Here is a 55,170-nt window from a genome sequence, read left to right as displayed (position 1 = left end):
GCCCACGCCAACACCGAGGCGCTGTACGCGATGCTCGCCGAGCTGAGCGCCACCAAGCGTGCGGCGCCCGGCGACGACATGACCTCGCTGCTGATCGCCGCCCGCGACACCGAGGGCGACGGGACCGCCCTGACCGAGCAGGAGCTGCTCGACACGCTCCTGCTGGTCATATCCGCGGGCTACGAGACCACCGTCAACCTCATCGACAACGCCCTCACGGCGCTGCTCGGCGACCCCGGTCAGCTCGACCACGTCCGCGCCGGGCGGGCCTCGTGGGGCGACGTCGTCGAGGAGAGCCTGCGGCACAGCGCCCCGGTGGCGCACCTGCCGCTCCGGTACGCCGTCGCGGACGTCGAGCTGCCCGACGGCCTGACCATCCCGCGGGGCGACGCGATCCTCGCCTCGTACGCCGCCGCCGGCCGCCACCCTGCCGTGCACGGCGAGGACGCCGACGCCTTCGACGCCCTGCGCGCCGTCAAGGACCATCTCGCCTTCGGCAACGGGGTCCACTTCTGCCTCGGCGCACCGCTGGCCCGGATGGAGGCCGAGGTCGCGCTGCGGCTGTTCTTCGAACGCTTCCCCGAGGCCGCCTTCGCGCCCGGCACCCGGCTGCGGTCGCTGGAGTCGCTGATCTCCAACGGCCACCAGGAGCTGCCGGTCGCTCTCGGCCCCGACCGGGCGGCGCACCGCCCGTAGGCCGGGCAGGCCAGGCGATCGGCGTTCACCCGGGGACCGTTGACAGCCCGTCACGGTGATCGGTGTAATGCGTGTGCCGCCGCACGACGCACGTGCGGCACGTGCGGCACACACGGCACGTGGGGCGGCACACCGACCGTTTCGGGCTGTTCCCGGGGGAAGCAGGAAGTCATGGGCGCGGACAGCACGAACAGCGGCGGCACGAGCAGCGGCAGCACGGACCACGACGCCGCGCAGACCGCGGGAGCGGCCGGGCTGAACGCCCGGATGGCCGCGCTGTACGAGCGCGACGAGACCTGCCGGGGCCTGGGCATCGTGCTCGACGAGGTGTCCTCCGGGCGGGCGCGGATGCGCATGACGGTGGGCCCGGCCATGGTGAACGGCCACGGCATCGCGCACGGCGGCTACCTCTTCCTGCTCGCCGACGCGGCGTTCTCCTACGCCTGCAACAGCTACGGTCCGGTGACGGTCGCTCAGGCGGCGCAGGTCACCTTCCTGGCTCCGGCGGCGGTCGGGGACGAGCTGACCGCGGAGGCGGTGGAGCGGGTCCGGTCCGGGCGGAACGGGGTCTACGACGTGACGGTGCGGAACTCCGCGGCCAAGGTGGTCGCGGAGTTCCGCGGGCAGAGCGTGATGCTCGCGGGGAGGCCGCACACCGGCTGACCGCCACCCGCCGTCCGCCGATCAGGCCGGCGGGCGCTCGTCCACGACCTGCTGGAGCTTGCCGGTGCGCGGGTTGGTGGTGAGCCCGGAGCGCGGCACCCACTCGACGCCGAGGTGGTGGATCGCGCCGGCGGCGACCTCCTCGGGGTAGAGCGGGCGGGCCCGGTACACCGCCTCGACCAGCCGCTCCCCCAGCCCCGGCGGGGGCTCCTCGGTGCAGCCGAGCCGGAGGATCAGACCGTCCTTCCCGTCCCAGCGGCGCTGGACCAGCTGCATGCCGGAGATGGCCCGGTCCGGGTCGTTGGCGACCAGGACGTCGCGGATCTCCTCGGTCGGCATGGCCACGGTGCCGACCCGGGCGCCCTCGACCGACCGGCCGACCAGCCGGAACCGCCGGCACTCGCCGTCGATCCACTCGGCGCGGTCGCCGGTCGGGTAGCGCAGGATCGGCATCAGGGTGCGGAACAGGTTGGTGACGACCACCCGGCCGGCCGTGCCGGGCGCGGTGACCGGCTCACCGGTGACGTCGTCGACCAGCTCCACCACGGTGCGGTGGGCGAACGCCTCGTGCACCCGGACGTCGTCGCCGGGCACCGGGGCGCCGACCAGGCCGGCGTCGACCGAGGCGTAGCCGATCGAGGCGACGGCCGCCCTGGGGAAGGCCCGGGCGAGGATCGGGCGCAGGTCGGCGAAGAGCAGGTCCCCGCCGAAGAGCAGCAGTTCGACGCGTTCGGCGGCCTTGCCGTGCTTGACCAGGTGCTCGGCGACGGAGCTGAGCTTCATCGGCTCGCCGGCCAGCACGTCGACGCCGAAGTCCTCGATCAGGGCGGCCACGTAGGCGTCGGGGGCGGCGGCGACCGGGAGCCGGACGTTGTCGACGGGCGCGTGGTGCAGGGCGTTCTCGATGTAGAGGAAGCCGCCGTACAGCTCGCCGGCGCAGAAGAGGTTGGCCACCCGGTGGCCGGGGCGCAGGCCGGCCTGGACGAGGCCGGCGCCGAAGGCGGTCACCGAGTCGGCGTGCTCGGTGCGGGTCCAGGGGGAGAACTTCGGGACGCCGGTGGTGCCGCCGGTCTTGTAGACGCCGGCGTCCGTCAGCGGACCGGTGAGCAACCGGTTGTCCGGCCAGGAGTTGGCGGCCCAGAAGGCGGTCTGCTCGATGACGGGGAGCTGGTGGAGGTGCTCGACGCGGGCGGGCAGGTCCCGGTAGAGCTCGGCGTAGAAGGGCGAGTTGCGCCGGGCGAAGTCGACCAGCTCGGGCAGCGGTTTGGCGGGCACGGGGCTCTCCTCGGTGGGGCGGCCGGATTCGGGACGACCGATCCGGGCGGGGCGGCCGGACGCGGAGCGGCCGGTCCCGGCGGGCGGGTTCAGCTGGACTCGGGGCGGCCGATCCAGGTGCGGGCGAGGGTCTGGACGGCGGCGCCGTCCGGGTCGGCGAGCTTCTGTTCCAGGTAGGCGGCGGCCCAGTCGTTGGTGGGCACGCGGAAGGCCGGCCGTTCGGCGCGCAGGGTGCGGACGACCACCTCGGCGACCTCGCGGGCCGGCTGTCCGGCCGCCTCCCAGCCCTGGCCGCCGACCCAGGCGAGGTAGTCGGCGAAGGTGGGCGCGTAGGGGCCGGAGGCGGCCTCGATGGTCCTGCGGTTGATGTCCGGGAAGACGCCGAACTCGGTGTCCGGTACGAAGCCGGGGACGACGACGGAGACTCGGACGCCGTGGGCCGCGGCGACCGGGGCGAGGCTCTCCATGAATCCCTCGACGGCGAACTTGGCCGCGCAGTAGGCCTCGTTGAAGGGCTGGCCGACGACGCCGTGGACGCTGCCGATGGTCACCAGCCGGCCGCCGGAGGCGCGCAGCATTGGCAGGGCGGCGCGGCTGACGGCGATGACGCCGAAGAAGTTCACCTCCAGGTTGGCCCGCAGGGCGTCCATCGTGGACATCTCCAGGGTGGGGTCGAAGTTGGAGACGCCGGCGTTGTTGACCACCGCGTCGAGGCGGCCGTGGGTCTCGGCGACGCCGTCGACGCAGGCGGCCACGGAGGCGGGGTCGGTGACGTCGAGCGGGCGGACGTCGAGGGTGGCGCCGGCCCGGGCCGCGGCCGCGGTGAGCGCCCCCGCGCGGGCCGGGTCGCGCAGGGTGGCGACGGTGGTGAAGCCGGCCCGGGCGGCCGCGACGGCGGTGGCCAGGCCGATGCCGGAGGAGGTGCCGGTGATCAGGACGACCCGGCCGCTCGTGGCGCCGTCCCGGTCAGCGCTCGCGGCGCCCTCCGGACCGGCGCTCACGGCGCCGTCTCCGTCAGCTCGGGCGCCGGGTCGGCGGGCTGCTTCCGTGCCCGCTCGGCGCCGTCGAGGCGAGCCTGGATGCCGAGCGCGGGCAGGAAGGAGCAGGCGGCCAGCAGGGTGCCGCCGACCATGGTCCAGCGGGCGGCGTCCAGGATGCCCAGGGGGCCGGTGAGGGCCGAGACGGCGAGGCCGCCGACCAGGGCCGCGAGCGGGATCACGCCCCAGGTGACGGTGCGGAACGCCGCGTGCATCACGCCCTGGTGCTCGGCGGACATCCGGGACTGCCGGGTGGGCGCGCTGCAGACGTTGATGCAGGACATGAAGAAGCCGTAGCAGCCCATGGTCACGGCGATGACGGGCCCGGCCGGCAGCGCGGGCGCGGCCAGCACGCCGAGGCCGACCAGGCAGTGCAGCAGCAGGGACCAGGCGAGCGTGCGACCCAGGCCGAACCGTGCGCTGATCCGCGGGGCGACCACGGCGCCGGCCAGTGCGCCGACCGCGCCGACGGACATGGCGGCGCCGAAGACGCCGACCGAGACGTCCAGGCCGCGGTAGGCGAGGACGGGCAGCACGGTCACGAAGACCGGTCCGCCGCAGTTGAGGGTGACGGCCGCCAGCACCACGCGGCGCAGCACCGGGTCGGACCAGTTCAGCCGGAAGCCCGCGGTCAGCCGGTCCCAGACGGTGCCCTCGACGACCGCGCGCTCGCCCCACGGGCTCATGTAGCGGAAGCAGGCGGCGGAGACCAGGTAGCTGGCGGCGTCCACCAGCAGCGCGGCCACGCCGAGCGCGCTGTAGAGGGCGGCGGCGATGGAGGGGCCGGCGACCTCGGCGACCGAGCCGCTGCCCTCCAGCCGGGAGTAGGCGCGGACCATCTGGTCCTCCTCCACCACGGCGGGCACCGCGATGAGGTAGCCGATGTTGAAGAAGATGGTCGCCCCGCTGATCACGGCGACGCAGCAGAACAGCAGCGGGGTGGAGAGGACGTCCAGCCAGTGGGCGACCGGGATCACGGCGACGGCGGCCAGCCGGATCAGGTCGCAGGCGAGCATGGTCCGGCGCTTGTTCCAGCGGTCGACGAGGACGCCGGCCACCGGCCCGAGCAGGGGGATGCCGAGGTACTGGGCCATCGCCACGATGCCCACCTGGAGGGCGGAGGCGTGCAGGACGAAGATCATCAGGGTGGGGACGACGAAGACGGTGACCCGGTCGCCGACCACGCTGACCGTCTGTCCGGCCCAGAACAGGTTGAAGCCGCGCCCCAGGTCGGCGGGGCGCCCGGCCTTCACGCGTCCTCCTCGTCGGCCGCGCGGACCACGAAACCGGCGGTCTTGCCGGTGCGGTCGTTGCTGACCAGCTCCTCGACCGCGCGGACCCGGAAGTTCTCCGGGTCGTGCTGGAAGGCGGTGCTGAGGGTGAAGGTCGCGGAGAGGAGCTCGGTGCGCAGCCGGGCCGTGTCGACGGCGGCCTCGCCGGCGGTGCCCGGTCCGCCGCTGCCGTGGGTGAGCAGCAGCACGTCGACGCCGGTGGCCCGGCCGCCGTGCTCGGTGATCACGACCTGGGCCCGGGAGACGCCGGGCTCCCGCTCGGCCCGGGCGACCAGCTCGTCCACGTGCAGGCCGAGGCCGCGGACCTGGACGACGCTGTCGCGCCGGCCCAGTACGCGCATCGCCCGTCCCGGCCGCCCGCACGGGCAGCTGGTCAACTCCCCCGCGTCGCCGGTGCGGTAGCGCAGGACGGGGTTGAGCATCTCGGGGTTGAGGGTGGTGAAGTCCAGCAGGCCGTCCGGGCCGACGTGGACCAGCTGTTCGGGCAGCGGGTGGAAGGTGTCCGCCGGGCAGTCGGGGGTGTTGGTGCCGACCACCCACGTCTCGGTGGAGCCGAACATGCCCCAGCGGCGGGCCTGCGGTGCGACGGCCGCGATGTCCTCGGCGAGCTGCGGCTGCCAGGCCTCGCCGAGCCAGAGCACCTTGCGCAGGGCCGGCAGCTTCAGGCCGGCGGCGCGGGCGTGCGCGAACCAGAGCCGCAGCACGCTGGGCGTTCCGCCGATCGCGGTGGCCCGCTGGTCGGCGAGGAAGCCCAGCCAGTCGCCGTACTCCTCCCGGGTGACCGAGCCCAGCGCGATCACCCGGCAGCCGGCCAGGTCGGCCAGCGCGGCGGCAAGGAAGTGTGCGCCCCACATCCGGCCGGCGCCCCAGGCGTTGACGAAGGTGTCGTCGCGGTCGAGCGGCTGCCAGTGGGCGTGCACCCCGGCCATGTAGAAGCCGGTGGGCGCGTAGCCGACCTTGGGGGCTCCGGTGGAGCCGCCGCTCTGGAACAGCCAGGTGGCGCCGGTCGCGGCGCGCGGCTCCAGGTGGGCGAGGGCGACGTTGAGGTCGTCCTTGACCAGCGGCGGGAGGGCGGCCAGCTCGTCGAGGGTGGTGAGGTCGGCGGGCCGGTCGGCGTAGCGCGGGGCGAGCGCGGGCACCGTCCGCAGCAGGCCGAGCGCACGGGCGGCGACGGACAGGTGCGGCTCGGCGGCCTCGGGCGGGAGGGAGAACGCGTCGGTCATCGCGGGTCCGTCCGTGGGGTGGTGGGGGTCTGGTCGGTGAGCCACTTGGCGTGGCCGTCGCGGTAGGCGGTGAACCGGGCGCGGGTGATGTCCCGTTGGAGGGTCCGGTCGGGGTCGGACCAGTCGGGGGCGATCACACCGTCCGGCTCCAGCTCCGAGAACCAGTACCGCTCGCCGTCGTACAGGAAGTCGACGCAGAAGAACGGGATGCCCAGCTTCTCGGCGAAGTAGCCGGTGGCCTCGGCCAGTTCGGGCGGCACGGGCGGGAACTCCATCGCCCCGCCGCGGCTGGCGTTGGCGACCGGCGAGCCGGGTTCGGGGATCCGCTTCATCACCGCGTAGGGGCGGCCGTCGACCACGTAGACCCGGTAGTCGACGGTGCCGTCACCGAGGTAGGGCTGGGCGACTAGCGTGGTGTCGCCGCCCTGGGCGAGGCTGGCCAGGCCGCGGATGTCCTCCGGTCCGCGGGCGAGGTTGATCCCGCCGCCGCCGCACCAGCCGGACGGCTTCACGATGGCCGGGTAGGTGAGGTTGCCGAGCGCGACCTCGTACTGGTGCTTGCTGATGTCGCGTCCGGTGCCGATCCGCACCGTCGGGATCGGCGGCACCGGGGAGTCGGCCAGGTGCAGTACGGTGGCGAGCTTGTCGTTGCCGATGAGGGAGATGTGCGGCGGGAACGGCAGGTAGAAGCCGGCCTGGTCGAGCACGGCGTAGAGCGCGTACTGGTTGAAGATGTCCATCGCCTGGTAGGGCAGCGAGTAGAGCGCGGTGATGAAGAGGGTGTCCTGCGGGGTCACCGGCTCCTCGTCGACGTAGACCACCGGCCGGGCCGGGTCGGTGGCGTCCACGGTGACCGCGTCGGGTGCGTGCCGGCACCAGGTGAGGCCCAGCTCCTCGGCGGTCTCCGCGTAGAGGTCCCAGAAGAAGTGGTGCCAGGTGGCGGTCATCCGGGTGGACTCGCGGTCGGGGAAGATCCAGCACATCCGGCGCAGCGGGCCGGGGTCGTGGGCGGGGCTGGTGGGGTTCACCGTGCTCCTTCCGGGGTGGTCTGCGGGGTCGGGGCGGGCCGTGGCGCCGGGACGGCCAGCGCGGTCGGGGCGGTTCGGGCGGTCTGGGCGGTCGTCTGTTCGGACCACCAGCGGCGGCCGGCCTCCGGGAGGGTGTCCACCGGGTCGTAGTACGGGTGGCGCCGCTCCAGCGGCGTCCCGCCGGCGGCGCGGACCTCCAGCTCGGTGCGGTAGTTCTTGGTCCAGTACGAGATGCCGCGCTCGCGGTCGTACCCGACCGCCTGGTGCACCCAGCGCTTGCCGAGGTTCGGCACGTCGCAGACCAGCCGCGGGGTGGCGTAGCCGGGGAGGTAGCCCATGATCGCCTCCTGGAGCCGCTGCGCCTCGTGGACGCTGGTGCGCCAGTGCTCGGCGTTGGGGATCATGTCGCAGAGGTAGAAGTAGTAGGGCAGGATGTTCGCCTCCCCCTGCAGGGCGAAGCAGAGGTCGAGCAGGTCGTCGGGGGTGGCGTTGACGCCGCGCATCAGCACGCCCTGGTTGCGTACGTCCCTCACGCCCGCTTCCAGCAGCGCCCGGGCCGCCTCGGCGACCAGCGGGGTCACCGACCGCACGTGGTTCGCGTGGGTGTGCACGGCCAGGTTGACGGCCCGCCGGGCGGCCACCTCGGCCACCCGGTGGACGCCTTCGAGGACCTCCGGCTGCAGCCAGTGCTGCGGCAGGCCGACCACCGACTTGCTGGCCAGCCGGATGTCCCGCACGGTCTCCAGCTCCAGCAGCCGCAGCAGGAAGGACTCCAGTTGCGGCCAGGGGACGTTGGCGAGGTCACCGCCGGAGACGACCACGTCGCGCACGCTGGGCGTGCGCTTGAGGTAGTCGAGCATCAGCTCCTGCCGGTGGACCGGCCGCAGCACCAGCTTGGCCTTGGTGACCTGCGGCGTGGACGTGCCGACCAGGTCCATCCGGGTGCAGTGCCCGCAGTACTGCGGGCAGGTGGAGACCAGCTCCGCCAGCACCTTGGTCGGGTAGCGGTGGGTCAGCCCCTCCACCACCCACATCTGCGCCTCGTGCAGCGAGTCGCGCTCGGCCTTGGGGTGGCTGGGCCACCGCGGGTGCCGGTCGGCGCGCACCGGCAGCATGTAGCGGCGTACCGGGTCGGCCAGGAAGGCCGCGGTGAAGGCGTGCCGCTCGGTCGGGGCGTCGGCGGCCATGGTGTTCAGCATCTGCGGTGGCAGCAGCATCGACATGGTCGCGAACTCGGCCTGATCAGCGGCAAGTTGCCCGTAGAAGGCGTCGGTCAGCAGGTCGCCGACGACGGCCCGCAGCTGCCGGGCGTTCTTGACGCAGTGCGCCCGCTGCCACTGCGCGTCGCGCCACTGGGCCTCGGTCACGCCGCGCCAGCCCGGCAGCCGGCGCCAGTCCGGCTCCACCAGCACCGTCCGGACGTACTGGTACGGCTGCCGGGGCCGCGCGGCGCCCATCGGCGTTTCGCTGCGCGGGAGTTCGGCGCGCGGGAGTTCGGAGCGCGGCGGCTCGGGACGGGCGGGATCGGGACGGGCGGGATCGGGACGGGCGGGATCGGGACGGGCGGTTTCGGTGCGCTTGGACTCCGGGCGCGGGGACTCCGGGCGCGCGGGTTCCGGGCGCGCGGGTTCCGGGCGCATGGGTTCGGGGCGGTCCATCCGGGCGCTACTGGCCGGCGAAGAGGGTCGCGAAGCGGGTGCGCAGTTCGCGCTTGAGCACCTTGCCGGTCGGCCCCAGCGGGAACTCCTCCGCCGTGCGGGCGATCCGGACGGCGGCCAGCGTGGCCAGGCCGGCGCCGGCCAGCGCCTTGTTCGCGGCCTCCAGGACGTCCTCGGCGCGCACGCCGGCGGCCTCCGCGGCCGCCTGCAACTGAACCACCGCAATGGGCCGTTGGACCTCACCAGCCGCGCCGGGGACACCGATCACCGAGCAGTCCCGCACCAGTTCGGCGCAGTCGGCGAGCAACACCTCCTCGATCGGCAGGCTGTAGACCGGGCCGGCCGCGGTGTCGATGACGTCCACCGTGCGGTCCAGGTGGTAGAAGCGGCCCTCGGCGTCACGCCGGGCGACGTCCCCGGTCAGCCAGTAGCCGGCCAGCTCGAAGCTGCTGGTCAGCCGGGCGTTGTTCCAGTAGCCCGGGGTGCGCGAGGGCGTGTCCACCGCGAGCAGTCCGACCGTGCCGTCCGGGAGCTCCGCGCCGTCCTGGTCGAGGACGGCGGCCCGGCGGACCACCTCCAGCGGCTTGCCGACGCAGCGGTCGTCCCGCGCGCTCTCCGGCGTGGTCACCTGGCCGAACAGGGCCATGCCCATCTCGGAGGACCCCAGCCCGTCGACGAACTGCGAACCGGGGAGAGCGGGTTGCTCGGCCTTCTCACGCGGCAGCAGCCAGGGCCGGATCAGCCCGGCCGGCCGCTCCCCTAGCTGGACCAGCCGGCGGATGTGCCCGTAGTGCGCGCTGTCGCCGGTGTTGAACCACGAGTGCACCTTGGCGGCGCCCTGCACCGGCAGCTCCCCGGTGGCGAGTTCGACGAAGGTGCGCGGGAAGGACGCCACCATCGTCGGCTGGAACGCCTCCATCACCGGCTCGACGACCGGGCGCCGCCAGTCGGCCATCACCACCGTCGGCAGGCCCAGCAGGGTCGCGGTGAGGAAGTAGCTCAGGCCGCCCGCGTGGGTGTGCGGCATCAGCGACATCAGCCGGTCGTACGGCTCGGCCGGGAAACGCACCATGCGCGGCTGCTTGCCGTCCCAGAACTGCCGGTGCGCCAGCATCGTCGACTTGGGCGTGCCGGTGGTGCCGGAGGAGTGGATCAGCGCGACCACGTCGTCCGCCGCGTGCCGGTACGGGTACGCCTCGGGCAGCCCGTCGGAGGCGTCCGCGTCGAAGGACTGCACCTCGGCGGCGAGCGCGAGGAACCGCGGCCGGCGCTGCGGGTCCTGGCGGTAGGCGGCGGCCAGGCGGGTGGTGTCGTCCGCGACCACGCCGACCACGCCCACGTGGTTGAGGTAGCGCACCATCACGTCGTGCCGCATGGCGTCGTTGACCAGCGCCGGGACGGCACCCAGCGCGGTCAGCGCGAGGAAGTGCAGCAGCGGCTCCAGGCCCTCGGCGATCACCACGGCCACCGGCTCGCCGGGGCGCACGCCGTTGGCGTGGTACCAGGCGGCGTACCGGTCGCGCAGGGCGGCGAGGTCGAGCAGGCTGTGGCCGCGCAGCACGACGGCGCCGCGGTGGTCGGTGTGGTGGCTGTAGGCGAAGGGGACCGCACGGTTGGGGTTCACGGCGATCGCGTGGTCGAGGAAGTTGCCGGCGCCGAGGTCGGGCTCGGCCATCAGCCGCTCGCGGGCGGCGAGGGGCGCGACGGGACTCTGGTGGGAAAGCTGCTCGCTCATCGGGGTCTCGCAATCGTGAAGGGGTGGCTCGCGGCCGGCTCCGGTGGAGCAGGCGGCCGGACGGGCTCAACTGCGGGGTGGGGCAGGGCGATCCGGCGCTCGGTGCCCGGCCGTCCACCGGTGCACGCGCGGCGGTCCGCGCACGGTGGTCTCCGTGCGGCGGTCCCGCACGCGGTGGTGTGAGTGGGGCTGGTCGTGCGGACGGAGCCCGGTCCGGGGGCGGTTCAGGCTCCGGGGCTCAGCCCGCCGGGCGGGCGAGGATCTCCGCGACGACGCGGCGGCCGGAGCGGACCGCACCCTCCAGCAACCCGAAGAACTCGGTGCTGGTCTCGGTGCCCGCCCAGTGCACCCGGCCGTGCGGGGCGGTCAGCTCCGGACCGAGCCGCAGCCAGTCGCCGGGACCGAACAGCGCGGCGTAACAGCCCCTGCTGTACGGCTCGTTGACCCAGTCGGTGACGTGGAAGCCGATCGGCGCGGGGAGCATCGGGAACAGCCGGGCGGCCTGCGCGACCGCCGCGGCACGCTGCTGCGCCGGATCGAGGGCCGCGAACCGGTGCGCCTCGGCCCCGGTGACGAAGCCGGTGAGCACGCCGGCGCCCGTGCCGGACGGCGAGTCGTCGACCGTGGAGAGCAGCGGTCCCTCGGCGTTCACCGACCAGCCGGAGAGCCCGTGCTCGCGCCAGAGCGGTGCCGGGTAGACCAGGTGGAGCTTGACCGCGCAGCCGCGCCCGGTCCGCTCCCCCGCGCGGGGAGCCGGCGGTGCGGGGTGCTGGTCGAGGGCGTCGGCGAGCAGCGGCGGCAGCGCCACCACCGCGACGTCCCCCCGGTACTCGCCCCGCGCCGTGCGGACGGTGACCCCGTCGGCGTCCTGGTGGACCGCCAGGGCCGGCTCACCGAGCCGGAGCCGTCCGTACGGCGAGGCCGTCAGCCGGGTGGCCAACCGCTCGCAGAGCAGGTGCGCTCCGCCGGCCACCCGGTCCTGCTGGGCGCCGCCCTCGAAGGCGTTGAGATAGCGCAGTCCGCCGCCCGAGCGCAGGTAGAAGGCCATGTGGAGGACGGAGACGTCGGCCGGGTCGGCGGCCATCATCTCGCCCAGGAAGAGCGGGAAGAAGAGCCGGGCGTCCGGGTGGGAGAGCTCCCGCGCGGCCCACTCGGCGGCCGTCAGGGTGTCCAGCCGGGCGGCCTCCGGGGTGAGCCATGGCGCCTCCGGCCGTACGGTGGCGGTGAGTTCGGCGAGCCGGTCGAAGAGGTCCCCGAGCGCCACGGCGTTGAGCGGCGGGAAGCGGCCGTCCCGGGTGACGCTCCCGTCGCCGCGCCCGGCCGGGTTGGCGTCGGGGTCTGCGTCCGGGGCGGCGTCCGGGCCCGCGTCCGCGCGGGCGAGGGCGAAGCGGCTGGCGCCGGCCATCGTGGTCGGCGTGGTGGCGAGATCCAACTCCTTGAGGATGTCCAGGAGTTCGGTGTGCCGGTCGCCGAGGTAGGCGGCTCCGGCGTCGACCCACTCGCCGGGCGCGACCTCGATCCCGTGCGTCCGGCCGCCGACCCGCTCGCGCGCCTCCAGCACGGTGACCTCGACCCCGCGGGCCGCGAGCCCGGTCGCGGCGGTCAGCCCGGCCGCCCCGCCCCCGATGACCACCGCCGAGGCGACGGCCGAGGCGACGGCGGCGCGGTCCCCGGCGCTCATCCGGCGGTCGCGATCAGCCGGACGAGGCCGGCCGGGGTGGGCGCGAGCGCGAAGTCGTCGAAGGTCAGCTCGACGCCGTAGGTACGGGCGACGGCGCTCAGCACGCGGGTGGCGATCAGGGAGTCGCCGCCGAGGAGGAAGAAGTCCGAGTCCGGCTCGACGTCACTGCTCTCCAGGACGCGGCGGAAGATCTCCGCCACGCCCTCGACATCGGCGGATGTGGTGTCAACGCTGCTCATCAATGCGCTCCTTTGACCTACGGGTGCACCTGTGGGGCACCTGGTGGCGGGTCTGGATGGGCAGGCCCCGAGCAGGGCGGGCCTGGCGACGGGGGCGGCCCGACCGTCCGGGGCGCGTCCGCCCCGCGGCCTTACCGACGGCTCGGTGGCCGTCGGGCGGGCTTGCCCGCCTAGGAAGTGACCGGGGCGGCGCCGGGGGTCTGCCCGGAGCCCGATCCGTTCGCCGCGTAGCGGCGGTGCGAGCCGGCGCGGTCGACCTTGCCGCTCGCGGTGAGCACCAGCGCCGGAACGACGGTGATCCGGCTGGGCATGAGGTGACCGGGCACCCGGCCGCCCAGGTGGGCCCGGAGGTCGGCGTCCAGCGTGCCGGCGGCAGTGCCCGGGCGCGGCACCACGTAGGCAACCAGCGCCGAGCGGCCGGCCACCGTCGCCCCGGACACGGCGACCGCCGCGACGCCGGGGTGTCCGGCGATCTCCGCCTCGACCTCGGCCGGGTCGACCCGGATGCCGCGGACCTTCACCTCGCCGTCCAGCCGCCCCTGGTGGGTGAGGACGCCGTCCGGAGCACGGCTCACCCGGTCGCCGGTACGGAACCAGCGGACCCGGGCGCCCTCATTCCCGCTCTCGCCCACGCCGGCGGTGTCGGCGTCGCCCTCGGCTTCGATGAACCGTGCCGCGGTGGCCTCCGGCAGCCCGTGGTACCCGAGCGCCACCGCGGGCCCGCCGATCAGCAGCTCGTCCTGCTCGCCGAGCCGTTCGAGGACGTGCGGCAGCGCCCGCCCGATCGGCACCCGGTCGCCGACCGCCCACGGCCGCTCCCGCCCGGGCGCCTGCGGCCCGTGCAGATCGACCGCATGGGTGATCAGCGTCGTCTCGGTGGAGCCGTAGGTGTTGAGCAGCCGGATCCGGCCGGTGTCCAGCGCCGCCCAGTCGGCGAGCCGGGCCGGGTTGGCCGCCTCGCCGCCGATCACCAGCAGCCGGACGGAGTCGGGGAGGGTGCGCCGCTCCTCGGCGAGGTGCAGCACCAACTCGTGCCAGAACGCGGTCGGCAGATCCAGGACGGTGATCCGCTCGCGCTCCACCATCCGCAGGAACCGCGGGAACGACCCGGAGTGCGCCTCGGCATCGAGGACGAGAGCGGCCCCCGCGGTGAGGGTCGGCAGGATCTCCTCGAAGCAGGTGTCCCAGTTCAGCGAGGCGAACTGCAGCACCCGGTCGTCCGGTGTCAGGCCGAACAGCCCGCGCAGCGAGGCGACGACCGCGGAGATCGCCCGGCGCGGCGTCACGACGGGTTTCGGCTGCCCGGTCGAACCCGACGTGAAGAGGAGGTAGGCCGGCTGCTCCGGCTCCACCGCGTGCACCGTTGGAGGCGGCTCGGACGGCGGCGGCGCCGCCTCCGCAGCGGCTAATCGCGGCAGTTCGACCAGGTCGAGGCCGCCCGGAAGGAGCTGCTCGTCGGCCCCGCGCCCGTCGTCCACACGGGGTCCGTCGTCGACCCCGCGCCCGCCGTCCGGCCCGGTGGCGGCGGCCAGACCGGTCCGGCACCCCACCGCGGCCAGCATCGCCTGTCGGCGCTGCGGCGGAAACGCCGGGTCGACCGGGCAGTACGCGCCCCCGGCCGCCAGCACACCGAGCAGCCCGACCACCGTCTCCGGCAGGTGCACCGCCGGAACGGCGACGACTCCCGGGCCGGCGCCGAGCCGGTCGGCCGTCATACGTGCCAACGTGTCGAGTTGGCGATAACTCAGGGCGCGCCCGTGGTGGACGATCGCCGCCCGTTCCGGATATCGGCGCACGGTTTCCGTGAACGCGTCAATCAAGTCGGAACTGGCTCCGTGGATGTTGCGGTTCTTTGTCATGCCCGCCCCAAAGAATGCCGTGCGAGCCCTTGTCGGTGCTCGGCGAGCCGGGACTCTACCTTCGAACATGCGTAGCCACAATGGCTGTTGAGGATGTCGCTTCAAGGATGTGTGGTTGACATGTGAACGAGAGAGAGTCCGTCAGGACGGACTGCTGCGACTCAAGAGACCACGAAGAGTGACGAGACGGAGACGACCAGTGCGTGCCGCCCCGAATTCCCCCGCCGGTGATGTGTGCACGATTCACATTCCGCCGGCGTTTCCGGGAATTCGGAGGGACATCACCACCTCCACGCCGACCCGGAACCGCTGCGTACCGGAACGGCGCCGGTTCCTCATGCCGAAACAGGGCAGGGATTCCCACTCCCGGAGCCTGACGGCCGTAATCGCCGACGGCGTTTTCGTTCCACGTCCCGCAGCCGGGCGGGCACCCGGTGAACGGCTCGCCGGACGATTGGAGCACCTGAGCGTCCGGCACGCCCTCGGCCGCCACCCGCCGGCCGGCCGTCGCCCGCCCGTCGGCAAGCGAACAGCGACCGGCCCCGGCACCGCGTGAGCGCGGTACCGGGGCCGGTCGACCGCGGTGCTCTACCGTGAGCAGCCGCCGCGGATCCTGTCGTGGACCCTGCAGTTGACCCTGGGGCGGATCAGGGGTGCAGGACGCGGGAAGGCGCGGCCGCGTTGTCCGCAGACGCCTGGGAGCGGACGGCGGGCGTCACGCAGACGTCGTCACCGGGCCAGGCCTCCCGCCAGACGTAGCCGGAGATGCAGGTGTGCGGCCCGTACGGCCCGGACACCCACCGGCTGTACCGGGCGGCGTTGTCGGCGGCGGCCTGGCTGCGGGTCGCCGGGGCCACGCAGGTGTAGTCGCGGAAGTCGCCGTCGCGCCAGACGTACCCGGAGACGCAGGTGTTGGGGCCGTAGATCGCCACCGAGGTGGCCGAGTAGACGGTGACGGTCGCGGTGCCTCCGCTGATCGAGGTCGAGATCGAGTCGCCGTTGGCGTTCAGCGAGGTGACGGGGAGCCTGGCGCCGCCGTCCAGGGTGCGCTGCAGGTACGGCGTGCCGTTGACGATCTCGTGGATCAGCACCACGTCGTTCGGGATGCCCGCGGAGTAGCCGAGCTTCCGGGTGAACTCGACGGTGTAGTAGTGGAACGGGTCGGAGCCGATCGGCACCCGCAGGAGCTTCGGGTGGGAGCCGTCGTCGCTCTGGAACGAGGTGAGGGTGTGGCTGCTCCAGCCGGCCGGGGCGACGGCCACCCGACCGTGGTCCACCCAGCCGAGCTTGTCGAGCTGGTAGCCGACCAGGCCGACGGGCTGGGCGTTGCCGTAGGTGCCGCCGGTGCCCGAGCCGTAGACGTTGGCGGCGCTCATCTCGTCCCACGGGTCGTCGTACTCGCCCGGCGCGGACCACGGGGCGTTCCGGTAGCTGGTGTCGTTGGAGAAGGAGTGGCCGAGGCCGTAGCCGTGCAGCATCTCGTGGGCCACGGAGACGGAGCCGAGGCCGGTGCCGTCCAGGTAGATCGCGCCGCCGGCGCCCCACCAGTCGATCCCGACGTTGGTGACGACGATCGTGCGGTGCCCGGCGGGGACGGTGTACCCGCCGGCCTTTGCGGCGTTGACGCAGTCCTGGAAACGGGTCCACCGGTCCCGGCCCTGCTCCTGGGCCAGGGTGTACGGCATCGTGTACCAGCCGGCGGCATTGGAGTTGCGGATCTGCACGGCGCCGGCCGAGATGCTGTTGAAGTAGTCGTACATGCCTCCGGTGCCGGCACCGGAGTCGGTGAAGAAGTTCCTCAGCCAGCCGGCGGTGTGCGGTTCGGACGCGTTGTCCGAGACCTTGCACATGAGGATCGACCAGCCCGTGTAGCCGCGGACCGGCACTGCCTGGGCGCTCTGCTGGAGTCCGCAGAACGCCATGACGACGACGGCCAGTAACGCGGCCGCCCTGGCCCGGACCCGGCGACCTCGATCCCCGTACGTCCGGATCCCTTGCTCACGTTTCCCACGCATGCGGGAGCCCTCCCCTTCCCGGTACCCGGGGCCTGTCCCCGGACGGGCGACGGCTTCCGTACCCAGCCGACGACGAGGGGTAAACTCCCTGCAGAGATGGCCAGTTGAGCGGCAGCGAGCATCAGTTCGGGTCAGTGGGACGACTCCGACCATCCCACCCCGGGAGCCTCCCCCGCGAAATCCGCTGGCGGCCCGTTCCACACCGGGCGATCATGGCGCGCATGACTGACGCACCCGAGCGATGGACCCAGGCGACCGTCTACCCCGACATGTGGACCGACCCCGACGACGACCCCCGCAACAGCGAGGGGGTCAGTCCGGACGGAGAGCTCCCCACCCTGCAGGACTTCCTGACGAACTATCGGATGACTCTGCGGATGAAGTGCGAGGGCCTGGACGCCGAACAGCTCGCCCGCCGCTCGGTCCCGCCGTCGACGATGTCGCTGCTCGGCCTCGTCCGCCACCTCGCCGAGGTGGAACGGGACTGGCGCAACTGGCTCCACGACGGCGAGCGGCTGCCGAAGCTGTACGGCCGGCGCGACGCGGACTTCGAGGACGCCGTCGCCGACCAGGCCGTGGTCGACGCAGCGTACGCCGATCTGGAGCGCGAGCAGGCCGCGACGGACGCCGCGCTGGCCGCGTTCGCGGACCTGGGCGAACGGGTGGGGAAGGACGGGATCGCGATCCGGGAGCTGCTGGTGCACCGGGTCGAGGAGTACGCCCGCCACTGCGGCCACGCCGACCTCCTGCGCGAGTGCATCGACGGACGGGTCGGCCAGTGACACCCACGTCCTGAGGGCCCGGCCTCGGCATCGACTGTGCGGCCGCGAGCCGCGGACTGCGCGCCCGGTCGGCCCCACGCCCCGGTCGGCCCCGCGCCCCGTCCGGGGTCAGGGCCGCGTCGGACCCGGTACCGCGTCCGAGCCCGCCGGAGCTGGGCCGAGCGGGTGGGGTCGGGGCTGCGCCGGTGTGGTGCCCGGGCTCGGCCGCGGGTGCGCGCGGGAGGCTGGTCGCCCCACGACAGGCGGGAGAGGGCGGGTGACCGGAGACGACGCGCGCAGCGCCGGCGGTGGGCCGGCGAAGGACGAGGCCGGGGCGCGGGCCGAGGGCGGGGCCGGGGCGCGGGCGGCGGCCGCCGGTAACGCCGGCGTCCTGGGGACGGCGCTCGGCGTGGTGCTGGCCTTCTCCTTCGCACAGGGCTCGTGGCAGTGGTTCTCCACGTACCTCGGCGTCACGCTCCTCGCCGTGGTGCTGTCCTTCGGCCGGGTGCCACGGCGGTGCCCGGGCCGGCAGCCCGGCTACGCCTGGAGCCTGGCGGCCTACTCGCTGGTGGTGGGCCTCTGCGTGGCGCTCGCGCTCGCACCGGCGATGCAGCGCTGGGACTGGCTGTTCCCCATGCCGGGAACGCGTCAGGAGTGTCTGCAGGCGGGCCGCTACGGGAGCCTGCAGACCGAGGCCGCCCTCGGGGGCCTCGCGTCCCAGGACGGCGCGGCCCTGGCCTACGCGCAGCACCGCGCGGGTCACCAGGCCGTCGACGTCTGCCTCTCCGCCACGACCACGCTCTGGCTCCCGGTGTACGCCCTCGCCGCGGCCGCGCTGACGGGTGCGCTCGGATGGCTCTGGGCGCGCACCCGGGCCCGTGCAGCGGCCCCCGCCGGAGGGGCGACCCGCCCGGAATAGCGGGCCTTCGCGGGGAGCCGCCGAGCGTTCCGGGCGGCGCGGAAATTCGTGTACCCTCCCGTCGAACATGTGATCACATGGTGGTCACTCGGCGCCGGGCGCCGCAGTGCCGGGTTCGGGCCGTCCGCACACCGGTCACGTGACACAGGAGACATCTCATCGACACCGCCATCCGCAGGGCCGCGCGCGGCACCGTGCCCGTCGTCGTCAGTGCGTCCGTCCTCGCCGCGGGTCTGACTGCCTGCGGAACGGTCGAGCAGCTCTCGGCCGCCCAGAAGGTCTCCAAGGCCTTGGACAGGCTCGGTGCGAGCACCTCCGCCGGGCTGACGGTGTCGGTGGAGGCGTCTCCCGAGCAGATCGTCGCGTACGGCAAGGCCACCGGCGACGAGATCGAGCAGCGGAGCGCCGAGGCCGTCTCCGGCCTGAGCATCTCCGTCGCGATGGCCTCCGACAAGCCGCTCAAGGAGAGCAGCGCCTTCAAGGACGCGTCGGGCGCCGGTGGCCCCGTGGGTGCCGCGCCGGACAGGTCGCTGCGCGTCTCCTACGTGCTGGCCGACCGGAAGGGCACCGCGCTGCTCGAGTACCGCCAGGTCGACGCGAAGGCGTACCTGCGGGCCGACGCCAAGGGCCTGGTGAAGCTGGTCGGTGAGGACCCGGCCCAGGTGGACGAGGTCGGCCGGGAGCTGCCCGACGAGCTGGGCGCGGTCAGGGACGTGCTGGCGGGGAAGTGGATCGCGCTCGACCTCCAGGAGCTCGCCGACTCCGCCAAGAAGTCCGACCGGGCCAAGTCCCCGGCTCCGACCGGGCGGCCGCCCCTGGACCCCAACTCCGCCGCGCAGCTGACCGAATCGCTGAAGGACGTCTTCTCCCGGACCGTCACCTTCGAGGACAAGGGGAGGAAGGACGGCGCCGAGCACGTCCTGATGAGCGCCCCGGCCCGCAAGCTGATCGACGGGGTGCTGGGCGCCGTCGAGCCGTTGTCCGCGAAGTTCCCCGGGCAGTTCGGCAGGCTTCCGGCCGCGGCCCCGGCGGACGTGCCCGACAAGGCGATCGGGGTCGACCTGTACCTGAAGGACGGCCGGTTCGCCTCGGCCACCTTCGACCTCGCCCAGCTGGAGCCCGAGGCCGGACCGGGCGCGGCGTTCCCGGTGAAGCTGGCGTTCAACCAGTCCGCCCCGGTGGTGCAGGCGCCCGCCGGTGCCGTCACGGTCTCCGAGAAGGACCTGCAGAACGTCGTGCTCGCGCTCGGCGAGGCGGCGGCGGAGGAGGACGGCTCCCCCGGCCCCGGCCCGCGGCCTGGCATCGGGCCCGGCCCTGGCAAGCCGCTGACCGACGCCCAGGTCAAGGAGCTCCGCGGCCTCGGTATGACCGAGTCGCAGATCCAGATCTTCAACGAGCTCGGCATGGACTACGAGGAGATCAAGAGCCTGGCCCAGGACAGCTGATCGCCCCACGCGCGCCGAGCAGGCGGACCGGGCAGGTGCGGCCCCCCGGCTGCACCTGCCCGGCCCGTGTCGAGGCCGGCTCATACGGAGCCCGTGCCCGCGCGAGGCCCGCTCGCGCGGGGCGCGGCTCCCGACCGGCTCAGCCCTTCAGCCCGTCCCCCGCGTGGTCGACGATGCCCGCCTCGAAGACGGCCGAGGAGTGGGTGTAGCCCTTGCCCTTGTTCGCCCCCGGCGACGGCTCGCCCACGGGCGGGAGGCCGTCGGCACCGACCGGCGGGAGATCCTTGAGCAGAACCTCCCGCACGCCGAGGAACGCGCCGGTGGTGGTGTCGAAGATCAGCGACACCCGCATGGTGCCGTTCATGCCGACCACCGCGACGCCGTGCCGGCCCGCCGCGTCGACCTCGTCTGCGACCACCGAGGTACCGGGGAGCTTCGCGGCCGCCTGCATGAGCGCCGCCTGGACGGCCGGCGGCGCGGTGACGTTCATGAACGCCATCTGCACGTCGCCGAAGGCGATCTGGTACCGCAGCTCCTTGGTCATCGGCATCCCCGCCACCATCTTGGAGCGGTCGGCGTTGAGCAGCGCCTGCAGCAGCCCTTCCGGGTCGGTGGGCAGGGAGGCGAGGAACGCATAGGTCTGGGTGCTGAAGCTCGCCTCCCGCGGCGCTCCCTCCGCTTTGCCCAGCGGGGCGGGCCACGGGTTCCGATCGCCGCCCTGCGGCCCGGGCATCCCGGGGTCGACGATCAGGCCCTCGGACCGGCCGTCGACGGAGAACCACATCCTCCGCTCGCGCCGCGACTCCAGATCCCCGTCCTGGAGCAGCCGCTGGTAGGTGAACTGGCCGTTCTTCGCGTGCGGGTCCGGGCGGCTCGCGGCGGCCCTGGCCGCCTGCGCCAGCAGGCCGGCGGCGTCCGTCGGCGCCACGGTCGGGGATGCCGACGCCGTCCCGGACGCCGATGCGGTCGCGGACGGCGACGCCGACGTGGTCGGGGACGCCGGCGTCGTGGCGGCCGAGGACACGGACACGGTCGGCGTGCCCGGGCCGGCCGGGCCGGAACCGCTCTCGTGGCCCCCCGGGACGACCAGGGTCACCGCGGCGACCGCCCCCACCGCGACCGGCGACGCCACCAGCCACACCAGCCGGCGCCGTGACCGCGGCGCCTTCGCCTCCGTGCCCCGCGCAGCCTCTGCGGCGATCTCACTCATCACGTGCTCCCTCAGCAACCGGTGGCGGTCGGCGGCGAGCGTCTCCTGCGAGTCGTTCATCGGATGTCCCCCTGCATCGACCGGGCGGCCTTCAGGCCGCCACCCCCTACCTGTCCGGTGGCCACCGCGAGTTCCCGGCGGTCCCCGCCCTCCCGGCTCTCCCGGCGATTCGCCAGTTCGGCTTCGGTGAGCGACTTCAGCCGGGTCCGGGCCCTCGAAAGACGGGAGCGGACGGTACCGACCGGGATGCCGAGTGCCTCGGCGGCGGAGGCGTAGTCGAGCCCCATCCACACACAGAGCCGGAACACCTCGCGCTCGGTCCGGCGCAGGCTCGCCAGCGCGCGCCGCACCGCGGCGAGCTGGGCACCGTCGTCGAGGCGGGTCACCAGCTCGTCGGCGAAGTCCGGCGCGGCCTCCCGCTCGGGCAACCGCGCCATCGCGGCCCGGTGCCGGCGGGCCGCCCGCGCGGTGTTGCGCAGCACGTTGGTGGCGATCCCGAACACCCACGGCCGCAGGCTCTCGTCGCCGGGCTCCAGGCGCTCGCGCAGCCGCCAGGCCTCCAGGAAGGTCAGCGACACCACGTCCTCCGCGGCCGCCCAGTCCCCCAGGGTGCGGAGCGCGTAGCCGTACACGGCCTGGGCGTGGGCGTCGAAGAGCTCCCCGAGCGCATCCTGGTCCCCGGCGCGCAGGCGCGCCCGTTGTGACAGTTCCATGCCCACCCCTGTCCGCACCCTCCGCCGGGTTCCCTGTGAGCCGCGCCACACCCGGGCGCGGCGCTCCGGGCTCCCGTCAGGCCGGGAGCCAGGAGGGCCACCACGGTGGGACGTTGGTGTCGGGGCAGAGGCCGGAATCGCCGGGGTAGCCGTCCGGGGTGCCGACCACGGCCATGTACGCCCAGATCAACAGGCCGAGGGCGAGCAGCAGCGAGACGAGTGGGACCAGGCCGCGCCAGACCATCGCCAGTCGGCGGGTGGCGGCCCGGCCGGCCCACCAGGCGGCGACCGCCACGACGACCGAGAGTCCGGCCAGCGGCACTGCCATGAGGTTCATGACGAAGCAGCCGGCCATTTCGTAGGCTGCGTCGCAGGTGGACCGCGCCGCCCAGGCCAGGACGTAAGCGGCGTAGGCGGCCGTGAGGCCGAGGACGACCACGCCCGAACCGGCCGCGCCTCGAAGCCACGCCCAGCCTCGGCGGCGCACGGAGGCAGCCGCGGTGATCGTCGTCATGCGGGTGGTGACGCCGTCCCGCGGCCCGCCGGTTGCACCTCCCGGGGTCCCGCGACGCGGGCCCGACGGCGCGTCACCATGCCGGCGTGCGCGCGCAGCGGCGGCCCGGGATGCCCCCGCCCCCGTTGGGGGCATCCCGGGCCGCCGTCCGTCGGCTCCTCAGTCGTCCGTCGGCTCCGGCCGGGGGTAGTGGATGCGGCGGACGGCCGGGGCGGAGACCACCTGAATGTCGGCGACCCCAGGGACGGCGATGTGGACGAAGCCGCCCTCGACGGCGAAGCGGACGCCGGCCAGCTCGGCACGCGGGGTGCCGTCGGCGTCGGCGAGGGTGTAGCCGGGGACGAGTTCGACGGCGGCGTTCTCACGCCAGTTCGGCCGGGCGTTCATCGTGCCGCCTCCAGGTCTGCGGTCGAAGAGGCCTGAGCGGGCGCCTGCGCGGGGTCCATCGAGGCGACCGCGGGGAAGTCCAGGTCGGGCTCGGCCAGGTGGTTGAAGTAGTTGGAGAGCGTGTTGAGTGCGACGTGGGCGACGATCTCGGCGAGCTCCGCGTCGGTGACCCCGTCCTTCCGGGCGCGGGCGAGCAGCTCGTCGTCCACCCGGCCGTGCTCGCGAACCACCGCGGCGGCGACCTGGAGGACGGCGCGGGCGTGCGGGTCGGCGTCCTCGGCGCGGCGGGTGGCGAGCAGCTCGTCGTCGGTCATCCTCAGCAGTCGGCCGCCGCGCATGGTGTGGGCGGAGACGCAGTAGAGGCAACCGTTCTCCTGGGCGATCAGGAGGGCGAGCTGCTCGCGCAGCCGCTCACCGAGGACGCCGCCGGTCAGCGCGTCGCGCAGGGCGAGGTAACCGCGCAGGGCGGCAGGGCCGTTGGCGAGCGAGGCGTAGAAGTTGGGCACCCGGCCGAGCTGCTTGCGGGTCGCCTCCAGCAGGTCCCGCCGGTCGGCTTCGGCGGCGTCCGGGGTGAGTTGCGGTATGCGCGGCATGACGTCCTCCCTCGTGTGGCCGGCACCACCGAAACGGTACCGGTCGTTCTCGTCTCCAAGACGGTAACGATCGGTACCGTTTGGAGTCAAGGGAGTTCCGCGAAGTCGGAACCGATCGGTACCATCGATCCCATGGCAACCCAGGCCCGTGCCCGACTCCTCAGCACCGCCGAGGACCTCTTCTACGCGGAGGGCGTCCGCGCCGTCGGCGTCGACCGCATCCTGAGCGTCTCCGGCGTCGGCCGGGCGTCCTTCTACCGTCACTTCGCGAGCAAGGACGACCTCGTGGTGGCCGTCCTCCAGGGCCGCGACACGCGGTGGCGCGAGTGGCTGCGCGACTGCGTGGACGCCCGCGAGCTACCGCCCGAGGAGCGCCCGCTCGCCGTCTTCGACGCGCTCGCGGAGCGGTTCGCCCGCCGGGACTTCCGGGGCTGCGCCTTCGTGAACACCATGATCGAGGCGGCCGACCGCGACAGCGCAGCACACCGCGTCGCAGCCGGACACAAGGCCGCCGTCACCGACTACCTGGACCAGCTGCTCACCGACGCCGGCTACCGCGACCACACCGCCCTCGCCGAGCACCTCGTCCTGCTGATCGACGGCGCGATCGTCACCGCCGTCCGCGAGGGCACCACCGAACCCGCCCGGCGGGCCCGCCGCATCGCCGCCGCCCTCCTGGCCGCCGAGCGCGACTGACCGCCGAGCGCGACTGCCCACCGGCGGCCCGTCGTCGGTCAGGGCCGCAGGATCGCGCAGGTCGTCGTGCCGTGGGCGTAGAGCCTGCCGTCGTGGGTGCCGACGACGCGCGCCTCGGCGGTGGCGGTCGTGCGGCCGACGTGCAGCGCCCGGCCCTCGCAGCGCAGGGCGGGCGTGTCCGCCAGGACGGGCCGGATCATGTGCACACCCAGCTGGACGGTGGTGTACATGGTCCCCGCGGCGAGCCGGCTCATCACCGCGGAGCCGAGCGCCGAGTCCAGCAGCGTGGCCAGGAAGCCGCCGTGGACCGTTCCCATCGGGTTGAGCAGGTGGTCCCCCGGGTCTCCCTCGAACACGGCCAGGCCCTCGCCGACCTCGGTCAGCCGGAAGCCCAGCGTGCTCATGATCGAGGCGGCGGGCAGCCTCCCCTCCATCGCCGCCCGGAGGATCTCCAGCCCACTCATACCGAGGATCTCGGGGGTCGGCTCGGGGCGCGGCTGCCAGCTGTGGGTCCGGGTGCGGAGGTCCGGCGAGGCGGCGGGGGTAGCGGTGCCCGGGGTCGAGGCGGCGGAAGCGGGGGCGGCGGGAGTGGAGGCGGCGGGGGTCATGTCGTACGTCGTCATGGCTCGACCATAGGAGCGCCGACCCCGGCACCGGGAGTGTCGGAACCGGCAGCTCACGCACCGATTCCGACAGCTCCGGGGCCACTAGGGTGAGGGCATGAAGGCAGCCGTACTCGTCCTGGACGGGGCGTTCGACTCCGGGCTCTCCGCCGTCCTCGACGTGCTCCACTCCGCCAACGCCCTGAGCGGGCAGCTCGCCGGGGCGAGGCCGCCCCGCTTCGACATCCGCACGGTCGGCGTGCGGCGGCTGGTGCGCACCGGGCTCGGCCACCGCGTCGACACCGAGGGCGTCGCCGAGGCGGAGGACGCGGACATCCTCGTCGTGCCGGCCCTCATGGAGCGGCGGCCGGAGACGCTGGTGGACCTCGTGGGCTCGACCGCCCACCGCGTGGCCCGCCGGGTGCTGGCCGAGGCCAGGGAGCGCCGCACCCCGCTCGCCACGTCCTGCACGGGCACCTTCCTGCTGGCCGAGTCGGGCGTCCTGGACGGGCTCACCGCCACGACGAGCTGGTGGCTCGCCCCGGTGTTCCGCGAGCGCTACCGCCGGGTGACCGTCGACGAGAGCCGCATGGTGACGACCAGCGACGGCGTCACCACCGCCGGCGCGGCCTTCGGCCACCTGGACCTCGCACTGGCCATCGTGCGCATGCGCAGCCCCGCACTCGCCGACCTCGTCCGGCGCTACCTCGTGGTGGACGACCGGGCCTCGCAGGCCGCCTACACGATCCCGAGCGCCCTCGCCCGGCACGACCCGCTGGTCTCCGCGTTCGAGCAGTGGGTACGGGCCCGGATCGGCGAGCCGCTGTCGATCGCCGAGGCCGCCCGCCACCTCGGCGTCAGCGAACGCACCCTGCAGCGCACCGTGACCCGGACCCTGGGCTGCTCGCCCATCCGCCTGGTCCAGGACCTTCGGATCGAACAGGCCGAGCACCTGCTCCGCACCACGCCCCTCCCGCTGGCGGCGGTCGCCCGCCGCGTCGGCTACGAGAGCCCGGGGCCGCTGCGCACCCTCCTCCGTGACCGCCGCGGTCTCGCCCCACGCGATCTGCGGTCCTGATCGAGCCTCGCGCCGGCCCGTCCGGAGTGGTCCACGGCACGGGTCCCGCCCGCTCGACATGCACCGGGGGACTACAGGAGCACGAGCAGCTTGGTGCCCAGGACGAGCTTCCGGTTGACGGACGTGGACTGGACGAAGACGGTGTACGACGGGTTCTCGCCCGGCTTCACCGTGACCTCCGACTCCGGCAGGCCGAGGAGCTGTCGGGCCGCCGGGCCCGAGAACACCCTGCCCGTCATCCGGCCGGTGGCCGGGTCCTTCTCCGCCACCGCGAGCTGCTTCCTGCCCTGGATCTTCTCGCGCTTGGACAGCTCGTAGAAGGCGCAGCCGGTCTTGTACGTGTGCCCGGCGCTGGTGACGAATTCGCGGATCGGCAGCTGCTGGTCGACCGGGACCAGGATGTACTTGCCGGCGTCCAGGGCGTCGAGGTTGGCCTTGACCTCGGCGGTGTTCAGGTCCTGGCCCATGGTGAAGAGGTTCTTGGTGCCGCGCAGGCCCTGTTCGCGGCCCCGCAGGAAGCTCGTGGCGGCCGTCTTGACGGTGCCGATGGCCTCCTCGACGCCCTTGCTGGAGTCGGCGTCCCAGATCGCGATGTTGCCCGCGGGGAAGCCGTACTCCTGGGCGGTGCGCTTGGCCAGGGAGTTCGGGACCAGGATCGCCGAGGTCCAGTGGTCGGGGAGGTTGTCCATGGCGCCGTGGATGCGGTCCATCCACGAGCGCAGGACGGCGCTCCCCTTCTCGCCGCCCATACGGGTGTGCATCTTGCCGATCTCCGAGCAGCCGGAGGCGTTCTCCTCGCCGTCGGTGACGACGACCTGGAGGAAGGAGTGCTCCCCGTAGCCCTCCCAGATGTTCTTCAGGTCGTCGACGGACTTCACCGCAGCCTCGATCAGCGCGGTCGCACCGTTGTCGACCTTGTAGAGGCCCTTGAGGGAGGGCAGATGCTTGACGTCCATGTCCCAGACGAGGTTCTGCACTTCGTGGTCGAACGCGTAGAGGCTGATGCGGGTCTCGTGACCGAGGCGGTCGGACTCCTCCTGGAGCCCCTTCACGAACTCGTCGACCACGCGGACGAGCTGCGACTCGTGCTGGCGCATCGAGCCGGACCTGTCGACCACGAGCGAGACGTGGTTGACCTTGTGGTTGATCCTGTTCGCAGACATGCTTCCACCCCGAATTCCACGCCTGTTTCGGCGCCTTTCTGGCGCCCCCTCCAGCGTTGTTCCCACACTATGGCGAGGCACTGACAGGCCCTCTGACCTGGGATTGTTCGGGGGCCGACCACTCGCATTCGGAGGGCGGGGCCGCTCTCGGCGGCGGCGGGCCGCACACAGCAGGCACGGGCCGCGGTCGAGACCGGTCGAAGTCCGGGGGCGGGGGCCGTTCGACACAGAGGGTGACGACGACGTCCGTGACGGGTGAGGGCTGTGGTGCGGGCCACCCCCGGACGGGTCCACCCCCGCCCGTTCACGCACGGCCCGACGCCGGGACGTCACACGGCGTCGACCATGTGCCCGGCCTCACAGCCACACCCGTGTGGCGCGGACCACTCCCTGGCCGGATTCGATCTTGAAAAACGGGACATTTGCCTTCAAAACGGCACAATTCCTTGATCGATACCTCAGGTAACCACCCCCCGACCAGCCCAAACCTCAGAATCCTTGAAACCCCCCACCCACCCCCGTAACTTCGAACCCGTTGCACCGAACAAACCGCCCCACCAAGGCCCCCAGGCCCCACCGGGACGACACGGTGCCCGACCACGCGAGCCACACACCCCCGAAACCAACCCCCCAAAAGGGGACCTGGTTCCGCACGCCCGCACACCCCCCTTCCGAAAGGAAACCCATGACCTTCCGTAACGAGACCGCCACCGCCACCACCGCCACCAAGCGCCGCAACCGCGTCCGCATGGCACTCATGGCCGGGGCCCTCACCGCCCTGCCCGTGGCCGGCCTCGTCACGGCCAACGCCGCCTCCGCCGCCCCCGCCTCCGTCTGGGACAAGGTCGCCCAGTGCGAAGCCACCGGCAACTGGGCCATCAACTCCGGCAACGGCTTCTACGGCGGCCTCCAGTTCACCTCCAGCACCTGGGCCGCCTTCGGCGGCACCGCCTACGCCCCCCAGGCCCACCAGGCCACCAAGGCCCAGCAGATCGCCATCGGCGAAAAGGTCCTCGCCTCCCAGGGCCCCGGCGCCTGGCCCGTCTGCTCCGTCAAGGCCGGCCTCACCAAGTAACACCCCCGGCCCCGGAAACCACCACACCGCCCCCAGGGCCACCCCCGACAACGCCGCTGCACCCCACCCGACCACCACACCGGGCCCAGGAGCAGCGGCGTCGCGGCATCCCCGACCCGGAACCCGAACGCCGACGCGCAGAGGTCAGACGGCGCCGAACTCAGCTGCCCGGACCGCCGAGACGAACGACCGCCAGGCCTCGGCCGGGAAGACGAGGGCCGGGCCCGAAGGGTCCTTGGAGTCACGGACGGGGATGACACCCGAGTAGCCGGGCGCCACCTCGACGCAGTTGCCACCCTGCTGGCTGTAGCTGGACTTCAGCCACGCGGCGCGCGTCAAGTTGATGTCGGACATGAGGTTCCTTCCCGAACTGCGCGGATCCATTCGAGAGTCGCCATCTCGGCCAGCGCTCCCACCTGGAGCCGATCGTAGTGTCTCCTCCAAGCTGCGAGCCTGTCAGAATCGCGCTCAAGATGACTACGCCCCTCGGACTCGGAGTAGCCCAGAAGCGACTGGTCCGGGAGTGACAGCAGCACCATCGGCAGCGCGAACGGCCTGTGCTCGGCCATGTCGAACGGCGCCACCTGGAGGATCACGTGGCCGGCCTCGAACAGCTCCTCCAGAGCCATCAACTGATCTTTCATCACGTCGCCGCCGCCGATCGGGCGGCGAAGACAGCTCTCGTCCAGCACCGCGTGCACCAGCGGCGGACTGACGCGCCCGAGCAGTTGCTGCCGCACGAGCAGGAAGGTCACGCGCTCCTCGGCCTGCGCGCGGGTGATCGTCCCCCGGCGAACGTCGGCCATGGCCAAGGCCATTGCGTACGCCTCGGTCTGGAAGAGACCGGGCACCACACCGGATTCGAAGATGCGTATCTCCGCGGCCTTCGCCTCGTGGTTCGCGTATTCGGGGAAGCCTTCCAGGAGCGCCGAGTGCTTGTTCTGGAGCCACATCAGCAAGAGCGTGCCGCCCGTCTCCAGCGCCTCGTCGGCCCGGCGCGCGAACCGCTCGCTCGGGGGCTCCCGCGATGCAAGTTCGGCGTAGGAGACGTAGGAGGGGTCGAAGCCGACCTTCCGGGCCAGTTGAGCCTGCGTCAGTCCCCTTGCCTCACGTGACCTGCGGAGCTGCACGCCGAACGGCGCCCACGGCCCCGACGTCGGATCAAGTTGCTTGCGGTTGACCACGTCTCACCAACTTGTGGATCATCAATCTCAAATACAGATCTCGGGCCGATTCTGCACCGGCGCGGGCCATCATAAACACAAGCCGTGAAAGGCCCGATGCGCAGAGCTACCGATGGAGCCCCCATGCCCAGCCTCCCCACGCCCTCCTACCGGCCCAAGGTGGGCGAGGTGGTGTACGACCTCGCCCACCGGACAGCCGGCGGGCAGCCCTTCGAGGGCGTCTACATGGCCACCCTCCACGGCCTCGCCTACCTGCGGCCCGAGGCGGGCGGGTGCGAGTGGACCACCGACCCCCTCCAGCTCCGGCGCCTCAACGTCCCCCGCTACCGCACGGTCCAGCGCCCCAGCCGGCCCCGCGTGAGCGATCCTTCGGCGTGAACCCGACCCGCAGGCTCCTGGTCGCGTTCGTCGCCGTCCCGGCCCTCAGCGCCTTCGCCGCCGCGCTCGTCTGCTGGCCGATCCGCAGCGGACCGCTCGCGCCGCGCCTGCTCATCTTCGGGCTGGTCCTCGCCGCCGGCGTCATCGCCGGCCTCCCCGCCGCCCTCGCCCGGCTCACGGTCGCGGCCGACCGCCGGCACCGCACCACCCGCGCCCCGGCTGGCCCGCAGGTCACCCGATCTTCAGATACGGCTGCAACAGAGTGCTCCACGAGGAATTGAGCTGGTCGTACTCCGCCTCGCAGCCCTGGGCGCGGTCCACCGGGAGGACGCCGTCGGGGTTCTCCGGGACCTGCACCACCGACGCGAAGGTCCCGGGATCGGAACCGAACAGCCAGCAGACCTGGTTGTAGAAGCGCTGGGCGTCCAGGGAGTGCTCGTCGGCGTAGGCCTCGGCCGGAAGCCGCCCCGCCAGCTCGGCCCGGGCCAGCCCGGACAGCGCGTTGACGGTGCTGACCGCGTACGCGGTGTGCTCCTCGTCGCCCGCCGTCAGCAGGAGGACCGAGAGCTGGTCGACCGCGTCCTCCTCCTTGCCCGTGACCGGCAGGTCGTACAGGTCGACCAGGGCGTGGCCGAGTTCGTGGAGGATGACGCCGTTGGCCATGCCGATGACGTCCTCGTCGGCCACCGCCTCGCGCTGCTCGGCCGACCCCTTGGTCTGCTGCTCCAGGAACAGCGGCCGGATCTGCTCGACGAGCTCTTGACTTCCGCTCTCCGGTCTAGCAGCCGGGAGTTCCTGCCACGGTCGGGTGACCGTCTCGGTGGGTTCCTGCTTCTTCGCGCTGTGCCGGGACGAGTCCCGGTCTTATCTGCGCTCGACAGGCTGACACCGCCAGTCCGGCGGCCTTGGCGATGTTGACGGCGGCGTTGATGTCCCGGTCCAGCCACACCCGGCATGCCGGGCACCGCCAGACGCGGATGTTCAGCGGTTTGGGGCCGTCCTTCACGCCGCATGCCGAGCACACCTGGCTGGTCGGTTCGAAGCGGCCGATCCTGATCAGGGTCCGACCGAACTTCGCGGCCTTGTACTCCAGCATGGAGACGAACGCCGACCATCCGGCGTCGTGCACGGATTTGGCCATCCTGGTTCGGGCGAGCCCCTTCACCGCCAGGTTCTCCACCGCCACGACTTGGTTCTCGCACATGAGTCGGGTGGAGAGCTGGTGGTGGAACTCGCGCCGGGCATCGGCCACCCGTGCATGGCTGCGAGCGACCCTGTGACGGGCCTTCTCGCGGTTCTTGCTGCCCCTGGCCTTGCGGGACAGGGCTTGCTGAGCGCGCTTAAGCTTCTTCTCCGCACGCCGAAGGAACCTCGGCGCACCAATCTTCCGGCCGTCGGAGAGGACGGCGAAGTGCCCGAGACCGAGGTCGAGGCCGGTGACCGGCTCGACCTCGGGAAGGATCTCGGGGTCGGTCTCGACAACGAAGCTGGCGAAGTACCGGCCCGCGCCGTCCTTGATCACCGTCACTGTGGACGGAACCGACGGCAGTGCACGGGACCACTTCACCCGCACGTCGCCGATCTTCGGCAACGACAGGTCACCGCCCGGCGTGATCTTCCACCGGGCGTTCGCGGTGAACCGGATCGCCTGCCGGGTGTCCTTGCGGGACTTGAATCGGGGCGGTCCCATCATCGGGCGCCTACCCTTGAGACCGTCGAAGAAGTTCCGGTAGGCCGTGTCCAGATCCCGGAGGGACTGCTGCAGTACCACGGCGGACACCTCCGCGAGCCATGCCCGCTCGGGGGTATTCTTCGCCACCGTGAGCTGCTTGGACAACTCGCCGGACGTGACGAACGCCAACCCGGCGGCGCGAGCGGTCTCACGCACCCGAAGGGCATCGTTGAAGACCACCCGCGCGCACCCGAACGCCCTTGCCAACGCTGAACGCTGAGGCCCATTCGGGTACACGCGAAACGCATACCTGAGCTGCACGGCGACCACCATACCGTGTTGGTTATGGCAAACCGCCGCTGTCGACAGTCCGGCAGTACATCGACAAGCGGAACCGCCGCGCGTGATCTCTCCCGTGGCACCCATCGACAGCACGGCAGGGCGCTCGCCGAACAGGGCTGAGCAGAGCTCAGAATCGTTTCACCACCGGGATGGAGCCCGGTGCACGGCAATTGGTCCCGGTACCCCGCAGCCGCGCCACACCCATCACCTGCTCCCGGGCGACCTCTCCCCCCACCACTCAGGATGACCCTGCCCCGGCCTCCCCCGCACCCCGGTGCCGGGGGCGCCGGCGGGCGCGGCGGGCTCAGGGGGCCATGGTCAGGCCCGCGGACGCGGCGCCGCGGCTGAGCACGATCGTGCGGATGTGTTCCAGGGCCCGCGCGAAGTCGACCCGGCCCGGGTCGCGGCGGACGGCCTCCCGCAGGTCGAGGACCCGGTAGGGCGGACCGAGGTCGGTCACCTGCGGGACGAACTCGGCCTTGCCCACCGTCCAGCGCTGCCCCGGTCCGGCCGGCGGGACGAAGGTGAACCGGGCGATCGAGCTCCAGTTGCCGCGCGGGTCCTCGGCGCCGTCGTAGGTGAACATGTGCCCGGCGAGCTGGTCGCCGAGGCCGTACACCGTCCAGGTGTCACCGATCTTCTCGTACGCCTGCGGGATGTGGGCGTGGGTTCCGAGGATCAGGTCGACGTCCGACCGACCCCCGCCCGGGCCGGCGGCCAACTCCCGGGCAAGGGTGAGCTGTTGGTCGTTCGGGGCGTCCTGCCACTCGGTTCCCCAGTGGACGCTGACCACGACGAGGTCCGCACCGCCCTCCCGGGCGGCGCGCGCGTCGGCGAGGATCCGGCCCCGGTCGATCAGGTTGACCGCCCAGGGCTGCCCCTTCGGCAGCGGGATCCCGTTGGTGCCGTAGGTGTAGGCGAGGTGGGCCACGGTGGCGCCGCCCGCCCGGAGCAGGGCGGGCCTCCCGGCCTCGGTCGCGTCACGGGCGGAGCCGGTGTGCACGAGGCCCACGGCGTCCATGGCGTCGAGGGTGCGCCGGATACCGGCCGGGCCGTCGTCCAGGGTGTGGTTGGAGGCGGTGTCGCAGCCGGTGTACCCGGTCTCCTTGAGGGCGCGGGCGACCTGCGGCGGCGATTTGAAGGACGGGTAGCCGGTGAACGGCCCGCCGTCGGCACCGTAGACGGTCTCCATGTGGCAGATGGCCAGGTCGGCGCCGCTGATCAGCGGCTTGACGCCGGCGAGCATCCTGGTGAAGTCGTAGCCGTCGCCGCCGGCGTCCTCCCGGGCCTGCCGGATGATCTCGGTGTGCGGCAGCACGTCGCCGGTGGCGACCAGGGTGAAGGCCCGCGGCCCGGTCGGGGACGCGGTGGTGGCCGCGGGCGTCGCACCGCCGCCGTCCGGCCGCGGTGCCCGGGACGCGCCGGGAGCGCCCCGGGAGTCGGGGGCCTCGGGGCCGCCGCACCCGGCGAGGGTGAGGAGCAGCAGCGCTGCGGCCACCGTGGCGGCCGGTCGACGGGGCAGACGCATGGTCAGCTCATCTCAGAATCGGAAGGTATGACCAACCCCTCGACTATGCGGCGCCGCGAACCTCCCCGCCCGCCCCCACGCCCACACGTCACCCGGCGGAACGGCCGGCACGGTCGAACCGGCGGCCCGGTCGGCCCGGTCGGTCCTGTCGAAGGGGCGGCTCGGCCGGAGCCGCCGCGGGTCGGCGACGGATAATTCGGTGCCGCGCCGGCCCGCGCCGGGGCAGGATCGACCCATGACGGACATGCGAACGTTCCGGGACGCGGTGACCGGCTGGGCGGCGGGCGGCCCCGGCGGGCCGGCGCGAGAGTTGGCCGCGCGGCTCGACGTGCGGACTGCGGTGCTGCTGGAGGGTCCGAGCGACGTCGCGGCCGTCGAGGCGCTGGCCGAGCGCCACGGGCGGGACCTGTCCGCCGAAGGGGTGTGTGTCGTCCCCATGGGCGGCGCGATGAGCGTCGGCCGCTATGCCGACCTCCTCGGCCCGCCGGGGCTGGGTCTGCGCCTCACCGGGCTGTGCGACGAGAACGAGCTGGGCTTCTACGACCGTGGTCTCGATCGGGCTCGTGTGCCGAAGCGGGCGTTCTTCGTGTGTGTGGCGGATCTGGAGGACGAACTCATCCGCGCACTGGGCGTGACCCGGGTCGAGGAGGTCGTCCGGGCCGCGGGCGACCTGTCGGCCTGGCAGACCTTCGTCCGCCAACCCGCGCAGCAGGGCCGGCCCCCGGAGCGACAGCTGCGGCGCTTCCTCGGCACGAAGAAGGGACGCAAGATCCGCTACGGCCGCCTCCTGGTCGAGGCCCTCGACTCCGGGCCCGTCCCCGCGCCCCTCCACGACCTGCTCGCGAGCCTGTGACCGGGCGGCGGCCGAGCCGCTGGCCGAGCCGCCGGCCCCGGCGCTGGCCGCGGCGCTGACGGAGGTCGCCCCCACCGGCCGGTGGACCCCGGGGGTGCCCGCACCCCCGGGGTCCGCCTCTCGCCCACCCGCGGACTCCCCCGGGGGAGAGTGGTCGCGGTGTCCGCCTACGCCTCGGCGACGGCCTCCAGCGGGCTCAGGGCCGCCGCGCGGCGGGCCGGGAGGGCGGCGGCGAGCGCGCCGATCCCGAGGGAGACCACGCAGACCAGGAGCAGCGTCCCCCAGGGCAGGGCCAGTGCGTACTGCTCCACCGCGCCGTTGGCCAGCGCGCCGACCGCCCAGGCCCCGAACAGGCCGCCGGCCAGGCCCAGCGCGGTGCCGAACGCGGCGACGGTCACCGCCTCCAGGCGGATCATCCGCCGGACGCCGGCGCGGTCCATGCCGACGGCCCGCAGGACGCCGACCTCCCGGGTGCGCTCGGCGACCGACATGGCCAGGGTGTTCGCCAGGCCGAGCGCGGCGATCACCGCGCCGATGGCGAGCAGCCCGTACATCAGCGTCAGCAGGTCGCCCATGGTGCCCGCGGCCTCGCGGACCAACGCGGGCCGGTCCTGGACCTTCAGCAGCGGGTTGTTGCCCACGGCGGTGCGCAGCCGGTCCTCGGTGCCGCGGGAGGCCGCGCCCGCGTCGGTGCGGACGAGGACGCGCTGGACGGAGTCGGGCAGGAAGGCGTGCTGCTGGACTTCGCCGCGGGCGCCGAGCACGTCGCGGGCGATGGGGTTGTCCCGGTAGACGCCGACGACGGTGTAGGTGGCGAAGTCCTGGCTGCGGCCCATGCGGGCCTCGATCCGGCCGCCGGTGCCGACGCCGTTCTCCCGGGCGACGGTGCCGGAGAGGGCGATCCGGCCGGGCCCGAGCTCCTTGGCCGAGCCGCTGACGAAGTCGAGCTTCATGACGTCGTCCAGGGCGTCGGGGGCGACGCCGGAGATGTCCCGGACGCGCCCGCCGATGACGACGGTGGAGTCCGTGACGGCGCTCGCCGTCCGTACGCCGGAGGTCCCGGCGACCCGCCGGACGGCGGCCGGGTCGATCCCCGTCGTGGTGGACCCGGTGCTGACCACGTAGTCGGCGCCGAGGCCGGCCGCCGCCTGGCGGTCGAGCGCCTGCCCGGTGGAGTTGCCGATGACGGCGAGGCCGGTGACGAGTGCGGTGCTGACCAGCAGGGTGGCGGCGGTGGCCGCGGTGCGCCGCGGGTCGCGCAGCGCGTTCTGCCGGGCGAGGTGGCCGGTGACCCCGAAACGGCGGGTCAGCCGCCCGGTCAGCCGGATCACCGGGACGGCGAGCAGCGGCGCCAGCACCACCAGGGCGACGACGAGGGTGCCGCAGCCGAGCATCGCGGTGCGCAGGTTCTCCTCCGAGGCGTCCTTCGCCCGGGTGAGCGGGATCAGCACGCCGACGGCGAGGGCGAGGAGGGCGAGGCCGGCGCCGGCCCGGACGCGGGGCCGCCCGGTGGGCGGCTGCTGGGCCGCGCGCAGCGCCTCGACGGGGGCGATCCGCGCCGCCCGGCGCGAGGGCAGCCAGGCGGCGAGGACGGTGACCCCCACGCCGACGCCGAGCGCCGCCAGGACGGGGCGCGGGCCGATCTCCAGCGGTCCGTGCGGCAGCGCCGTCCCCCCGGTGCTCAGCACGTCCGGCAGCACCGCGGCGATGCCGAGGCCGAGCAGGAAGCCGACCGCCGATGCGGCGAGGCCGACCAGGAAGGCCTCGGCGAGGACGGCGCGGACCACCTGGCCGCGTCCGGCACCGATCGCCCGCAGCAGCGCGATCTCACGGGTGCGCCGGGTGACCAGCATGGTGAAGGTGTTGATGATGAGGAAGGAGCCGATGAACAGCGCGACCCCGGCGAAGACCATCGGCGTCTTGGCGTAGCCGCGGGTCAGGGTGCCGACGTAGACGGCCTGCTGGGCGGCCTGGGCGGAACCGGTGGTGGCCTCGGCCCGGTCGGCGGGCAGAGCGGCGGTGACGCGTCGGGAGAGCTCGTACTGGTCGGTGCCGGGCGCGGCGGACAGGTCGATGCCGGTGTAGTGGCCCGGCGTGGCGAACAGCCGCTGGGCGGTGGCCTTCTCGAACAGGACGAGGGTGCCGCCGGCGGTGACGCGGGTGTCCTCGGTGGTGGCGATGCCGACGAGCCGCTTGGTCATGGCCGGGCCGTCGGTGGCCAGCGTGACCGGGTCGCCGATGCGGAGGCGGCCGGCGGCGGCGGTGCCGGCGTCCAGCACGATCTCCTCGGCGCCGGCCGGGGCGTGGCCCTCGGTCAGGGGGTGGCGGCGGTCCTCGCCGTCCGCTCCGGGGACGTACGCGGCGGCGAGGTTGGCGCCCGTCCTGACGCGCAACGGGGTTCCGTCCGCGGCGTTCAGGACGGCCCTGCCGTCGGCGGTCGGCCGTACGGCGGCGACACCGGGCACGGCCGCGAGCCTGCGCACCAGCGCGTCGTCGAGCACGCCGTCCCGCTGGTCCGCGGGGCCGCCGGTCGGGGACTCATTGGCGGTCACGGTCACCGCGATGTCGGCGAAGTTCTTCGACGCGGCGGCGCGGTGGGCCGCGGCGGTCGAGTCGGCGAAGACGAGGGTGCCGGAGACGAACGCGACGCCGAGGCCGACGGCGAGGACGGTCATGAGCAGGCGGGCCTTGTGCGCCAGGACGTTGCGCAGGGCTGTTTTCAGCATGGGCGGCTTTCGGGAGCGCCGGAGTGGCGGGAGGCGGACAGGGGCGGGAGGGCGGGTGGCGGGGCGGCGCGGGGTCAGCTGGTGCGCGCGCGGGAGTCGAAGGCCTTCATGACGTCGAGGACCCGGTCCGCGGTGGGGTGTGACATCTCGTCGACCAGGCGGCCGTCGGAGAGGAAGAGGACGCGGTCGGCGTAGCCGGCGGCGACTGGGTCGTGGGTGACCATGACCACGGTCCGGCCCAGCTCGCGCACCGAGTCGCGCAGGAAGCCGAGGATCTCGGCCCCGGCACGGGAGTCGAGGTTGCCGGTCGGCTCGTCGCCGAAGACGATCGCGGGCTGCGAGGCCAGGGCGCGGGCGACCGCGACGCGCTGCTGCTGCCCGCCCGACAGCTGGGCGGGCCGGTGGTCCAGGCGCTGGGAGAGGCCGGCCATGGCGACCACCCGGTCCAGCCACTGCGGGTCGGGGCGGCGGCCGGCGATGGAGAGCGGCAGGGTGATGTTCTCCAGCGCGGTCAGCGTCGGCACCAGGTTGAACGCCTGGAAGACGAAGCCGATCCGGTCGCGGCGCAGCCGGGTCAGCCGGCGGTCGTCCAGCGTGCCCAGGTCGGTGGTGCCGATGCGCACGGTGCCCGAGGTCGGCGAGTCGAGCCCGGCGGCGCAGTGCATCAGCGTCGACTTGCCGCAGCCGGAGGGGCCCATGATCGCGGTGAACTCGCCCTCGCGGAAGCTGGTGCTGACCCCGTCCAGGGCGACCACCCGGGTGTCGCCGCTGCCGTAGACCTTGGTCAGGTCGGTGGTGGCGGCCGCGATCCCGGGCGTGGTGTGCGGCGCGTACGCGGCAAAGGGGGCGGTGGTCACGGGGACTCCTCTTCGGGTGCGGGAACGTGCACTTCGAAGGGTGTCCGGGGGACGTATCAGGGCCCTGCGCCGCCGGGTATCGGCGTCCGCGCCGGTGTGTATCAGTTCTGTAGGGGTGGATGCTTGGGCGTGGGTGCGTGGGCGTGGGTGCGTGGGCGTGGGTGCGTGGGCGTGGGTGCGTGGGGGAGGTGCGTGGGGGAGGGTGCCGTCGCGGTGCGGGGCTCCGGCGCGCGGTCGGTCCGGCAGGCGGTCAGTCCGGCAGGCGCAGGGTGGCGACGGCGCCGCCGTCCGGGGCGTTCTCCAGGCGCAGTTCGGCGCCGAGCAGCCGGGCCTGGCCGGTGGCGATGGTCAGGCCGAGACCGTGGCCCGAGCCGCGCTCGGCGGCGCCCGTGTGGAACCGGCGCGGACCGTGCAGCAGCAGGTCCGCCGGGAAGCCGGGGCCGTGGTCGCGCACCACGACGGTGCGGCCGTCGACGGTGACCTGCACCGGGGTCCGGCCGTGCCGGTGGGCGTTGACGACGAGGTTGCCGACGATCCGCTCCAGGCGGCGCGGGTCGGTCTCCACGGTCCCGGCGTCCCCGCCCGGCCAGGTGTCGGCCGCCGGCGCGGCGTCCGACTCCCGGTGCGGGCCGGCCTCCCGGTGCGGGCCGGCCTCCCGCTCGACGTCGGCTGCCCGCGGAGTGCCGGCAACCTCGACCTCCGTGGCGAGGCCGGTACGCGCCACCGCCTCGGCGACGACGGCGCCGAGCGGCACCCGGGCGCGGACGGGCTGCTCGGCGCCCGCGTCCAGGCGGGAGATCTCCAGCAGGTCCTCGACCAGCCCGCGCAGATCGCGCACCCGGGCGCGGAGCAGGTCCTCGGTCTCGCCGGGCGGCAGCAGGTCGACGGCGGCGAGCAGGCCGCCGACGGGCGTGCGCAACTCGTGGGCCACGTCCGCGGTGAACCGGCGCTCGGTGCGCAGCCGCCGGCCGAGGCTGTCGGCCATGAGGTCGACGGTGGCGGCGATCTCGGCCACCTCGTCGCGGCCCTTGGTCGGCCCCGTCCGGGCGTCGAGATCACCGGCGGAGATCCGGCCCGCGGTCTCGGAGACCCTCCGCAGCCGGCGGGCGAGCAGACCGGCCCCGTACGCCGCCAGGGGCGCGGCCGCCGCGAGCGCGACCAGCGAGGCGACGGTCATCGTCACGTCGAGCCGGCGCAGCCCGTAGCGGTCCGGGCCCGTGTTGACCCGGACGGCCAGCACCGGGCTGCCGGGGCCGCCGGTCCGCTGGGCGGCCCAGACGCTCGGTCCCAGGTTCCCCTCGACGCGCCCGTCGTAGGCGGTGTGGCGGTCACCGTCGGCCGGGTGGCGCAGTTCGGCGGGCAGCTCGTCGGGGTCGAGCTCGGCACCGTCCGCCAGCGTCCCGGTCCGCCGGTAGACGTCCATGGCGGAGTAGACGGCGTTGAAGGCCCGGGCCTCGGCCCGGTCGCGGATGTCCTTCGCGGTCCACAGGTGCACCAGCACGCCGACCGCCGCCGCGACCAGGCAGGCCGTGGCGGCGGCCAGCGCGGCGATCTTCCAGCGCAGGGAGGTGTGCACGGGGCGCAGCCGGCGGGGCGGACGGGCCGACCGCGGCCGGCGGAACGGACGCACCGGCCTCAGCGCCGCAGCTTGTAGCCGAAGCCGCGGACCGTCTCGATCCGCTCCCGCCCCAGCTTCCGGCGCAGCCGCTGCACGCACAGGTCGACGACCCGGCTGTCACCGTCCCAGCCGTACTCCCAGACGTCGCGCAACAGGGTGTGCCGCTCCAGCACGACGCCCGGGTGGGCGGCGAACTCCAGCAGCAGCTTGAGCTCGGTCGGGGTCAGGGCCACCGGGCGGCCGGCGACGGACACCTCCATGCCGGCGGTGTCGACGGCGAGGTCGCCGAAGACGAGGACGTCGACCGTCGGCGCGCCGGCCGGCGGGTGCCCGCCGGCCGGGACGGGCGGGTAGGTCGCCCGCCGCAGCAGGGAGCGGATGCGTGCCACGAGCACGTAGGAGTCCACGGGCTTGACCACGTAGTCGTCCGCCCCGGCCTCCAGGCCGGCCACGACGTCGAGCCCTTCGCCGCGTGCGGACATCATCAGGATGGGCACCAGGCTGGTCTCCCGGACCCTGCGGCAGAGCCCGATCCCGTCCAGCGCGGGCAGCATCACGTCCAGGATCAGCAGGTCGAAGTCCTCGTCCCGGAACAGTTCGAGACCCGCGAGGCCGTCCTCGGCGGCCCGCACCTCGTAGCCGTAGCGCTCCAGGGCGACGGTGAAGGAGCGGCGCATCAGGTCGTCGTCCTCCACCAGCAGCACGCGGACGGGGCGCGGGGAGGCCCCGGCCGGGGCGGGCGAGGACACGGGCGGCTCACTCCAGTTCGAACAGGTCCGGACGGTCCGGACGGGGGCCGGGTCCGGGCGGCCAGGGCGGTCCGGACGGCCAGGGCGGTCGGGACGGCCAGGGTGGTCCGGACCGGGGGCCGGTCCGGACGGCAGCCGGTCCCGGCTGCGCGGGCAGCGGGACCGCCCGAAGGGAACGATACGGCAGAGACCGGACACGCCCGCGCCCCCGCCGCGGCCGTCCGGGGCCGCCCGGCGCGGCTCTCGCCACCGGAGAACCCCCAGGTCGGACGGGGTGGCACCGCTCAGCACACCCGCTGTGGCGGCGGCCTCCCGACACCCGGGCGCCCGGCGCGCCGATGGGCAACAGAGCCTTCGCCGATACCCGGCTGATACAAACCGCGGAGGGCCGCCCGGCACCCCGCCCCGCGTACCGCCGGCGGCGGTGACGGGTGACAGGTGACAAGTGACAGGTGGCGGTGGCGGTCCTCGTCCGGTCCGGCTCAGCGGCCGGTGCCGTAGGCGTCGGCGAAGGCCGCGCGGACGGCGCGGCGGCCGGCGGTGCGGAAGGAGCCGTCGCGGGAGTCGACCTCGTGGATCCCGGTCCGGCGCAGCACGACGGCCACCGCCACCGGGCGTCCCGCCGCCTGCTCGGCCAGCTCCTCACGCATGCCCGCGACGAGTGCGGCGTGGAACCCGGCCAGCTCCTCCTGCGAGACGTGCCCCGCCACGACGGCATCGCCGGCGACCTCGAAGACGAAGCCGTCCTCCCACGGCTCGAAGTCCACCGTGACGTCCGCGAAGTCACAGGGGCAGCCCCCGGTCTGGCGGGCGTACAGGCCGCGGACGCCACGGATCGGACGCGGCGGAAAGGCCGTCACATCGGTGCTCACATCGGTACTCACATCGGTGCCCGCACCGGCCCTCGCATCGAATTCCATTGCGCCGACGCTACCCCACCCTCCGCGATGCGCCCGGAGCCGCCGGGCGGCCCCACCCCTTAATCCAGCGGCGCCGGGGCGGGCCGCCCCGGTACCTTGTGGCCCGGCTGATTCACGGGGGAGGAAGCACGTGTCCGAGGCGGACGAGGCGATCCACGAGCACCTGGTGGACCGCGCGGAGCTGACCGCGCACGGCTGTGTGGCGGACCTGGGCTGCGGGCGGGGCCCCACGCTCGCGGCCTTCGCCCGGCGGTTCCCGCGCGCCCGGCTGATCGGCCTCGACCACTCCCCCGCCGGTGTCGACGCCGCCCGCGAGCTGCTGGCCGGCCACCGCGGTGGTGCGGACCTCCGGGTGGCCGATCTGGCCGAGCCGCTCCCCCTGGCGACCGACTGCGCCGATGCGGTCGTCTCCTACAACGTCCTGGAGTGCCTGGCGGACCCGGCCGCGCTGCTCCGGGAGGTGGCGCGGGTGCTCCGGCCGGGCGGGCGGGCCGTACTGGCCCACGTCGACTTCGACTCCCTGATGATCGCGGGAGCGCCCCGCGGGCTCGACCGCCGGATCTGCCACGCCTTCACCGACGACCGGCAGCCGTGGATGGAGCACGCCGACGGCCGGATCGGGCGCAAGCTCCCCGGCCTGCTCGCGGAGTCACCGCTGGTGGTCGAGCAGGTGACCCCGTTGGTGACGACCTCCACCGAGCTGGCGGGCCAGGCCGCCCGCCGCATCGACGGCATCCGGCACGCGCTCACCGAGGCCGCGCGCCGCGACGCGGGCCCGGTCTCCTCCGCGGAGATCGAGGAGTGGCACGCGGCCGTCCGAGGGGCCGCCGCCGCAGGCCGGTTCTTCTTCGCCGAGACGGCCGTCGTCGTCACGGCCCGGGTACCGGCCTGACCACGGTCACGGCCCGCGACGCACCCTCGTGCGCGCCCGGCCAGGGGTGGACCGCCAGGCCGGACACCATCGGCAGTAATCGAACTGACGGATGGTAAGGTCGCGGCCACCACGGACTGTTCACCCACTCTCCCAAGGATCTCCATCATGCGCATCAAGCGGGCCGTCGTCGCCGCTGCCGCCGTTCTCGCCCTCGGCTCGGTCACCGGTTGCGGTGGCGACGGGGACGACACGAAGGCAGCGGCCCAGCCCACGACGAGCCCCAGCACCGAGCGCCTGGAGTCGATGACCGGCACGGTGATCCTCGATCGGGCCCACGGCGAGTTCCTCAAGGCCGCCTCCGTGAAGCTCACCGGAACCGTGGCGGACAAGGGGCGCACGACGGCGACCTTCACGGTGTCCGTGAAGGCCTCGGGCGGCTGCACGGGCTTCGTCGAGCTCGGCGGCGACGGCCGGGCCGAGCTGCTGCGGGCGTCCGGACAGACCCTGGTGAAGCCGAGCTCCAAGGCACTCGCCGAGTACTTCGGCCTGGCCACCGCCGAGTTCAGGGCAGACCGCTGGATACGCCTCGCGAAGAGCGAGTCCGTGGCCTCCGTCACCTCGGGGATGTGTGACCTCAAGGCCGTCCCGGTGTTCGGCGACGGCGACTGGTCAAAGATGGTCAACTCCGACGGCACCAAGACGGTGAACGGCCGGAAGGTCGTGTCGGTCTTCACCAGTACGCCCGAGGAGGGGGCCTACTTCGGTTACGTCGCGACGGACGGAGCGGCGCGTCCGGCGCGGATCGAGTCGTTCCAGAGCGAGGGGCACGACATCGGCCTCACGGTGGACTTCTCCGACTACGACGCCCCGGTGAACGTCACGCTCCCACCCGCCGACCAGATCACCGACCCGGCGGCGGCCCAGTAGCCCCCTTCGCGCGAGCGGGAGGCGGCCTCCGCGCCGCGCCGCGGGACGCCATGTCCCGCGGCCACCGCGGCAGCGGAGGCCGCCACTGCGCCGGTTCAGTGGGCGTTGGTGTACATGTACGCGCCGGTCTCGTAGTTGTAGGCGGCGAGCTTGATCAGGACGCCGCGATCGGACCTGACCTGAGTGTCGATCATGAAGAAGCCGTACCCGATGTAGCGGGTCGCCTCAACGCCCTCCCACGTCCAACCGCCACTGCCGTTCGACGTCAGGATCCAGACCTTCTGGCCGCCGTGCGAGGTGAGGAAGTCGATGTAGGCCACGTCGTGGCCCCCGGTGTCCGGGCCGTTGTGGATCATCAGATCCGCTATCACGCCGTCCGAGGACACCTGGTCACACCAGTAGTACTTGCTGCTAGGACAGTCGACACGGTAGGTCGGGGCCGCGGCAGCCGGTGCGGCGGCGGCGAGCGGCAGGGCCAGCAGGCCCAGGGCGGCCATGCCGAAGCGGAGCTTCCTGCCAGTCATGGGCGATCCTCTTCTCTCTCGCGAGGGGCGTCCCCCGGGCGGAGGACTCTCATCGTGGTGCCGGAGGAGCGGCGGCTCGCGCGACCACTGCCGGGTCATCGGCAGCGGTGCGGCGGCGTCGAGGCGTCGGTGCCGGACTGCCGACGCCGAGGCGCCTCCGGCTCCGTGGGGGGCGGCGATGCCGAGCCACGTTGTCATGGTGGGGACACCGAGCGGCCCGCAGGAAGCCGAAGTTCGGTCATCCTCGGCCCCGTTCCGCTTCCGCACCGCGGGCCGGGCCGTGCAGGAGGAACCAGGGCTACCGGCCGGTCGCGTGGCGGAGAATGTCGAGCACCTCACCGGTGATGGCCGCCTCGTTCCGCTCCAGGTCGGGGCCGGTGAGCTGGTCGGGCTGAGCGGGGAGGCCGGTCAGCACCGGGGTGTGGAGGTGGCCGCCCGGCAGGGTCGGGGCGATTTCGAGGCGCAGCCGGTTGGAGCGGTACGCCACCTCGTTGGACAGGTACCCGCCACCGCCCCCGGCCACCGCGCGCGAGCCCGGGGTCGGCCCGCCCTCGCGGTCGACCGGTCGGTCGCCGCCGGCCGGGATCTCGGTGACGGCGGTGTTCAGCTGGACGGGGAACGGCTGCTGGACGGCGGTCATCGCCTCGGCGGGCAGGGTGGTGGCGATGAACTCGGCGCCGGGGCCCAGGCCCGGGCCAGTCACCGGGTGCTCGCGGGTGCCGCCGGCGAGCGCGCCGACGTTGTCCGGGTAGGGGTCCGCGGAGCGGGCCCGGCCGGCCCACGCCTCCAGCGTGAACAGCCCTGGGTGGCCCTGGCTGATCGTGGTGATCTGGTCCGCCGCGCGCGGCCCGGACGCCAGGCGCGGGCCGAAGGCGCGCTCGACGATGCCGCGGTCGAAGTCGCCGTAGCGCACCGGCAGGACGACCGCCCGGATCTCCGCCCGGGTGCCGTCGGCCAGGGTGATCCGCTTGCCGTTCAACTGCAGGACGGCGGAGCCGGAGGGGTTGGCCCGGCGCAGTTCGGCGTCCAGGCCGAACGGGTCGAAACCGCTGACGAACACCCTTCGCACGCCCGGGGTTCCGCTGAAGCCGTTGTCCCGCAGGCCCCGCGAGGCGTCCTCGAAGCGCTGCCGGAGCCGGTCGGCGTCGACGGCGAAGTCCGGCTTCCACTGGCCGAGCCGGACGGTCATGGCGAGCCTGGTCCAGTACAGCGGGCGGTCGTCCTGAGCCGGCAGGTCGCCGCCACGGCGGCGCCCCTGGGCCCGGTCCACCGCGGCCCACCAGAGCGCCTCGCCCCAGGAGTCGACGAGTCGCTCGGCCTCCGCGGAGCTCCGGGTGGCGCAGAGCGCGGCCGGGAAGCGCCGGACGAAGTCCCCGAGACCGGCCCGTTCGGTGAAGGCGGCCGTCCGGGCGTCCTGGAGCCGGGCCTGCTCCCCGTCGAGGCCGGCCACGGCGGATGCGCCGGGGGTGGCGGCTGGAGCGGTGGTGGCCGCGGGGCACGCGGGCTGCGCCTGGGCCGGGACGGCGGCCGGGAGCAGCAGGGCGGCGAGGGCGCCGACGAGGGTGGTGGCCAGCTTGGCGGGGCGGGCGAAGGTCATGGGATGTGACGGTACATCGACAACCGACTCGCCGCCAGAAGTCCGGCACACGAGCGGCCGACCAGCCGACGGATCGACCTGCCAACAGGACGACCGCCGACAAGCCGACCGCCGACGGGCCGACAGGCCCGGGCGGGCACCGAGGCGCCCGCCCGCCGCCCCACCCTCCCCCGCGAGTGCCCTCAGCGCCCGGAGCGGCGCGACTCCTTCACCTCACGGCTGACGGCCCAGACGTCCGCGACCGGGCCTACGTGCCCGAGCTTGTCGGGGTTGACCACCGAGCGGACGGCCTGCACCTGCCCGTCGAGGACGTCGAGCGCCAGGGCGTTGACGACCCCGCCGTCCCGGTCGCGGAGGATCGCCCCCGGCTGGCCGTTGATCTCGCACGGCTGGAGCACCGCGCCGATCCGGGCCAACCGCGGGAATACGGCCGCGAGCAGCCGGGCCACGTTGTCGGCACCGAAGACGGTCCTGGCCAGCTGCGGGGCCTTGCCGCCGCCGTCGCCGACCAGCGAGACGTCCGCGGCCAGCAGGTCGCGCAGGCCGACCACGTCGCCCTCCCGGAGAGCGTCGAAGAACCGGGACGCGAGTTCGTCGCGTTCCTCACGGTCGGCGTCGAAACGGGGCCGGCCCTCGTCCATGTGGCGGCGGGCGCGTACCGCGAGCTGGCGGCAGGCCGCCTCCGAGCGGCCGACGGCCGAGGCGACGTCGGGGAAGCCGAAGTCGAACACCTCGCGGAGCACGAAGACCGCCCGTTCCAACGGGCTGAGCCGCTCCAGCAGGAGCAGGGCCGCCATCGACACCGAGTCGGCGAGCTCCGCCGAGCGCGCCGGGTCCTCGTACGGGTCGGCGAGCAACGGCTCGGGGAACCACGGCCCGACGTACGCCTCCCGGCGCACGCGCGCCGAGCGCAGCACGTCGATCGAGATCCGGGTGACCACCGCCGACAGGAACGCCTTCACCGAAGCCGGCCTGGTCGGTGAGGCCTCGAACCGCAGCCAGGTCTCCTGGACGGCGTCCTCGGCCTCGCTCACACTGCCCAGGATCCGGTAGGCGATCGAGAACAACAGCGGCCGCAGCTCCTCGAACTCCTCGACCTCGCCCACGTCGCACCCCCTCTTCTTGAAGCTCTTCCACCCGACCGAACGCACGGCCCGGGCGGCTTGATGATGATCATCCGGACCATCGGCAGGTCACGGTAACGCCCCGCGCCCGACGGCCCGACGGCCGGCCCGGAGCCCGCAACCGGGGCTCCGGGCCGAGGCGCCGACACCGGCCCCCCTCAGTGGAACGTTCCGGGCTCGTAGGAACCGGCCGGCTGCCGGGTGATGACGTTCAGTCGGTTGACCATGTTCATGAACGAGACCAGCACCACCAGGGCGGTGAGCTGCTCCTGGTCGTAGTGCTCGGCGGCGCGCGCCCACACCTCGTCGCACACCCCGCCGGCCGCGTCCGCGACCCTGGTCCCCTCCTCCGCCAGCAGCAGCGCGGCGCGCTCCGCCTCGGTGAAGACCGTGGCCTCCCGCCACGCCGCGACCAGGTTCAGCCGCACCAGGCTCTCGCCGGCCACGGCGGCCTCCTTGGTGTGCATGTCGATGCAGACGGCGCAGCCGTTGATCTGGCTGACCCGCAGCGCCACCAACTCCTGCGTGGCGGCCGGCACCGACGAGTCCTTGAGCGCCTTGCCGACCGTCATGAAGAGCTTGAGGGCCTTGCCGGCGGTCGGGTCGGTGAAGAAGTCCAGGCGGGCGTCCATGGTGTGGCTCCTCTGTCGTCGTCAGCGGCTTGCACTCCTTGAGACGGAACGGCCCGGCGCCCTGTGACATCGCGCCATGTGACCTGCGGCACAGCTCGGTTGCGCGGCCGCCCGACGGTTCCGCGCCGCGGGCCGCCCGGACGCCGCGTCCGGCGGAACCGGTTCGCACCGGCGCGAGCCGATGCGAACCGGCGCGGATCCGGCCCCGGACAAGCGGGGCCGGACCCCCCCGGGGTCGGGCCGCTACTCCTCCAGTGCGCGGCGCAGGGCGGCTCCGAGTTCGGCGATCTGACGCTGCGACACCTCGGCGGAGAGGATCGCCTGCGAGCCGTGGAAGGTCCCGGCCCACTGGTGCAGCTCGACCGGGACGCCCGCCCGCAGCAGGCGCAGCGCGTACGTGATGTCGACGTCGCGGTACGGGCAGAACTCCGCGGTGGCGATGTAGGCGGGCGGCAGCCCGGACAGGTCTGCGGCGCGCGCCGGGGCGGCGTACGGGGTGGCGGGCGCGGAGCCCACGTAGTGCCGCCACGCCGACGCCATGTGCTCGTGGCCCCCGCCGAGCGTCTCGGCGAGCCCCGTCGCCCAGGACTCCCACCGGTCGTCGAGCCCGGGCTGGTTGAGCAGCTGGAACCGGATCCGCGGCCCCTGCTCGTCCCGGGCCCGCAGGGCCACCCCCGCCGCGAGCGTCGCGCCGGCGCTGTGGCCGCCGACCGCGATCCGCTCCGGGTCGATCCCGAGCTCGGGCGCGTGCTCGGCAGTCCAGGCCAGCACGGCGTACACGTCGTCGAAGGCGGCCGGGAACGGGTGCTCGGGGGCCAGCCGGTAGCCGACCGAGATCACCACCACCCCGGTGGCTGCCGCAAGCCTTGCGGCCCACGGGTGTTCGGTGTCCAGGTCGCCCATGGCCCAGGAGCCGCCGTGCATCCAGACGACCGCTCCCTGTGCCCCGTGGGGGCGGTAGATCCGCACCGGCACGGGCGGGTCGGCGGGCACGGTGCGGTCCTCGACCTCCATGCCGGTGGTGTCCGGCGCCGGCACCATGGCGGCGCGTTCGGCGTAGTACTTGCGGTCGGCGAGCGGGTCGGCCAGGTCGATCACGGGGACCAGCGGGACGAACGGTTCCAGTTCTGGATTCATGCCGACCATCCTGGCCGCCGCGCCCGCCCCGATCACCCGCCGTCCGTCGCGTGATCGCCCCGATCGCGCGCCGATCGGCGGGTCCGCCGAGGTATCCGTCCCTGCCTATGCTTGGCGGCATGGAGGCCCTGGCCGAACGGCTGTCCCACCTCGACTCACACGTGCAGGGGTCGATCCGCGTCGTCGCGTTCTACGACACGCTGATGCGCCGTCGCGTGGACCTGCCCGCGCTCGCCCGTGCCTCGGCGGGCCTGGCCGCGTGCGTGGCCGGGATCCGGCTGCACGGCACGGGACAGGTCATCCGCTTCTCACCCGACGGACAGCCGGCGCCCGCGGCTCTGCCGCTGCCCGCGGCCATGCCGACGCCTGCTGCTCTGCCGACGCCCACAGCCCTGCCGACGCCCACGGCTCCCGCCGTCGCGGCCGGCACGGAATCCGCGTCCAGCGCCGCGCCGATCACACTCGACGAGGAGGAGATCGGCACCGTGTGGCTGGAACGCCCCGGCCCGCCCGGTCCGCTCGACGAGATGCTGCTCGACCGGCTCGCCCTCGCCGCCGCGGCCGTCGTCGAGCGGTACGGCCCGGCCCGCACCACGATGGCCGACCCCGCCCTCGTCGAACTGGCCGTCAGCGCCGACAGCGACGACGCGTCCAGAGCCCGGGCGCTGCGCCTGCTCGGCTTCCCCGCCGACCAACCCGTCCGTGTCGCCGCCGTCCGGTCACAGCTCCCGCTGGACAGGCTCGGCGCCCTGATCTGCCCGGCCCGCCCGGTGAAGGCGGCCGCACTCGCCGACGTCGGCGTCATCCTGGCCACCACCATCGACCCTGCGGCGTTCCCGGCCGGCGTACGGGCGGGCCTCGGCGCCGCCGCCGGCCCGCACCGGTCCTGGCAGCAGGCCCGCGCGGCGCTGCGCTTCACCACCCCGCGCGAGCCGGTCGTCCACCACGACGACCTCGGCGCCCTCGCCCTGCTCGCCGGAATCCCCCGGGAGGCCGCGCGGGAGAACACCGATGTCGCGGCGATCGCCCGCCTCGCCCGGAGCCCGGAGGACCTCGACACCCTGGACGCCTACTGCGCCGCCGGCTCGCTGCGCCGCGCCGCCGACCTCCTCCACCTCCACCACAGCAGCGTCGCCCGCCGACTCCAGCACATCGGTGCCGCCCTCGGCTTCGACCTCGCCCAGCCCACCGGGCTGACCCGTGCCACCCTCGCCCTCACCACCTGGCGTCTCCTGGGCGACTGACGCCCCCGCAGCCGGCGGCGCTCGCCCACGCGGACGCCCACGGGACGCCGGGTGACGGCTGTCATCGGCGGTCGGGTGACGACCCTCCGCGGGGCGCGGGCGGTCCCGGGGCGTTCGCGCGTCCCGCTCACCGGCCGGCGTCCGGGGGCGGTGGCCGGCGCAGTCCGGGCAGGAAGGTCAGCGCGAGGACGACGGCGAGGACGACGGTGTGTGCCGCCATCGCGCCGCCGGCCGAGAAGCGCTCGTCGAGCCAGCCGGTGACCACGGTGGCGAACGGGTAGAGGCAGCCACCGACCAGGAACAGCGAGCCCTGCACCCGGCCCATCAGCGCATCCGGGACCAGCGCGAGGACACGGGTGTTGGTGCGGACCACCACGGCCGGGCTGACCAGGGCGATCGCCGCTGTGCACAGGGTCATCACGACCGGTGACGGCCGCAGGGCCGCGCCGGCCGCGGCGGCGACGATCATCGCGGTGACCACCCGCAGCAGCCGGGCGTCCGACACCCGGGGGAACCGGGGCGCGAGCAGCGCGCCGACCACCCCGGCCACGGCGGTCACGGCCAGGGCGACGCCGAGCGACTGCGGGCGGTCCCGGCCGGCGACGACGACCAGGACGAAGGCGATGCCGGCGGTGGCGAAGTTCACCAGGGCCGACCAGGCCAGGAGCGCCCGCAGGTAGCGGGAGCCGACGACGTACCGCAGGCCGTCCGCGACGGCGGCCCGAAGCCCACCGCCGCTGCCGCTGTCACCACGGCTGTCACCATTGCTCTCGCCGCGGCTGCCACCGTCGCTGTCGCCACCGCCGAGCGAGCGGCGGACGGTCAGCACCAGCCCCAGCGACACGACGTAGGACAGCCCGTCGAGCAGGAACGGGACCGCCGGCTGGAGGCGGTATAGGGCCGCGCCGAGCAGCGGTCCGAGGAACTGCACCGCGTACGCCTGGCCCTGGCCGAAGGCGACGGCCGCGTCCAGCTCCCGGCGGGGCACCAGCCGCGGCAGGGCGGCCATGCCCGCGGGCATGGCGACCGAGGTCAGCAGGCCCTCCACCGTGGCGAGCGCACCGGCGAGCAGGACCGGACCGCGGCCGGCGTCCTGACCGCTGAGCACCAGCAGTCCCAGCGCGGCGACCGCGGCCGCCCGGCCCGCGTCGGCGGCGATCAGGATCGTCCGGCGCCGGCGGCGGTCCGCCAGGGCGCCGGCCGGCAGCTGGGCGGCGAACAGCGCGACCAGCCGCATGGTGGCGACCAGGCCGGCCAGGGCCGGCGAGCCGGTCCGGTCCAGGATCCACAACGGCATGGCCAGCGCGGTGAGTTGCGACCCGAGGCCGGACAGGCCCGCGCCGAGCCAGAGCCGTCGGAAGTCCCGGTGCCGCAGCGGCCCGACACGGCTGCGCCGGCGGCCGCCCCGTTCGCCGGTCGGGGCCGCCGCCGCGTCCCGTTTGGTGAGGTCAATGGCCATCGGAAGGCTCCTCGGCCGGCGCCGCCCCCGGGGCCCCGAGCGTCTGCCACCAGGAGGCCACCACCTGGGCCGCCCGTTCCGGTGTCACCAGCCCCCGGCCGTCGACCACCTGCCCGCGCCACAGCTCGTACACCTCGCCGGGCTGCGGATCGACGACGACGTGCCCCTCGGCACGCAGGGCGGCGACGTGCCGCCGGGTGGTCGGCTTCTCCCACATGACGGCGTTCATGCTCGGGAAGAGCAACGCCGGCCGAGGGTGGGCCAGCAGGGCGGTCTGGGCCGGGGTTCCGGCCAGCCCGAGGGCGGCGCAGGCCAGCAGGTTCGCGGTGGCGGGCAGGACGGCGAGGCCCCGTGAGCGGCGGGCGAGCTCGGTGGGGTTGAGCGGGTCGCCCGGACCGTAGGCCTCGTCGGCGTGCCAGGCGAGCGCCTCGGCCCGCAGGAACCGTTCGGCGCTGTGGGTGAGCAGCACCCGCAGTGGTGCCTGCACGCGCTGTCGCAGGCGGACCAGGTAGCCGGGCAGGTCGAGCGCGGCGCTCGCCCCGCAGACGATGACGGTCAACGCGTCGTCACGCATCCCGGCCTCCGACGGTTCCGGGGGTTCCGGGGGTTCCGGCTGCCGCGGCGGCGCCGGCCGGGACCGGCCCGGCGCCCGTGGCCGGCAGGAGCTCGTCGAGGGTGTAGTTGAAGTCCGCCGAGCCCCGGTGCAGCCGGTCGAGGACCAGCGCGATGCCCGCGCTGCCGGTGGCGAAGTCGGTGCTGTAGCGCAGCAGGCTCTCACCCGGGAAGGCCAGGCCCTCGGGCCGCCGGCCGGCCAGGGAGAGGATCGCCCGGGCACTGCGTTCGGCCGGCTCGCGCAGGTCGGGCCGGTCGAGCAGCCGGACGCAGTCGAGGGCGAGGTTGGTCGGGCCGGCCATGCCGCGGTACAGGCCGGTGGTGATGGTCACTCCGCCCACGCCGCGGCGCAGGATCCCGTCGAGCGCCCGGTGCAGCGGCTCCTCGTCCGGCAGCAGGGCGCAGTAGCGGGCCAGGGCGGTGCCGACGCCCGCCGAACCGCGCAGCCAGTACGGGGAGTAGACCGCGCTGCCGACCCGGCCGGGGATCGAGAGCATGCCGTCGCCCTGGACCACGCCCTGGGCGAGGTCGTGGGCCAGGGCCCGCCGGCCGACGCGCAGGTACCGGTCGTCGCCGGTGGCGCAGTGCAGGTACAGCAGGAACAGGGCGATGCCGGAGGAGCCGTGGGCGTAGCCGATCTGCGGTGGCCGGCCGGTGCCGTCCGACCAGTACAGGCCCTGGCCGGCGTCCTCTGCGGCCTCGACCAGTCCGTCGGCGATCCTGGCGGCCTCGTGGAGGTGGCGGGTCTCGCCGATCCCGCGCCAGAGGGCGAGGCAGGCCAGGCCGAGCCCGGCCGAGCCGGTGGCCAGGTCGGCGGGCAGCGCGTCGGCGGCCGCGGTCGCCCTCGTCGTCCCGCTCGCGGTGGCTGTCCCGCTCCCGCCCGCGGTCCCGCTCGCGGTGCGCAGCGCGCGGTCCAACACCGCGGCGCCCCAGTCGGGTTCGCCGGCGTCGCAGAGCGTCCAGGCGACGCCGGCCAGCCCGTAGCAGAGTCCGGGCGGGAGGCGGTCCAGTCGCGGCTCGGCGCGGACCATCCAGTCCCGGATCGGCTCCGGGAAGCGTCCGGTGATGCCGTGCACGGCCCGCAGCACGCCCGCCGCGCCGTGGGCGACCGACCACGGGTTGGTGCGGAAGACGGCCGGATCGGCCGGGAAGGGCCGGTCCTCGCGCTCCGGCGTCATGACCGCCTCCATGAAGCCGACCGCCCGTGCCACGGCGTCGGGCAGGTCGAGGCGCTGCTCGGGGGCCTCGTCGAGGGGCAGGCCGAGCGCGTGCAGCAGTCCGTCGACCGGCCGGCGCAGCAGGGCGGCGACGTGGCGCGTGGAGCGGGCCAGGGCCGGGGGGTCGAGCGCGAGCAGGGTGTTGCGCGGCAGCAGCATCGCCAGTTCGACCGCCGCCAGGGCGTACTCGTCGAAGGCGCGACCGTCGGTGGCCCGGTCGGCGACGGCGCTGTCGCCGCTGGTCCGGCCGTCGGCTGTCGTGGGCTGTGCGGGCATCGCGGGCGCGAAGCCGGGCGTCCCCGGGTACTGGTCCTGGCGGGCGCTCAGCGACCGCACCGACTCGAAGTCGATCAGCCGCACCCGCAGGGTCTCCGGATCGACCACGACGTTGGTGAGCGAGACGTCACCGTGGACGAGGTCTCGCGCGTGACAGGCGGCCAAGGCCTCGCGCAGGCCGTCCACCACCGTGTCGACGACCTTCGCGTACTCGGCGACCCCCTGCTCGGTCACCGCGTTGCCGGCGATCGGGTTGCTCCTGCCGATGAAGGTGACGAGCGCCATCCCGTCGACGAACTCCTCGGCGAGGAAGAGGTGTTCCCACTCCTCGAACAGCTCCAGCGGCTCCGGAGCGACTCCGGTGCCGCTGAGCAGTTGCAGGGCCTCGAACTCGCGCCGCAGCCGCTGCTGGGCGTCGGAGCCGTCCTCGGCGTGCGCGGTGTGCGGGCGGGCCTCCTTCAGGACGACCTCCCGGCCGTCCGAGACGCGCCGCGCGAGGTAGACGCCGCCCGCGCCGCCGTAGTGCAGCGCCCGGACGACCTGGTACCCGTGCAGCACGTGCGAGCCGGAGCCATCCGCCTGCTCCTCGTCGCACAGCTCCGGCACCCACGGCGGGCGCCGGTAGACCGGATCGCGGTCGTCGGTCCACCGGCGGCCGTCCGGACCGTGCAGGACGGAGCGGGCCGTCCCGTCGGCGCCCACCGTGCCCGAGGAGATGAACTCGCCGTACCGGTAGTAGAGGCAGCCGGACTTGCCGTAGCGGCGGTCGGTCAGCACGTACGGCCCCCGGACGTCCGCGAGCGGCCCGGCGAGGCGGGCCAGCAGCTCGCGGCACTGCTCGGCGGAGTGCGTGTAGATGACGACGACCTTGCCGATCTGGCCCGGCGGCCACCACCGCGCCGCGCCCAGGCGGACCAGCCGGGTGGAGCGGAGGCACTTGAAATGGAAGGGAGTTCGGTGGAACTCGGCCGCCACGGCGCGCAGCGCCACCGCCGCGTCCTCGGGAACGGCCGAAACGTGGATCTTCCAGCCGTGCTCGGGCAGCGGTGGCGCGGCCACGGCCCGACAGCCGGCCCACACCCCGGATTCGGTCACCTCGCCGTCGGCGCCGACGAGTTCGGACATCTCCCGTTGGAGGTCGGGGTCGAAGGGGGCCCGGCCCAGGGTGTCGAAGAACAGGGGGTCAGCGACGGCGAAGGCCTGGTATTCGTCGAATCTGCGCATGATGGCTCCTCACTGACGGTTCATCAGGAGCGGTGGGGTGTCGGGGTGCTTCCGGGAGGGGACGCCAGGACGGTCCGGGGAGTCCGGGGAGTCCGGGGAGTCCGGAGGGGCGTGGAAGTCCCGGTGAGTTGCGGGGAGTTCAGGGGATGCCCCCGGCCTGCCGTACGGCCGACCGGGGACGGGCCAACGGTCAGCAGGCGTTGCTGATGCCGCTGGAGAGGCTGCAGACATAGGCGGCGGGTCCGAACAGACCCCGCTCGACCTCGTCCTCGTCGAGCGCGAGGATGATCAGGGAGAGCACGTTCTGCATCCGGGAGTTCACCTCCTCCACGACTGCGCGGGTCAGGGCCGTGGCCCCGAGGAGGCGACCGTGCGCCCCTCGGCCGCGCCCGACAGGAGTCCGGGCCGACTCCCGCCGGGCGGGCCGGGGGCGCGCGGCCGTCAGCAGGCGTTGCTGATGCCGCTCGACAGGCTGCACGACTGGCCGAGGGGTCCGAACAGACTCCGCTCGGTGTCGTCCTCGTCGAGCGCGAGGATGATCAGGGAGAGCACGTTCTGCATCTGGGAATTCACCTCCTTCACAACCGAGACGGTGCGGACCGAGGTCCCTGAGGGGGCTACCTGGCCCTGCCTCACTGTGGCCCGCCCACCGTCCCGGCCGGTTGAGGCACCGGCCCCGGCTCGGTCCCGAACCCGGCCCGGGACAGGCCCGGGACAGGCCCGGGACTGGCCCGCCGCGCGCCGGCCACGGCCGAACGGGCACCCGCCCGGGCCGGACGACGACGAATCCCCCACGTCTGTCGCGAAGTTGAGCGTTCAGGTCGGCTCGACGACCGGTCAGAACCTTCGCAGGGCGACGCCCTGATCAGAGTTCGATGCGGGGCGGCAGGAGGCCGCTCCCACCCGTTCCGCCCGACCCGTTCGGGCTGTGCGGACCGTGCGGGCCGCGCAACCGGAAGGGCGGGGTCGATCCGGCCACGCTCAGGTACCCGTTCAGGCTCCGGCTGGCCGAGAGCCGGTACCCGTCCGTGGTCTCCGCGTAGCCGGCGCGCGGGTGCGCCTGCTCGACCCGCGTCGGCCGCCCGTCGGCCTGCCACGCCGCCACCAGGAGGTCGAAGTACCGGTCGGAGTTCTCGGGGGTGGCTCCGATCACCCAGTACCGGATGGTGAAGACCGCCGAGGCGTCGTCGGGCCCTTCCTCGTCGAAGTCCAATGCGAGGCCCATGGTGACGCCGCCGTGCAGAACGGCCTTCGGGAGGTCGGGGTGCCGGAGCGCCAGCGCGGTGCCGGCCGGCCAGGTCCGCAAGGTCTCGGTGAAGTGCCGCAGCAGCTGCGCACAGGCCGCGGCCCGACTCACGATCGGCACCATGTCGTCCTCGTTCCCTCGTGATCGCGGGCGGGCCGGCACCCTCCTGGGCACCTCCACGCCCACGCCCTCCGGGTCGCCACGGTCCGGTGGTGCGACAGGGATTCTGGCATGCCCCGGCACAGCCCGTCGCGCCCCGGCACGTCACCGCACCACATGACGGCACCACATCACGACACGACATGACGACACGACATGACGGCTGCGCCGCCTGCCACATCACGTGACAGACGGCGCAGTGTGCCCGTGGTGGCGCTTCAGGCCTCGCCGCTACAGGGCCGCCAGGTACGCGAGGACGTCCTCGCGGGCGCCGGCCAGCGCGATCAGGGCGATGTGGTTGTCGGGCCGGACGAGGACGAGGGCGTCGCCCGTGATGCCGTACGCCGCGCGGATCGCCCCGTCGGGGTCGTCGACCGCCACCGGGCGCACGTGGGCGGGCAGCGCGGCGAGCGAGGGCCGGGCGCCCGGGCCGAAGCCGAGGAGCGTGAAATGGTCGCCGGCGAAGTACTCGAACAGCCGGGCCGGCTCGCCCGCGGAGCCGGGGCAGGGCGAGTCGGGCGCCCGGTCCCCGGC

At 73.9% G+C, this 55,170-nt stretch carries 54 protein-coding genes (2 of these 54 only partly in view); 14 read left to right on the top strand and 40 right to left on the bottom strand.

From position 1 onward, the window contains the following. Positions 1–696 carry the 3' portion of a cytochrome P450 gene (locus tag RMN57_RS36910; RefSeq protein WP_380237511.1) on the top strand. The gene continues 537 nt to the left of window position 1, outside the view, so only the last 696 of its 1,233 coding nucleotides appear in the window; the start codon falls outside the window, past its left edge; its stop codon occupies positions 694–696. A gap of 267 nt (positions 697–963) precedes the next feature. Then, positions 964–1,359 (top strand): hydroxyphenylacetyl-CoA thioesterase PaaI, encoded by a 396-nt coding sequence (paaI, locus tag RMN57_RS36905; RefSeq protein ID WP_313768085.1) that lies wholly within the window; start codon positions 964–966, stop codon positions 1,357–1,359. 21 nt (positions 1,360–1,380) lie between these two features. Here paaI and RMN57_RS36900 read toward each other — a convergent pair whose 3' ends face one another. The 11 genes from RMN57_RS36900 to RMN57_RS36850 form a co-directional block, all read right to left on the bottom strand. Then, positions 1,381–2,634 (bottom strand): phenylacetate--CoA ligase family protein, encoded by a 1,254-nt coding sequence (locus RMN57_RS36900; protein WP_313767668.1) that lies wholly within the window; start codon positions 2,632–2,634, stop codon positions 1,381–1,383. A gap of 89 nt (positions 2,635–2,723) precedes the next feature. Beyond that, on the bottom strand, positions 2,724–3,635 hold the full coding sequence (locus RMN57_RS36895; RefSeq protein ID WP_313767667.1) for an SDR family NAD(P)-dependent oxidoreductase: 912 nt from the start codon (positions 3,633–3,635) through the stop codon (positions 2,724–2,726). Continuing rightward, entirely contained in the window at positions 3,632–4,924 is a 1,293-nt protein-coding gene (locus RMN57_RS36890; protein ID WP_313767666.1) for an MFS transporter, read from the bottom strand. The genes RMN57_RS36895 and RMN57_RS36890 overlap by 4 nt, the downstream gene beginning before the upstream one ends. Then, entirely contained in the window at positions 4,921–6,186 is a 1,266-nt protein-coding gene (locus RMN57_RS36885; RefSeq protein ID WP_313767665.1) for an AMP-binding protein, read from the bottom strand. Before RMN57_RS36885 ends, RMN57_RS36890 begins: the two co-directional genes overlap by 4 nt. Continuing rightward, the gene (locus tag RMN57_RS36880; protein ID WP_313767664.1) at positions 6,183–7,214 is read right to left on the bottom strand and encodes a hypothetical protein; all 1,032 of its coding nucleotides are present in this window, start codon (positions 7,212–7,214) and stop codon (positions 6,183–6,185) included. The genes RMN57_RS36885 and RMN57_RS36880 overlap by 4 nt, the downstream gene beginning before the upstream one ends. After that, positions 7,211–8,671 carry a lysine 2,3-aminomutase gene (locus tag RMN57_RS36875; RefSeq protein WP_313767663.1) on the bottom strand — a complete coding sequence of 487 codons (1,461 nt, stop codon included), beginning with the start codon at positions 8,669–8,671 and terminating at the stop codon, positions 7,211–7,213. Before RMN57_RS36875 ends, RMN57_RS36880 begins: the two co-directional genes overlap by 4 nt. 208 nt (positions 8,672–8,879) lie before the next feature. Further along, positions 8,880–10,607 carry a class I adenylate-forming enzyme family protein gene (locus tag RMN57_RS36870; RefSeq protein ID WP_313767662.1) on the bottom strand — a complete coding sequence of 576 codons (1,728 nt, stop codon included), beginning with the start codon at positions 10,605–10,607 and terminating at the stop codon, positions 8,880–8,882. Between the two features lie 238 nt (positions 10,608–10,845). Continuing rightward, positions 10,846–12,288, bottom strand: a complete 1,443-nt coding sequence (locus RMN57_RS36865; protein ID WP_313767661.1) for an FAD-dependent oxidoreductase — start codon at positions 12,286–12,288, stop codon at positions 10,846–10,848. Beyond that, complete coding sequence (locus RMN57_RS36860; RefSeq protein ID WP_313767660.1) at positions 12,285–12,527, bottom strand: acyl carrier protein; 243 nt, start codon at positions 12,525–12,527, stop codon at positions 12,285–12,287. The genes RMN57_RS36865 and RMN57_RS36860 overlap by 4 nt, the downstream gene beginning before the upstream one ends. Positions 12,528–12,697: 170 nt before the next feature. Then, on the bottom strand, positions 12,698–14,386 hold the full coding sequence (locus RMN57_RS36855; RefSeq protein ID WP_313767659.1) for an amino acid adenylation domain-containing protein: 1,689 nt from the start codon (positions 14,384–14,386) through the stop codon (positions 12,698–12,700). A gap of 647 nt (positions 14,387–15,033) precedes the next feature. Then, positions 15,034–16,401 (bottom strand): hypothetical protein, encoded by a 1,368-nt coding sequence (locus RMN57_RS36850; protein WP_313767658.1) that lies wholly within the window; start codon positions 16,399–16,401, stop codon positions 15,034–15,036. 212 nt (positions 16,402–16,613) lie between these two features. Between RMN57_RS36850 and RMN57_RS36845 the strand changes: the two genes are divergently transcribed. From RMN57_RS36845 to RMN57_RS36835, 3 genes are all read left to right on the top strand, one after another. Beyond that, positions 16,614–17,183 (top strand): DUF664 domain-containing protein, encoded by a 570-nt coding sequence (locus RMN57_RS36845; protein WP_313767657.1) that lies wholly within the window; start codon positions 16,614–16,616, stop codon positions 17,181–17,183. Between the two features lie 256 nt (positions 17,184–17,439). Continuing rightward, positions 17,440–18,081 (top strand): hypothetical protein, encoded by a 642-nt coding sequence (locus RMN57_RS36840; RefSeq protein WP_313767656.1) that lies wholly within the window; start codon positions 17,440–17,442, stop codon positions 18,079–18,081. Positions 18,082–18,275: 194 nt separating this feature from the next. Next, positions 18,276–19,526, top strand: coding sequence for a hypothetical protein (locus RMN57_RS36835; RefSeq protein WP_313767655.1), 1,251 nt, complete (start codon positions 18,276–18,278; stop codon positions 19,524–19,526). 139 nt (positions 19,527–19,665) lie between these two features. Here the strand turns inward: RMN57_RS36835 and RMN57_RS36830 are convergent, their stop codons facing one another. The 5 genes from RMN57_RS36830 to RMN57_RS36810 form a co-directional block, all read right to left on the bottom strand. Beyond that, complete coding sequence (locus RMN57_RS36830) at positions 19,666–20,796, bottom strand: CU044_5270 family protein (protein WP_313767654.1); 1,131 nt, start codon at positions 20,794–20,796, stop codon at positions 19,666–19,668. Beyond that, positions 20,793–21,449 carry an RNA polymerase sigma factor gene (locus tag RMN57_RS36825; protein WP_313767653.1) on the bottom strand — a complete coding sequence of 219 codons (657 nt, stop codon included), beginning with the start codon at positions 21,447–21,449 and terminating at the stop codon, positions 20,793–20,795. Before RMN57_RS36825 ends, RMN57_RS36830 begins: the two co-directional genes overlap by 4 nt. Positions 21,450–21,525: 76 nt before the next feature. Further along, positions 21,526–21,963 carry a hypothetical protein gene (locus RMN57_RS36820; RefSeq protein WP_313767652.1) on the bottom strand — a complete coding sequence of 146 codons (438 nt, stop codon included), beginning with the start codon at positions 21,961–21,963 and terminating at the stop codon, positions 21,526–21,528. 159 nt (positions 21,964–22,122) lie between these two features. Continuing rightward, positions 22,123–22,350 (bottom strand): hypothetical protein, encoded by a 228-nt coding sequence (locus RMN57_RS36815; RefSeq protein ID WP_313767651.1) that lies wholly within the window; start codon positions 22,348–22,350, stop codon positions 22,123–22,125. Continuing rightward, on the bottom strand, positions 22,347–22,943 hold the full coding sequence (locus RMN57_RS36810) for a carboxymuconolactone decarboxylase family protein (protein ID WP_313767650.1): 597 nt from the start codon (positions 22,941–22,943) through the stop codon (positions 22,347–22,349). The genes RMN57_RS36815 and RMN57_RS36810 overlap by 4 nt, the downstream gene beginning before the upstream one ends. A gap of 132 nt (positions 22,944–23,075) precedes the next feature. Between RMN57_RS36810 and RMN57_RS36805 the strand changes: the two genes are divergently transcribed. Beyond that, positions 23,076–23,639, top strand: coding sequence for a TetR/AcrR family transcriptional regulator (locus RMN57_RS36805; RefSeq protein ID WP_313767649.1), 564 nt, complete (start codon positions 23,076–23,078; stop codon positions 23,637–23,639). A 38-nt stretch (positions 23,640–23,677) separates the two neighbouring features. Here RMN57_RS36805 and RMN57_RS36800 read toward each other — a convergent pair whose 3' ends face one another. After that, complete coding sequence (locus RMN57_RS36800; RefSeq protein WP_313767648.1) at positions 23,678–24,262, bottom strand: PaaI family thioesterase; 585 nt, start codon at positions 24,260–24,262, stop codon at positions 23,678–23,680. 97 nt (positions 24,263–24,359) lie between these two features. Between RMN57_RS36800 and RMN57_RS36795 the strand changes: the two genes are divergently transcribed. Beyond that, positions 24,360–25,319, top strand: a complete 960-nt coding sequence (locus RMN57_RS36795; protein ID WP_313767647.1) for a helix-turn-helix domain-containing protein — start codon at positions 24,360–24,362, stop codon at positions 25,317–25,319. A gap of 71 nt (positions 25,320–25,390) precedes the next feature. On the opposite strand, the gene RMN57_RS36790 is transcribed toward RMN57_RS36795, so the two are convergent. Further along, a complete protein-coding gene (locus RMN57_RS36790) occupies positions 25,391–26,482 on the bottom strand; it encodes a VWA domain-containing protein (RefSeq protein ID WP_313767646.1) in 1,092 nt (363 codons plus the stop codon). A 685-nt stretch (positions 26,483–27,167) separates the two neighbouring features. Between RMN57_RS36790 and RMN57_RS36785 the strand changes: the two genes are divergently transcribed. Beyond that, positions 27,168–27,557 (top strand): transglycosylase family protein, encoded by a 390-nt coding sequence (locus RMN57_RS36785; RefSeq protein WP_313767645.1) that lies wholly within the window; start codon positions 27,168–27,170, stop codon positions 27,555–27,557. A gap of 144 nt (positions 27,558–27,701) precedes the next feature. Here the strand turns inward: RMN57_RS36785 and RMN57_RS36780 are convergent, their stop codons facing one another. Next, positions 27,702–27,911: a DUF397 domain-containing protein gene (locus RMN57_RS36780; protein WP_313767644.1), complete on the bottom strand. Its 210-nt coding sequence runs from the start codon at positions 27,909–27,911 to the stop codon at positions 27,702–27,704. Next, positions 27,893–28,741: a helix-turn-helix transcriptional regulator gene (locus tag RMN57_RS36775; RefSeq protein ID WP_313767643.1), complete on the bottom strand. Its 849-nt coding sequence runs from the start codon at positions 28,739–28,741 to the stop codon at positions 27,893–27,895. Before RMN57_RS36775 ends, RMN57_RS36780 begins: the two co-directional genes overlap by 19 nt. Positions 28,742–28,864: 123 nt before the next feature. On the opposite strand from RMN57_RS36775, the gene RMN57_RS36770 reads away from it, so the two are divergent. Then, positions 28,865–29,119 (top strand): hypothetical protein, encoded by a 255-nt coding sequence (locus RMN57_RS36770; protein ID WP_313767642.1) that lies wholly within the window; start codon positions 28,865–28,867, stop codon positions 29,117–29,119. Then, complete coding sequence (locus RMN57_RS36765) at positions 29,116–29,400, top strand: hypothetical protein (RefSeq protein WP_313767641.1); 285 nt, start codon at positions 29,116–29,118, stop codon at positions 29,398–29,400. Before RMN57_RS36770 ends, RMN57_RS36765 begins: the two co-directional genes overlap by 4 nt. On the opposite strand, the gene RMN57_RS36760 is transcribed toward RMN57_RS36765, so the two are convergent. From RMN57_RS36760 to RMN57_RS36750, 3 genes are all read right to left on the bottom strand, one after another. Further along, positions 29,351–29,848 (bottom strand): DUF4344 domain-containing metallopeptidase, encoded by a 498-nt coding sequence (locus tag RMN57_RS36760; RefSeq protein WP_313768084.1) that lies wholly within the window; start codon positions 29,846–29,848, stop codon positions 29,351–29,353. The genes RMN57_RS36765 and RMN57_RS36760 overlap by 50 nt on opposite strands. A 49-nt stretch (positions 29,849–29,897) precedes the next feature. Then, positions 29,898–31,112: an RNA-guided endonuclease TnpB family protein gene (locus tag RMN57_RS36755; RefSeq protein ID WP_313768083.1), complete on the bottom strand. Its 1,215-nt coding sequence runs from the start codon at positions 31,110–31,112 to the stop codon at positions 29,898–29,900. 325 nt (positions 31,113–31,437) lie between these two features. Beyond that, positions 31,438–32,661: a CapA family protein gene (locus RMN57_RS36750; RefSeq protein ID WP_313767640.1), complete on the bottom strand. Its 1,224-nt coding sequence runs from the start codon at positions 32,659–32,661 to the stop codon at positions 31,438–31,440. Between the two features lie 235 nt (positions 32,662–32,896). On the opposite strand from RMN57_RS36750, the gene RMN57_RS36745 reads away from it, so the two are divergent. Further along, positions 32,897–33,514, top strand: a complete 618-nt coding sequence (locus tag RMN57_RS36745; protein WP_313767639.1) for a TOPRIM nucleotidyl transferase/hydrolase domain-containing protein — start codon at positions 32,897–32,899, stop codon at positions 33,512–33,514. A 167-nt stretch (positions 33,515–33,681) separates the two neighbouring features. Here the strand turns inward: RMN57_RS36745 and RMN57_RS36740 are convergent, their stop codons facing one another. The 5 genes from RMN57_RS36740 to RMN57_RS36720 form a co-directional block, all read right to left on the bottom strand. Further along, positions 33,682–36,240, bottom strand: a complete 2,559-nt coding sequence (locus RMN57_RS36740) for an FtsX-like permease family protein (protein ID WP_313767638.1) — start codon at positions 36,238–36,240, stop codon at positions 33,682–33,684. A 74-nt stretch (positions 36,241–36,314) separates the two neighbouring features. Further along, complete coding sequence (locus RMN57_RS36735) at positions 36,315–37,097, bottom strand: ABC transporter ATP-binding protein (RefSeq protein ID WP_313767637.1); 783 nt, start codon at positions 37,095–37,097, stop codon at positions 36,315–36,317. A gap of 250 nt (positions 37,098–37,347) precedes the next feature. Next, positions 37,348–38,673, bottom strand: coding sequence for a HAMP domain-containing sensor histidine kinase (locus RMN57_RS36730; RefSeq protein ID WP_313767636.1), 1,326 nt, complete (start codon positions 38,671–38,673; stop codon positions 37,348–37,350). 59 nt (positions 38,674–38,732) lie between these two features. After that, positions 38,733–39,464 (bottom strand): two-component system response regulator CseB, encoded by a 732-nt coding sequence (gene cseB / locus RMN57_RS36725; protein WP_313767635.1) that lies wholly within the window; start codon positions 39,462–39,464, stop codon positions 38,733–38,735. Between the two features lie 482 nt (positions 39,465–39,946). After that, positions 39,947–40,336, bottom strand: coding sequence for a hypothetical protein (locus RMN57_RS36720; protein ID WP_313767634.1), 390 nt, complete (start codon positions 40,334–40,336; stop codon positions 39,947–39,949). Between the two features lie 178 nt (positions 40,337–40,514). Here RMN57_RS36720 and RMN57_RS36715 point away from each other — a divergent pair, with 178 nt between their 5' ends. After that, positions 40,515–41,276: a methyltransferase domain-containing protein gene (locus tag RMN57_RS36715; RefSeq protein ID WP_313767633.1), complete on the top strand. Its 762-nt coding sequence runs from the start codon at positions 40,515–40,517 to the stop codon at positions 41,274–41,276. 147 nt (positions 41,277–41,423) lie between these two features. Next, the gene (locus tag RMN57_RS36710) at positions 41,424–42,185 is read left to right on the top strand and encodes a hypothetical protein (RefSeq protein WP_313767632.1); all 762 of its coding nucleotides are present in this window, start codon (positions 41,424–41,426) and stop codon (positions 42,183–42,185) included. A gap of 95 nt (positions 42,186–42,280) precedes the next feature. Here RMN57_RS36710 and RMN57_RS36705 read toward each other — a convergent pair whose 3' ends face one another. The 5 genes from RMN57_RS36705 to RMN57_RS36685 form a co-directional block, all read right to left on the bottom strand. Further along, a complete protein-coding gene (locus tag RMN57_RS36705) occupies positions 42,281–42,709 on the bottom strand; it encodes a hypothetical protein (RefSeq protein ID WP_313767631.1) in 429 nt (142 codons plus the stop codon). Between the two features lie 298 nt (positions 42,710–43,007). Beyond that, complete coding sequence (locus RMN57_RS36700) at positions 43,008–44,306, bottom strand: pyroglutamyl peptidase (protein WP_313767630.1); 1,299 nt, start codon at positions 44,304–44,306, stop codon at positions 43,008–43,010. A gap of 182 nt (positions 44,307–44,488) precedes the next feature. Continuing rightward, the gene (locus RMN57_RS36695; RefSeq protein WP_313767629.1) at positions 44,489–45,412 is read right to left on the bottom strand and encodes an RNA polymerase sigma-70 factor; all 924 of its coding nucleotides are present in this window, start codon (positions 45,410–45,412) and stop codon (positions 44,489–44,491) included. Positions 45,413–45,588: 176 nt separating this feature from the next. After that, positions 45,589–46,062: a carboxymuconolactone decarboxylase family protein gene (locus tag RMN57_RS36690; protein WP_313767628.1), complete on the bottom strand. Its 474-nt coding sequence runs from the start codon at positions 46,060–46,062 to the stop codon at positions 45,589–45,591. Between the two features lie 243 nt (positions 46,063–46,305). After that, positions 46,306–47,199: an alpha/beta hydrolase gene (locus RMN57_RS36685; protein ID WP_313767627.1), complete on the bottom strand. Its 894-nt coding sequence runs from the start codon at positions 47,197–47,199 to the stop codon at positions 46,306–46,308. 119 nt (positions 47,200–47,318) lie between these two features. Between RMN57_RS36685 and RMN57_RS36680 the strand changes: the two genes are divergently transcribed. Then, the gene (locus RMN57_RS36680) at positions 47,319–48,443 is read left to right on the top strand and encodes a helix-turn-helix domain-containing protein (RefSeq protein ID WP_313767626.1); all 1,125 of its coding nucleotides are present in this window, start codon (positions 47,319–47,321) and stop codon (positions 48,441–48,443) included. A gap of 127 nt (positions 48,444–48,570) precedes the next feature. Here the strand turns inward: RMN57_RS36680 and RMN57_RS36675 are convergent, their stop codons facing one another. From RMN57_RS36675 to RMN57_RS36645, 7 genes are all read right to left on the bottom strand, one after another. Then, on the bottom strand, positions 48,571–49,902 hold the full coding sequence (locus RMN57_RS36675; protein ID WP_313767625.1) for an MFS transporter: 1,332 nt from the start codon (positions 49,900–49,902) through the stop codon (positions 48,571–48,573). Continuing rightward, entirely contained in the window at positions 49,892–50,476 is a 585-nt protein-coding gene (locus tag RMN57_RS36670; RefSeq protein WP_313767624.1) for a flavoprotein, read from the bottom strand. The genes RMN57_RS36675 and RMN57_RS36670 overlap by 11 nt, the downstream gene beginning before the upstream one ends. Then, on the bottom strand, positions 50,469–53,231 hold the full coding sequence (gene lanKC, locus RMN57_RS36665) for a class III lanthionine synthetase LanKC (protein ID WP_313767623.1): 2,763 nt from the start codon (positions 53,229–53,231) through the stop codon (positions 50,469–50,471). The genes RMN57_RS36670 and lanKC overlap by 8 nt, the downstream gene beginning before the upstream one ends. 190 nt (positions 53,232–53,421) lie before the next feature. Further along, positions 53,422–53,562, bottom strand: a complete 141-nt coding sequence (locus RMN57_RS36660) for a hypothetical protein (RefSeq protein ID WP_313767622.1) — start codon at positions 53,560–53,562, stop codon at positions 53,422–53,424. Between the two features lie 110 nt (positions 53,563–53,672). Beyond that, the gene (locus tag RMN57_RS36655) at positions 53,673–53,813 is read right to left on the bottom strand and encodes a hypothetical protein (RefSeq protein ID WP_313767621.1); all 141 of its coding nucleotides are present in this window, start codon (positions 53,811–53,813) and stop codon (positions 53,673–53,675) included. A gap of 283 nt (positions 53,814–54,096) precedes the next feature. Further along, complete coding sequence (locus RMN57_RS36650) at positions 54,097–54,600, bottom strand: hypothetical protein (protein WP_313767620.1); 504 nt, start codon at positions 54,598–54,600, stop codon at positions 54,097–54,099. A 267-nt stretch (positions 54,601–54,867) separates the two neighbouring features. Next, positions 54,868–55,170, bottom strand: the 3' portion of a protein-coding gene (locus RMN57_RS36645; protein WP_313767619.1) for an FAD-dependent monooxygenase. It continues 1,272 nt past the right edge of the window; only the last 303 of its 1,575 coding nucleotides appear in the window; the start codon falls outside the window, past its right edge; its stop codon occupies positions 54,868–54,870.

Origin of the sequence: Kitasatospora sp. CM 4170, assembly GCF_032110285.1 — a bacterium.
GTDB lineage: Bacteria > Actinomycetota > Actinomycetes > Streptomycetales > Streptomycetaceae > Kitasatospora > Kitasatospora aburaviensis.
Note: the sequence above shows the minus strand (reverse complement) of the source record. Positions and strands in the feature narration are given on the sequence as shown.

What these genes read in the sequence shown, in the direction of transcription:
- RMN57_RS36795 (WP_313767647.1), top strand. Translation starts at nt 24,360, where the DNA reads ATGAAGGCAGCCGTACTCGTCCTGGACGGGGCGTTCGACTCCGGGCTC.
- RMN57_RS36700 (WP_313767630.1), bottom strand. Translation starts at nt 44,306, where the DNA reads ATGACCTTCGCCCGCCCCGCCAAGCTGGCCACCACCCTCGTCGGCGCC.
- RMN57_RS36885 (WP_313767665.1), bottom strand. Translation starts at nt 6,186, where the DNA reads ATGACCGACGCGTTCTCCCTCCCGCCCGAGGCCGCCGAGCCGCACCTG.
- RMN57_RS36750 (WP_313767640.1), bottom strand. Translation starts at nt 32,661, where the DNA reads ATGCGTCTGCCCCGTCGACCGGCCGCCACGGTGGCCGCAGCGCTGCTG.
- RMN57_RS36830 (WP_313767654.1), bottom strand. Translation starts at nt 20,796, where the DNA reads ATGAACGACTCGCAGGAGACGCTCGCCGCCGACCGCCACCGGTTGCTG.
- RMN57_RS36855 (WP_313767659.1), bottom strand. Translation starts at nt 14,386, where the DNA reads ATGACAAAGAACCGCAACATCCACGGAGCCAGTTCCGACTTGATTGAC.
- RMN57_RS36800 (WP_313767648.1), bottom strand. Translation starts at nt 24,262, where the DNA reads ATGACGACGTACGACATGACCCCCGCCGCCTCCACTCCCGCCGCCCCC.
- RMN57_RS36685 (WP_313767627.1), bottom strand. Translation starts at nt 47,199, where the DNA reads ATGAATCCAGAACTGGAACCGTTCGTCCCGCTGGTCCCCGTGATCGAC.
- RMN57_RS36710 (WP_313767632.1), top strand. Translation starts at nt 41,424, where the DNA reads ATGCGCATCAAGCGGGCCGTCGTCGCCGCTGCCGCCGTTCTCGCCCTC.
- RMN57_RS36875 (WP_313767663.1), bottom strand. Translation starts at nt 8,671, where the DNA reads ATGGGCGCCGCGCGGCCCCGGCAGCCGTACCAGTACGTCCGGACGGTG.
- RMN57_RS36825 (WP_313767653.1), bottom strand. Translation starts at nt 21,449, where the DNA reads ATGGAACTGTCACAACGGGCGCGCCTGCGCGCCGGGGACCAGGATGCG.
- RMN57_RS36670 (WP_313767624.1), bottom strand. Translation starts at nt 50,476, where the DNA reads ATGCGTGACGACGCGTTGACCGTCATCGTCTGCGGGGCGAGCGCCGCG.
- RMN57_RS36845 (WP_313767657.1), top strand. Translation starts at nt 16,614, where the DNA reads ATGGCGCGCATGACTGACGCACCCGAGCGATGGACCCAGGCGACCGTC.
- lanKC (WP_313767623.1), bottom strand. Translation starts at nt 53,231, where the DNA reads ATGCGCAGATTCGACGAATACCAGGCCTTCGCCGTCGCTGACCCCCTG.
- RMN57_RS36780 (WP_313767644.1), bottom strand. Translation starts at nt 27,911, where the DNA reads ATGTCCGACATCAACTTGACGCGCGCCGCGTGGCTGAAGTCCAGCTAC.
- RMN57_RS36705 (WP_313767631.1), bottom strand. Translation starts at nt 42,709, where the DNA reads ATGACTGGCAGGAAGCTCCGCTTCGGCATGGCCGCCCTGGGCCTGCTG.
- RMN57_RS36865 (WP_313767661.1), bottom strand. Translation starts at nt 12,288, where the DNA reads ATGAGCGCCGGGGACCGCGCCGCCGTCGCCTCGGCCGTCGCCTCGGCG.
- RMN57_RS36850 (WP_313767658.1), bottom strand. Translation starts at nt 16,401, where the DNA reads ATGCGTGGGAAACGTGAGCAAGGGATCCGGACGTACGGGGATCGAGGT.
- RMN57_RS36675 (WP_313767625.1), bottom strand. Translation starts at nt 49,902, where the DNA reads ATGGCCATTGACCTCACCAAACGGGACGCGGCGGCGGCCCCGACCGGC.
- RMN57_RS36815 (WP_313767651.1), bottom strand. Translation starts at nt 22,350, where the DNA reads ATGAACGCCCGGCCGAACTGGCGTGAGAACGCCGCCGTCGAACTCGTC.
- RMN57_RS36805 (WP_313767649.1), top strand. Translation starts at nt 23,076, where the DNA reads ATGGCAACCCAGGCCCGTGCCCGACTCCTCAGCACCGCCGAGGACCTC.
- RMN57_RS36785 (WP_313767645.1), top strand. Translation starts at nt 27,168, where the DNA reads ATGACCTTCCGTAACGAGACCGCCACCGCCACCACCGCCACCAAGCGC.
- RMN57_RS36680 (WP_313767626.1), top strand. Translation starts at nt 47,319, where the DNA reads ATGGAGGCCCTGGCCGAACGGCTGTCCCACCTCGACTCACACGTGCAG.
- RMN57_RS36745 (WP_313767639.1), top strand. Translation starts at nt 32,897, where the DNA reads ATGACGGACATGCGAACGTTCCGGGACGCGGTGACCGGCTGGGCGGCG.
- RMN57_RS36820 (WP_313767652.1), bottom strand. Translation starts at nt 21,963, where the DNA reads ATGACGACGATCACCGCGGCTGCCTCCGTGCGCCGCCGAGGCTGGGCG.
- paaI (WP_313768085.1), top strand. Translation starts at nt 964, where the DNA reads ATGGCCGCGCTGTACGAGCGCGACGAGACCTGCCGGGGCCTGGGCATC.
- RMN57_RS36770 (WP_313767642.1), top strand. Translation starts at nt 28,865, where the DNA reads ATGCCCAGCCTCCCCACGCCCTCCTACCGGCCCAAGGTGGGCGAGGTG.
- RMN57_RS36740 (WP_313767638.1), bottom strand. Translation starts at nt 36,240, where the DNA reads ATGCTGAAAACAGCCCTGCGCAACGTCCTGGCGCACAAGGCCCGCCTG.
- RMN57_RS36860 (WP_313767660.1), bottom strand. Translation starts at nt 12,527, where the DNA reads ATGAGCAGCGTTGACACCACATCCGCCGATGTCGAGGGCGTGGCGGAG.
- RMN57_RS36810 (WP_313767650.1), bottom strand. Translation starts at nt 22,943, where the DNA reads ATGCCGCGCATACCGCAACTCACCCCGGACGCCGCCGAAGCCGACCGG.
- RMN57_RS36690 (WP_313767628.1), bottom strand. Translation starts at nt 46,062, where the DNA reads ATGGACGCCCGCCTGGACTTCTTCACCGACCCGACCGCCGGCAAGGCC.
- RMN57_RS36870 (WP_313767662.1), bottom strand. Translation starts at nt 10,607, where the DNA reads ATGAGCGAGCAGCTTTCCCACCAGAGTCCCGTCGCGCCCCTCGCCGCC.
- RMN57_RS36650 (WP_313767620.1), bottom strand. Translation starts at nt 54,600, where the DNA reads ATGGTGCCGATCGTGAGTCGGGCCGCGGCCTGTGCGCAGCTGCTGCGG.
- RMN57_RS36790 (WP_313767646.1), bottom strand. Translation starts at nt 26,482, where the DNA reads ATGTCTGCGAACAGGATCAACCACAAGGTCAACCACGTCTCGCTCGTG.